We start from the raw sequence: 57,671 nt of genomic DNA, 5'->3' as shown, positions 1-57,671 counted from the left end.
TTGAAAATGTGGCAATGGGTAAAGATCAACAAAGTAGAGATTACTTTATTCTTTTTATGCTTTTTTTCTTACGGATACTTTTTTCACGGTGGCGGCGCCAACCAAAATGCTACTTATGATCAAATCAGATCGGTTGTTGAATATGGTGAACTTTCAATAAACAGGTTTGCTTACAATACCCACGACATAAGTGTATATAAAGGTTTTATCTTTCCTAACAAGGCCCCTGGCTTGACCTTTCTTAGTGTTCCCATCGGTTTTGTATTGTTTCAATTAAAAAATTTCTTCCTTCATTTCATGAAGGAAGACACCTATTACTTATTTGTATGCTATTTTATTAGTTGGCTAACGATTGGTTTCATTTCTGCTATTTTATGTGTTGTACTCTATAAATTCATTTACAATTTAACACAACACACTTTGGCAGCATTTATTGGAACTATGGGATATGCCTTTGGAACAACAGCTTTTGCTTATTCAACAATCTTATACGCGCATCAAATCGCCGCCGCATGTTCCTTTATCGCCTTTTACATCCTTTTTGTTCTAAAAAACAAAAAGATACATTATTTTTCGAGCCTTTTTTTCAGCGGTTTATTAGCGGGATATTCGGTAATCACTGAATATCCCTGTTTTTTCGTATGGATGATGTTATTCCTTTATGTATTTTTTATTACATCGGAAAAGAGAAAATACATCATTTATTTCTTAATGGGGTCTTCCATTCCAGCCTTACTCTTGTTGTTTTATAATTACTTGTGTTATGGTAATCCTATCCATTTCAGCTACTTCTCGTTTTTTATTAGAGATGCAGAAATTCATTCTGGTTTAAAAGAAACCGTTAAAACAATTTCCTTTCCTCGTATAACAACTTTATATAAGATCTCTTTCGATTCTTACAGGGGTATATTCTTTTATTGCCCGTTCCTTTTTTTACTTTTTCCTGGGATTTACTTTTTCTTCAAGAAAAAGGGTGTTTCCAAAGAATTTCTCATTTCAGCCGTAATAACTCTATACTTTTTTGTTTTTAATGCCTCTTACCGTCATTGGGACGGTGGGTGGTCTTTGGGGCCTCGGCATCTTGTGGCGATGATACCTTTTACGGTTCTCTTATCTTCTTTTTTTATAAAGCAATATCCGAAAATATCGATATGTAGTACATTGGCATCATTTTTTTCTATGCTTATGGCAGTTTCTGTCACACCAGAAACTCCTTCTGGTAGATACCGAAATCCTGTAATGGAATTCTATTTCAAGAATTTTTTCGATTCAAATCTGTCACTCAATAAAATGCCCATTTTCACAAATAATTTTTTGGGGGACACATTCAATTCATTCAATTTAGGCAACGTCCTTCATTTGCCAGATGCTTTATCATTGGTACCATTTTACCTGATTGTTATGATTGGAATAATGAGCTTTAGTCGTAAGGCAGAATTAAAGGCTACTGATGTCTTTCATAGCTCATGGTCTATTTCTAAAATAAATAAGGGAGTTGCTCTATTGAAAAAAAATGCACAATATTTTAAGTTAAGCTTAATTATTCTTCTTATCAGTATATTAACTATGCAAATCGTCATTGCATTTGTAGACAGAGAAGAAACGACTTTAAATAAGAAAAGTAACTATATTACACAGCCAGGATTTTCAGGCTGGTACTATGAAAACAAGTCATTCGATGGCAAACCAAAATTAATCCGTTGCGACAATAGAATTTCTTTTCATGATGATACCTTTAACGAAATCTTTTCTGGAAAACAATATAGCATTATTTGGAATGGCAGATTATATGCCCCACGAAGTGGACTCTATAAATTTTATACGGAATCGGATGACGGGTCATTTTTATACATTAACGACAAATTGGTTGTCGATAATGGAGGAGACCATGGAATTAGAACGAAAGAAGGAACAATGTATCTGACCGAAGGGTATTACGACATCAAGGTCAAATATTACAATAGTATGGGAAAAGGGCACATTAAGGTATTTTGGGAAATACCAGATGGACTGAGGTGCCTACTCGGCGAAGATAACGTTTATAATTATATAATGAATTGTGCAATACTAAATAACACCAATAAATAATTTTTAACAGTTTAGCCACAGGCAAAGAAAAGAGTTGATGGATTCGTTTATTTCAGTGGGTCATAGACGTCTTGTAAGTGATAAACGATATAGACATTCATCATGATGAAAAGGGAAATATAGGTATAACAGGTAGCTTTAGCAATCGTGGCAGTAATCCGATTTCTCAGAAAATCAACTGCCAGGAAAGGAAGGATGCCAATGGCAAGATAACATCTGAACAGCCACGGTGCCTTAGATAAATCTCCCGGAAGGATTTCTTTTAAAGGAACTGCCATTAGTAGTAAAAGTATTAAGAGCGCCTTTGCAGTATTTGGCTTTGAGATAAAATCCCTCATAAATAATCCACCCGCAATTGCCATAAAGGGATACATAGGAAAAAGATACCAGCCATATGAATAAATATCCGATGATACGGCACACAGACACATGAGAAAAATAAAGGTCGTTATGGGAACGACTTGGTCTCTTTTCCCCATCGAATAAACTATTACATACCAAAACCACAAGAAATATCCCATACCAAAATTTGCAGTGACCTGGGCAAGTCTCGGTTCCTTTAAATACTTGAGCACAATATTGAACACAGTCACGTGCTGTTCATTGCGTAAAGCCAGCATCTTGAAGAATGCCTCTGGATTAATTAAATAATTATACAGAAAATAGCCTATTGCTACCGGAAAACCAATTCCTGCAATTATGCCAGCTTCCTTTATAAAGCCCTTTCGGCCCAATAGTATGGGAAAAATTACAATCGCGCAGATACCTGTCTCTTTACACCAGAACGACAACCCTGCCAGGAGCCCGGCAAAAATCATGTATCTCTTTTTTTGAGATTCGATATATTTTAAAACACAAAATACTCCCGAAATGAAAACAAGCGCAAGCAGACCGTCTCCTTTGGCAATTCTTCCGGCAGCAACAAAGAGTGGAATTGTGGCGTAAAGCAGGCTTGCAATAATGGCTAGTGTATTGGAGTGGTATATATTATAAGAAACAAGAAATACGAGAACAATGGTAAGCGTTGAGAAAAATATTGGAGCCAAATTGATCGTGGTAAACCGACAATCTAAATAATCCTTAGCGCCACAAATTGTCGGGGGGATGCCTGCAAAAATGGAAAATAATGGTGGGTGATCAATATAGCCTTTTACAATCCTAAAACTGTCCCCAAACCATCGAATAAATTTTATATCTTCGGCTTTGTAGGCTGACAGAAAATAGGGTGGTTCCCATGATTTAGGTCCATCACCATGCAGAATATGATAACCATTCCATGCCTCTGAATAAGGGTCCATCGTATCGCCGTGAGGTGGAACTACACTATAATTGTTAAGCCTTAAAATAGCCCCGAGAATAACAATAACAATCAAAGCTACGATAGACCAATTTTGTTTTATATAAGCAAGATATCCTTGAATACGATTTGCGATTGTATTCCTTAACACCAGGAAGAAACTAAGGATGATAGAAACGGAGGTAATGATAAATCCTGCCGCACACCATAATCTAGCCCCCCTTAAGAACCCTGTATCCTCGGAAGGCTTTAAATACCGTGAGGAAATACTTGTGAGTTTGCTATTATCTGGCCTTTGCCAAAGCAGATGTAACGTAGCATATTTCTTTGGATTAAAATAATTAATTTGTATAGATTTCCAACCCTTCTCCAAAGATACTTGTGCGGTTGAATCACTTCCAGTACGATATTTTATAATAGGCTTTGAATCAATAAACAAAAAAGCATCACCATTTGTGTTGAATTTAAATGTATATGTGCCGTCCTTTGGTATCCAAATAGATCCCCTCCATAGGATATTGTAAGCAGGAACCTCTGTCGGTGGGTCAAAACGATGATTATCCCAATAATTTACATAATAGGTTCTCAGTATACCGTGATTCTTAAATACGAGGGTAGGATCATTTTTTTTGAACACAACGTTTGTCTCTTTTATGATGCTATCAGGTTCAATTCTCAAAGTGTAAGGTATTGTAGCGTCGACCGTATGTAAATCCTGAACATTTGTTTCCTGATAGAATTGAGATGGAGGTATTACCGTTTCATCCTCATTTGAAAACTTCCACTTCAGATGCAGTATAGACTTGCCACCTTGATCAAAATACCTCAAATGAATACGATAAAATCCAGGTTCAAGGCATACCGTTTGTCTTTTTTCTACAAGGCCGTGAACACCCCCATTATTAATGATACATTTGCCATTGAGAAACAGTTCTGATCCATCGTCTGAGCCCAATAGAAAGGTATAATCACATCGACGTTCTATTTTTAAAAGGCCATTCCATTCGATGGTAAATGGCGATTTGTAAGATTTTTTTGCATCAGAAAGCCATTCGAAATAGATGGGTCTATCTTCAATCCTCTCTTCTACAAGTTGCCCCTTCGGGTTTCCCTTGTAAACCTTTTTGTTTAGGCCAGACCGTATCTTTGATGATGATACATCTATGGGATGGAGTACTGCATTTTCTCCTTCAGAAGGATATAAGTAGTACCCAGTCAGTCCATGCTGAGGAAGCAACAATTGGATGCCTGTATAAATACCACTTAGTAACAGGATGATGAAAAGGGTTATGAAAAGGCCCTTTGATTTTGAGAGTAGTGACGCGTAGATTACTCTTCCCCTAAAGAATGACAGTAACATGAAGTTCTCATTGTTATTTAATCTTCATTTATAAGAACTATTTTTGAAAAAATCAAACAATTTGTATATTTTATGGAAAATATTTTTTAAAATAATATCTTTTTATGTGAGCATATAAAATTGAATTCTATTAAAAGGCATGGTGAAGAAATACACCGTAATCATACGGAACAGATTGCAAGGGTAAGCCATTTTTTCAAAAGTAGAACCAGATCGTATCTCTTGCAACTTCGACAAAGAATCGAAAACCTTATAAAGCACCATTCAGCATTGATGGATGGACTACACTCAAATACCAAAAAGGCATTTATAATTTTGCTACAAGCTCTGATGATGATTCGCAAGTCCATTTAAAACGAAAGAATTATCGTAGACAATGGGGACACCATCCATTAAGATAAACTTCTTTTGGTGATATTTTTTTAGATAAAGGAGTTTATTATATAAAAGATTAAAATGAAAAAAGAGTTTAGGACAACAATTGAAATTCGCTAAAAGAAAGGCTGCTTTTTAAAAAATATTTTATGACATACGTTGTGCTATTTATCATTGTTTCCGTAATTACCGGATTTTTCCTTACGTATTTTCTGGCATCAAGGTATTCACTCTTTGAAAGAGTTACCTACGGAGTGGCCATAGGATTGGGATTGCATACCTGGCTTGTTTATCTTTTTTCCTTACTCTGGGGACTTTCTGGCAAAAGCATTTATCTTTCAACCAGCTTGCTCATCGTGTTTTGTTCAATATTTCTAGGAACAAAATGGACATCTTTAAAAGAAAAGATCCTGAATGAAACAAGAGAAATAAGAGACGATTTTCTTCTCCGCAAGTTGTCCTATTTTGCACATTTTGCAGTATTTTCATTCTTTACAACAATATTCTGGTGTTTGTTTTCCAGAACAATCCTTTTGAAAAATGATGGATTGTATGTTGGCTTAACAAACAATTATGGTGATTTGCCGCTGCATATGGCCTATATCACCTCTTTTGTATGGGGGAATAATATTCCACCCCAGGATCCGTCTTTCGCCGGTGAGAAACTGGTCTATCCATTTCTGTCCGATTTCCTATCTGCCATTTTTCTTACGTTAGGGTTAAGTTTTAAAGGCATGTTGTTCATCCCAGGTCTATTATTGACCGTTGCCTTTTACGGTATCCTTTACTACTTTACTTACCGTCTCACGAAAAAAAGGCTGGCGGCGATTATTTCTCTGTTCATCTTTTTTTTCGCAGGAGGATTCGGTTTTTACTATTTCTTCCAGGACATTGCAAATACACCTAAAAATTTCTGGTCATTTCTTATGCATCTGCCGCGGGATTACACGAAAATTGAACGGCTAAACTACCACTGGATTACGCCGTTGACATGCCTCAATGTACCGCAACGGGCTTTTCTCTTCGGTTTCCCGATCACCATGTTAATCTTTTCCCTTCTCTACATTGGCATCGAACATAAGAAATGGAGAGAATTCCTCTTTGCCGGCATCCTTGCCGGTGCATTGCCTTTCTTTCACTCACACAGTTTCCTGGCCATGCTGATGGTCACCATACCATTGGGTCTCATATTCTGGGACTGGCGAAAGTGGTTTCTGTTCTTCATGCCCGCCTTTATACTGTCACTGCCGCAGGTGCTTTATCTTTCCGGACACGTGGGTGGAGGAAGTTTTTTTAAACCAAATTTTGGCTGGATGGCGGGTAAGGAAAATTTCCTCTGGTTCTGGTTAAAAAATACCGGACTTTTCTGGCCTTTGATGATCGCTGGATTCACAATAATTTTCTCTTTTCGTAAGGGCGCGGATCACCGTGTCCCTGCACATCCCGGGTTATATTCTTTGCCATTTTTGATACTTTTCCTGGTACCAAATCTGGTACTCTTCGCACCCTGGAATTGGGATAATATAAAAATATTCATTTACTGGTTTTTAGGAACTACCCCTATTGCAGCCTTTGCAATGGCCCGTTTATATGAAAATACACATTACAAAGTTCTTTCACGAGTAGGCTTTTTCATTATCATGTTTTTTCTCACCGTTGCAGGAAGTATCGACGTTTTCAGGTATGCCATAGCCCCTGTTACCGGATGGAAGGAATTTAGCACGGAAGAAATGGAACTTGCCGGACGTATTTCCAATGAAACCCCTGCTGATGCAATCTTTCTCAATGCACCCATACACAACCACCTCGTATTCCTTTCCGGCAGGAAGTCATTGATGGGGTTTCCTGGTCATGTATGGAGTCATGGCTATAGTGATGCATTTAAGCGTGAACACGACATTCGAAAGATGTTAAAAGGTAATCCTGAGGCGGCATCTCTCATAGATAAATATAAAACCCATTACATAACGATAGGTCCTCACGAAAAACATTTTGGCGTAAATAAGGAATTTTTTGATACCCATTATACGCAAATAATAACCACGAAAAACTATGCCGTTTACGATCTGAGTAAAAAACAACAGCCTCTTGTTTCATCAGACAGAGAGTCTCAGGCTGACGATAAACAGAAGCTAGTCAACCAGGGATATGGATTATATGCCAGCTATTATGGCAACGTGGATTGGAAGGATGAGCCTGTACAAGAAAAAATCGATACAGATATTGAATTTCATTGGGACTATGAAGGAGAAAAACCCATATCGAGTCCTTTTAGCATAATCTGGAACGGTTATATTGATATTCCAACACCCGGTACGTATACATTCAAATTAACGTCAGATGATGGTTCCTGGCTTTATATCGATGATATATTGATAATAGATAATGGTGGTCATCATGCAATAAGATCTGTGACAGGTAAGCATGCATTGGAAAAAGGCAAACACAAAATAATGATCAAATATTTTGATGGGGGCGGCGGGGCTATTTTTAAGCTATCGTGGATACCACCAGGGGGGATGGAAGGGAAGATACCGGGGGAAAGATTGAGTATAAAAGAGTAAAGAAAAAAACAAAAAAGGGATTGCCTATTATACAAGGAATTTCAAACTTTTTCGTTAAGCAATGAATAAACACACCCCTACCCCTCTCAAGAGGGGAATTTTAGAAGTCCCCTCCTGGGAGGGGTTAAGGGGTGGGTAAAAATGAAAAGTCGTTGGGTTTTGCCTTTTAAAACCCGGCCTAATTTTAAAAGAATGTTTAGTTTAATCCAGGAATCAAAAGAAATAACTCTCATTATTGGTGCGACTGCATCAAAAGCTAAATAACCGTACAATTTCCCTTTTAATCTTTTATCTTCAACCTATGCACAAATGGATAAACAACAAAAAAATATCGTACAATTAAGCATTGTTTTTTTCTTACCCATTACTATAGCGTCTCTGATCCGTTTCTGGGACCTTGGCCTCAGGCCTTTTCATTCGGACGAGGGTGTGAATAGTTTTTTCCTGTTAAATTTGTTCAATAGGAATTACTACCACTATGACCCTGCCAATTATCACGGCCCTTTTCTCTATTACATTGGTTTAATCCCATTTTATGTTTTAGGTCTTACCGATTTTGCATTCCGATTCATGCCCGCTCTGTTTGGTATTATGGTTGTCGCCTTATTGTATCCGCTCCGGAGAAGGTTAGGCAAAATGGGTTTACTGACTGCAGGGTTACTTATTGCCTTTTCTCCTGCCACTTCATTCTTCTCAAGGGACGCTATTCATGAAATTTACTTAGTCTTCTTTTCTCTGGCAGTCGTGGTCTCCTTTTTCCTTTACTCTGAAACAAGGAAATCAAGGTACATATATTTTGCAGCAGTAAGCATTGCCTTTGTCATTACCATAAAAGAAACCTATATACTGACTTTTGCCGTGTACGCATTGTCTCTAGCTATAGCCTATTGTTATGAAATGGTTTTCTTATCCAACAGTGCCAGATTTCAATACCTTAAAGACGTCTTTACCACATTTGCAGTTGATTGCAGGAAAAACAAATATGCCATAGGTATCAGTTTAGGAATATTTTTACTTGTCAACTTCTTGTTTTATTCGTCATTTTTTACCTATTATGCTGGTATCAAGGGCATCTTAACTACCCTCAAGATATGGACAAAAACTGGTACGCATACCGGTGGGCATGCCAAACCGTTTTTTTACTATTTTAGAATACTTTACAAATTTGAACTCCCCATACTGGTCTTGGGAATTGCTGGATTTTACTATTCATTTCGGCGTGGAAACAAATTTACTGTTTTTGTAGCATCATGGGCTATTATCGTCTACGTAATCTATTCCTTTATACCTTACAAAACGCCCTGGCTGATTTTAAATATTTTACTCCCACTTTCTATCATAGGAGGGATTTTTGTAAATAATATCTTCAGTATGACAAAAAGAAGATGGCATTATGCAATCTTTTATCCCATATACGTTTGCATCTTTGGTTTTTCTTGTTATCAGTCCATTATGCTGAATTTTAAAAATTACGATGACGAACGATACGAACTTGTGTATGTTCAGACCAAGCGGGACATTTATAATTTATTGGGCAGAATAGAATCCCTCTCGAACAAATGCGGGAAAAACATGACCATCAATATCGTTTCAAGAGAATACTGGCCGTTACCATGGTACCTCAGGGAATACAAAAATGCAAAATTCTGGGGTAACGTTATTACTAACCCAAACGCCCCCGTTATCATCGTTGATAAGAACGGAGAAGCAGAACTAAAGAAGAAATTAAAGGGAGATTACAAGAAGGAACGTTTTGTACTGAGACCGGGTGTTTGGCTCTCAGCATATATACAGCAGGGTCTCTACGAGATTGAGTTTGATAAAGGAGCGACAACAAAGACAATTATTCAGCCAGTTGCTAAAATTTCAAAGGAGGAACTGGAACAGGGATTAAACGCAAAATATTACTATAATATAGAATGTATCGGAACACCTTTTTTATCAAGGGTGGAAAAAGATTCCATTTCTTTTACCTATAATGACGAGACGAAAAAACCTTACAGATCTCCTTTTGGTATCGAATGGGAGGGGTATCTGTCCATTACGCAAAAAGGTATCTATCAGTTTGCGACAAATTCAGATGATGGTTCTGTGGTTTACATTGATGGGAATATGGTCGTCGATAACGACGATATTCATGCAATAAGGTACATTTCCGGTGCTGTACCTCTTGATGAGGGATTTCATCATGTGCGGATAAAATATTTTGATGGAGGAGGTGGTGCTATCATGAAATTTCTGTGGACACCACCGGGAGGAAACGAATCTCTTGTTCCAGGTCAGGTTTTATTTCATAAAAAGTAATGTTACCGATAACATCCTTTAAAATCGTTTATTTTTATCCTGAACAGGTCCCTGAACATCTGAAGGGAATGTCTGACTGGATTCACCTTACTCAATGTAGAATTTTCCCACCGAATTGGAATTTCCTTTATCTTAAAATTAAATTTTCGTGACAAATAAAGGGCTTCCACATCAAAGGAAAAACCATCGACACTACACCTGCTAAAGACGGTTTTAACAACCTCCTTTTTGAATCCTTTAAATCCACATTGCGTATCTATAATTCCTTTTATCAGCACCATGTTTACCATGAAATTAAAGATCTTTCCCATCTTCTCTCTGTACCAGGGTTGATGAATCGTGATATTGGATTCCGGCATACTTCGCGACCCGATTACCACATCGTAACCATTGGCAAGATACGGCAAGCACTTTTCTATTTCCTCAATAGGAGTAGAAAGGTCAGCATCAGTAAAAAAGATATATTCACCTCTTGCAGACAACATGCCTTTTTTCACTGAATAACCCTTACCACTATTCTGTTCATTTGCTAAGACAACGATATTTTTGTCTGAACACGCAAAATTTCTTACCACGTGCAAGGTATTATCCGTAGAGCCATCATCCACAACAATTATTTCATAAGGAAAGCCTTGATTGGAAAGATATGCACAAATTTTGCCAAGGGTAGGCAGTAACCTCTTTTCCTCGTTATAAGCAGGGATTATTATGGATAGGAAACATTCTTTCATCTATGAATCAAATTAAAACCTTAAATCATTCACACTGAGGATTGCCGTTAGCATAGAAATTACAATTACACCGATAACAGCCCCCATAAGTAATATAAGTACAGGTTCAACCATCGTTACAAGCCTCTTCATCCGCTGCTCTACGTCGGCATCAAAATTATCTGCAACTTTAAGAAGCATTTGATCCAAATTCCCGGTTTCTTCACCCACCTTCAGCAAATGGACGGCAATTTCTGGCAGAAAGCCCCTTTTTGCAAGCGATACGGTAAGACCGGCGCCCTCTTTTACATTAACTTTTACGTTTTCCAGAATGTCAGCAAGATATTGATTGGATAGTACATCTTTAACAATATCCATTGATTTCAGCAGCGGTACTCCATTTTCCAGTAATGTGCCAAGCGTTCTGGCAAATCTGGCTATCTGCATTTTCCATAAAAGATTGCCAAGGAGCGGTAATTTTAACTTTTTTTGGTCTATTTTTATCGATGTCTTTTTGTCTTTCATCGCTCTTTTATAAAAAAACAACGCGACCATGGCAGCAATAATGAAAACCCAACCATATCGAATAGAATATTGGCTCATACCCATGAGTATCATCGTCGAAAAAGGAAGAGAAATCCCCATTCCCTCGAAGATCTGAGAAAACTTGGGAATAACATAAACGATAAGCGCCCCTACACACACGAGACCGGTGCAGCTCAGCAAGAGGGGATAAATCATTGCGGAAATAATTTCATTCCTAACTTTCTGCAGCCTTTCCTGAAACGACCCCAACCTCTTAAGTACCTGAGGTAACACCCCTCCTTCTTCGCCTGCGCGTATCATATTTATATAGACGCCGGAAAATAGTTTGACATGGTTTATGAGTGCTTCAGCAAAGGACTTTCCAGATTTAATCCCATTCAGTAAATCTTCAATAACGTCTTTAATGGTATTATTATCCTGCCCTGACAACAAAATAGACAGGCTTTTGTCGATAGGAATACCTCCTTCGAGTAATGTTGCAAGCTCCTGGGTAAAAGGCAAAACAGCTTTCTTATTTGAGCGGTTGAGAAAAAATCCAAACTTTTTATTCTTATCCGCTTGTTGAATATTTAAAATGATATGGCCTGATTTGCGCAGATCATTAATGAGGTCTGCCTTACTCAGCGCATCTTTTTCCCCTTCTATAATACCACTTGAGGTCGTTAATAATTTGTATTTAAATGTGCTCATAAACAGCTATTTTTTAATATTCGATCTCATTACAACAATCTGTTCTTCGCCATACCAATCAAGTCTGATCTGATCCGGTTCTATGTTTTTTACCTTGTATTCTGCAACCTCTTCCCCTTCTTCAATGAAGATAAAAGGTTTTTTATTTGTCGTCTGATCCGGATTCTCTATCAAAGCTTTCCTGGTGTTTCCAAGAATCAGGATTCCCCGCAAGGTGATCTTTTTCGGTGCCCCTCTAGGTTTTTGTTGGTTTTCTATAGGTTGTACCTGTGCCACCCCCTCTTCACGTTTGGAATCTTTTTTTGTCTCCGGCGGGTTCCAGGCAGTGCGATTAGGTGAGAATGGGTTATTTGACAAGATAAGTTCATAGTGATCTATCGGTTTAGTACCCATATCCAAGGGAGGCAAAGGATTGTTCTTCGCCGGAATTTCCTCCCGATACTTTTCTAATTTCAAGGTATTTTCAGGGGTGTAATAAACAAACAGCACACAAACAACGGTAAGGCTGATAACCCCTATAAGCAGAACAAGATTGATGACAGGTAGATAATGTTTCCACTGTTTTCCCTTTTTGACAAAGGTTTCTAAAATAAGCCATAATGATTTTGTATTAACATGGAAAGACTTCATAGACGTCACGACTTCTTGCCTATTGAGGCAATGGCCATCAAGGTAGAAGAAACAGTTGCACCTTTTACAACATTTAAACCGAGGGTTTTTATTCTTAAATTATCAATAAAAAGCAGCTTATCATTATTATACTCTATATCGTATAAAAATTTCTGTAATTTCTGAGAATTATCTAAATCGGTTATTTCGAAATTGATCGATAGCACAATGAGATACGGATTTTTGTTAATAACCTCTTTTTTTAACGCCGTACTCCTGGATACAACGAGCCCATTCCTGGTAGCCAGATTATTTATTATTTCCTGTAATTTAGCAGAGGCAAGCTCTTCCGTTTCTTCTGACAAAAATTTCTCCTGGAATTTCGTATAATATTGTTCCAGATCGTTTAATCTCGTTTCATAGTGTTTTTTATTGGCGGCAAACGAATAGTATTTTTTCAGGAGTCGCTCCTGAGTTTCTAACCTCTCTTTCGTTTCATTAATTGATTTAAAAAAAGGAGTGATCACTATTCTGTCAATACTGATATAAAAGAGAATAACAAGGGCAACAATCAAGAACACCCTTTCTCTTAACTTAAATTTTCTAAATAGTTCTAAGAATCTTCCCATATTCTATTATTTTTCAATATTCCCTTTTATTCGGAATTTTTCCCTGCCACTCTGTGTCTTTGTAACCGGGGAAGCTAAACCTACACCTGAAAAAAGTGGTGAATTTTCCAGTATCGGTATCAAATTTGTTGATGATACCGCATCACCTTCTACCTCAAAAGAATTATCCACGATTGTTATGGCCTTTGCCCATGCATCATTGGGCAGTCTCTTTGCCAATTCCAAAATAACATCGATCCTTGGAATATAGTTTCCTTTTATTTCATTGACCTTATTGACAGCTTTATCGAGGATTGCAATACGTTCTTGCAGTTTCTCAACAACTGAAACGTCTTTTTTAATTGATTTCATCTGGGCATTTACCGTTTTTAGTATTGCCAGATTATTGATCTTTTGCATATAAGGGATAAGGAATGCAAAACCTATCAAAAAACCTATCAAAAAACACATGAATACCGTCTGAGAATTTAATCGCTTCCTGGCCGAACTAACAAGACTCAGATTGCATGGGTAGTCTGATAAACCATACAGTGCAGCGCCATATGATTCTGTATATTCATCCAATACTTGAGAAGGAATTTTGTATTCATTTGATAAGAACTCATCACTAACATTTGTCAACAATATTTCATCCGGAAGATTCGCTTTAATCTGGTTGGCTAATTCAACCTCTGTTTTTACGACTGAAGATAAAACCAAATTATTATTTTCAAACAGATTATAGCTATAATTTTTTACATTTTTACTGACGAAAACAATGGAACCCTTTCTTTCTCCCAGAATAGGAAGGAAGGCAAACGGCGAAATAATAACCCGGGAAGGACTAATCTCAACGGCCTGCAACCTGGATAATATATTATCCAATTCCATTTTTTTTACCGCAACAATGAGTACCTTCGTATCGTGTCTGTTCTGAGATAATGAATGAATATCAAAATAAACATCCTCATTGCTAAAAGGAATAAAACTATCCAGTTGATACGCAAGTGCTTCCCTTAACTCCTTCAGGTTTGCGTGTGGATAGTCTATTTCTCTGATAATGGTAAGCTCCCTCGGCAAGGAAAGAATAATTTCTCCCGTAAAATTTCTTCTCTGCAGTAATGCGTGTTTTAATTGCTGGATATCCTTGAGCATAAAATCTCTGATCTTGAATGATTCATGCGAATATTTAACCAGTTTTTTACAAATGGTCGTCACAATCAGATCATTTCCACAGATAGATAATCCGATTGCACTCTGGGAAAACATATTGATGAAAGGTATTTTTTTCATAACCATAGAATTTTTAAATACTATTCTGGATACGCTGCAATGATTTTACAATGCCCTACACTTTTTAAAACAAGAAATTTATATGAATTTTTTATTTTCCCTGAAGAAGCGACCGAATTGATTGTTATATAATTTGAATCATCTATCGTTAAATAATCCATGATTTTTAGATAATCCTTGCCAATAATACCAAAATGCCTGAATATTTCCTTTAAAGTACTGAGTTTTTTAATTTTCCCCTTTTTTTTTCTCAATTGGACTATTGTCTCAACCATTTCCTGGGTCATTGTGGGTACAAAAAGAAGGACTTCTTTAGATGCGAAATTGATGTTGATTTTACCCGATCCGTAAATAGTCAGGTGATCCCGTAACAATTCAAATATTTGTGGAGTAATTCCTTTCACTAAGGTCAATTCCTCAATGGATTCGAACGGCCCATTTTTTGGTTCATACGGCTCTGGCAATGTCGCATAAAAGTCTTTTTCCGCTCCATTGATATGATGTAAATCATCTTCATCCAGCCAATCCAGTATCGAATCCGTTATGGTTTCTGCAACAAGCTCTTCCATCTTATAAGCGGTAAGGAATTTAATAAAGCCCGCTCTCGAATCATCTGTTATTTTATTTACATTTATTTTTCCGCTTTCATCGCTAATTTGCACTTCACAATCCCTGTCTCCTATTTGTGTTGAATACGGACTATTACTTGGCATCCAGGAGCCGCTGTTTCTGTTTTTTTTACTGACATCCGTACCCCTGTTTTTTTTTAATTTTTCAACCCTGCTACTTACCCTGTTTTTTCCTTGTTTCTTCGATACTAACAGCTTCTGTATCGCATAAATACAGGCGCCTCGTGCTGCATAAATATTTTTAACACGTTCTGTAAAAGCAATTTCTGTTTTTATGGCAATACTCGTATTCCGCGTAAAACTTACTGCTATAAATCCAAAAACGACTATCGCCCAGAGGCTGAAAATGAGTACATAGCCATGATTGGAGATATAAGCTCTTGTTCCTTTCCGTGCTTTGACACGAACAATTTTATTGCCAGGGGAACTTTCTCCTTCGTTTTTTCTTTCCATTTTAAATCAGTACCTTCTATAACATCAGCGCCTTGAACCCTTGCGCGAGCGTCTGCTGCATTATTTGCCCGTTCTTCTCCGACAGCACCTCCTTCATTCTCGGCATCCTCATCTGCCGCATCAAGGTAAGCAAATGAAATCATATCACAGTTATCGAGAAATACCGTATAGTCTTTGTCCGCACTCAGCCTGCTTTCCGATTCTTCTGATAATTTAATTAATGCCGTTGGGCTAACCCTTACCTCTGAGTAAACGAGATCAGATAACCCATTTTCATTTAATTTAACTTTATAATGAGCTATTACCAATCCCTGACCGTAATGTCTTGTAAAAGAAAGAGGTGACACAAAAGAAAGAAAGTCTTTCTCTCCTATGAAGTAAACGCTTTTCTTTTTTCCGGATTTTTGGTCTCCTACGGTTTGCATGACATCCTTGTTTGGATTTGGAACCTTCTGGATGCGCAATGACGAAGTCTGTTGCCAGAAAAAATCGTAAGCGGCCTTTTCCCTGGTTGAATCGTTAAACCAAACCTCCTCTCTTTCCAAAGAAAACAAACCGACCCGAACCGCATAGGCGCCAGCCATTATCAATATTGTGCCTATAAAAATAGCTATAAGGAGTTCAAATAATGTGAAACCCTTTTCTTGTTTCACTAGTATTTTCACAATAAAAAGAATTGATTCCTAGTCTTCTTCAGTTCCTGTCTCCTGCTCCTCGTTATCATCCTCTTCGGGTCCTTTCTCGGATTCTTCAGTGAAAAAAATCGTTTCAATACTTATTCCTTCCACGAGTGTACTAAGCAACGTGGTCCCTTCAGGCGGAACTTCTTCCATAAAATTTTCCCCAATAACCGTTGTATTTATATCAATTTTATTCATTGCTTCTTTATATTTATTCACTTCTGATACCTTCCATGGAATACCATCCTTCGTGACACCTTCAAAAGTTTTCTTCTCATTAAACTTGATATATTTATTACCAAGTATACCCAAAAAAGCCTCTTCCATTTTTGTTCTCGCAAGAAGTAGTAATTTTGTGTGTTCGTCGATCTTTCCTCTTAACCTGGACGAATTACCAATCGAACCAAAAAAAATCCCGATAGAGATCCCCATAATCGCCAAGGCAACCATAACTTCAAGGATGGTAAAACCATTTTCATTCTTGATTTTAGTATTTCTCACTTTCGGTTACACTTTGTGTTATTAACGGTTCTATTTCTTTTAATTTTTTCTGGAAGGCATTGGTCAATGAATCTGCTTCTTCCGCATTATTTGCAATGTAGGGGGTTATTAACATGATCAACTCGGTCCTACTATTATCAATTTCTGTAGTTTTAAATAAATTACCCAAATAAGGAATATCCCCCAGGAGGGGTACCTTCCTTACACTTTTGCTATCTTTCTGTTCGATTATACCTCCTAAAGTTATCGTATGCCCACTCTTTATTACTAAGGAGGTTTCTGCCTGACGGGTAGAAAATATAGGTGAATCACGGACGCCTGCCCCTTCTGCAACATTGCTCACTTCCTGTTTTATATCCAATGTAATAAAATCATTTTCTGCAATGTGAGGAGTCACGGTAAGAATGATACCGGTATCACGATACTGTATCTGCTCAAACGAAACAGTGGTACCCGTAGTCTGACTAGTGCTTGTAAGAATAGGCACTTCGCTGCCGACTTGTATACTTGCCGGCTGTTCGTCGCGTATCAGGATATGAGGCGCTGATAATACCCTTGCATTGCTTCTTGTTGCAAGGATATCCATCAGGAGTTCAAAGTTGCCTTTGGAATACATCAGGGTTGGTTTACCGGCCTGTCTTGCAAGGGTATCCGATCTAAACAATTGGAATAATTTCAAATTTCCTGAATCCAAAGTCCATTCAGTCCCGTAGTCTAAACTACTAATAAGGTCGACTTCTAAAATAAGCGCTTCAATAAATACTTGTTGAGGGGTGGCGTCTATAGCCTCAACAATCGCTTTTATAGCTTTATAATCAGTAGGCAACGCCTTAATAACGATGGTATTTGTCTTCGCATCGGCCACAATCTTCATAGCTTCAGGCTGTGTCTTCCCGACTACCTTAGGCTGTGCTGCCATCTTTTCAGTATAAATTTGTGTGAGAACCGGCACAATCGTCTCAGCTTTTTGATGTTGTACTTTATATACATACACCTTCGTCTCTTCCTCCAATTCTGTCGGTGGAACATCAATATTTTTTATCCAAAGATCGATTTTTGGCAAAAGTTCCGGTAACTTCGTAACAACCAACATTTTATTGGAGTCAGAAAATGGCACAAAGCTGATTTCTCCCTCAGCACCTGCTTTTGCACCCAACGATTGAGCAAGGGTAGTAAGATCTTTAGCCACGTTTTTGCCATCGACATATTTAAAATCAAAAAATTTTATGGCTCTACCAGCAAAAAAGGGAACATCAAAGGTCTTTATTATGGTAAGCAATTTTTCCATATTTGAGGCAGTTTCAATAAGTATTATATAGGGTGAGTCACCATGCGTAACAATATTCCCAACATTTGTCATAAATGGCCTTAAAGTCGCATTTAAGTTTTTGGGGTTCTCATATTGAAGGGGAACTATTTGAATCATGATATTTTTATCCCAGGGGGGAATTTTATCTCCATAAATAACAATATTCGTCTCCGGGCGGGTTTCTGCTTTGGGAAGTATTCTGTATAAATCACCATCTTTCATTATAGCAAAATCATAGACATAAAGCAGTGTATTGAGCATCGAAAGGAGTTCCTCTTTGTAGACCTGTCCGGTGGCGTGAAGATTAATCGTACCTCCAACTCGTTTATCCAGGATATAATTAACATTGAGAATCTCACCCAATATAATCTGGAGAACGTCTTTTATTTCTGCATTATCGAAGTTAAATGCAATATCGATTTTCTCCCCTGTATATTCTGGTTTACGGAGTGAAGGTTCGGGTCTTTTATGTTCTTCTTTAAAGATAAATTCATCCGGTATCCCTTCCTTTTTCTCTTCTATAGCCTCTTTTTTAGTTGAAATTTCATACTCCCAGGGTTTTTTTTCTACCTCTTCAGTTGTTGTAGAAAGAGTAACAGGTTTCTTAAACGGCACAAAGTCAGATTGTTTTACCTGGGTAACATTACAACCAATTGCAAACAACACAAAAATTGTAATGCCTAAGAATGCACGTTTAATCATCAATAAAATCTCCCATAAAGAGTGAACTTTTCATTCATTATTACCGCTTTTCCGTGTTATTTATGCCATTCACTACAGGGAAATGCAACTAAAACAGTTTCGAGTAACGCTATCCGTTTGATTTTAATTACTACAGGTAGGCAAATAGAAAGTGGTGCGGAAGGGGGGATTTGAACCCCCACCCCGGTATCAGCGGGACTAGCCCCTCAAACTAGCGCGTCTGCCGATTCCGCCACTTCCGCATTGCATAGAATTGATCGTATCTGATTAAAAGCAAACTACTTGCTAATTCTAACATTACACCATAAAAAGTCAAACATTTTTAAAAATACGTTATTATTTTTTTATCCATAATTTTTGCAAATTTCTTTACATTTCTGTACAGTAAAACACATTTTTTGTTGTTCTAAATCTCTGTTGTTTCATCATTCTCGTACCCATCATGATCCACAACCATCTGATATAATTAAAGTTAATATTCTAAAAACCACTACATTACTTTTTTGGCATACCATATGTTAATATTCTGTAACCCTTTTTGATTCTATAAAAATGTATGTGCATCGTTGCAAAAAAAGAAGGTTTCACGGTTATTGAGTTATTAATTGGTATCAGCGTTGCTGCTGTCATGATTGGCATCATCATTCCGGCTCTTTATACAGTCAGACACAAAGCACAACAAATTGTCTGCACCAACAATATGCGACAGCTATTTTTTGCTTTCGAACAATATGTAACTGATAACAATGGATTACTCCCACGTTCTAATAACAGCAACACAAGCAAAGACGGTTCACAGAATTGTAATGCAGAAGTTTGGTTTAAGGCAGTTGATAATTATTTGATATCATTGCAACTTCCCAGTAAAAGAGATGAAATTTCGACTGAAGAACGCCTTTTACGTATAAAACAAGACCCGATCTTCAAAACTGTACCCCTTTCAGAACAGGGTAATACCCGCACAATAAAGATGAATCAAAATCTTGTATCAGCATCTGACTGTCAAAGATCAATTGAAACCATTGAAAATCCCACGAAGACAGTATTACTCTTTGATGGTCGCATCAATAGCGCTGGAATAGCTGATAACTTTGAAGGCTCATATGGGAGCGTGGCACAAAGGCACTCAAAGGCAGCAAACATTCTTTTCTTAGACGGTCATGTAGAATGCATACGGAATGGCAATTCGGATGGTACAACAAATGAGGGTTGGCCCAACAGGCAGGCAGGACAAGGGTTGATTTGGGACCCGGAGAATCCCGATTTGCCATAAATCTTATCAACGTTCTTCCGTTGAATCTCCTACCTTTACCCATCGTTTACCTAGCGGTTTCTTCCAACGAACATCCACATATTCCATCTGTTTCAAATTCGTTCCTTCAATTCTTGCAATACTGAGAAGGTTTTGCAGCTTCTCTTCATCAGAAAGTTCATTGGGTTCGTTACACAAGGAAGAGCACCCCCACCGTATTTGTGTATTGTTTTCTGTCCACAAAATAATATCACTCTTGCCCGCAAACCGTCTCCTACCCACATTTGATACATCAACTGCTACAACTTTAAAAAGATTATGGATATTATTTGCCCTGAGAAATTTTACCAACTCTATCCCTGCTTCAACGCCTTTATCATTCCATTTACTTCCATAAAGAGGCAATCTGGCGAGTTTATTACTTTGGATACAGGGACTATCATACTCTACATTTTGTAATTTGTAATATTCTTTTGGCAACAAGACACACTCATCATCTACGAGATAGGCATTACTCCCGTTTTTAACTAGAGCAACAGGCTTGCGTAGCACAAGTTTGACATTGAGTGTATTGGGGAACACTCTTTTGATCAAGTCCACTTTCTTAACAACAACGATTCCTCCATAAACGTTTGCTATTTTTTGGGTTAAGTTGTATTCGTACATGCCGTACTGTTCATTCAAAGTTTCTATATGTTTTATATCTTCAGAAAAATGATCATTAACCCAGGAAGGTGTGTTAAAAGAAAACGCAGAAGGACTGACTTTAAAAATATTTAAATCTGTTAGAGAACACCATATCCTTTTTATTCCCCATATCGCAAAAACTATTATACAGACAAATATCCCAAATCGTAAAAAAAGGGAATAGAGCACCTTTTTCAATTCTCCTAATTTAGTGGAAAAGATGTTTACAAAAGCCTTGAGATGAAATATATTCTTTTGGTTAATTTTGTATTGCTTCATCGACACTTACCAGTGTACTCCGGAAAGCAAGATCCACAATTTTTTCACATAAAGAAGAGAAGGATATACCTGCCGCCCTCGCAGCCTTGGGCAGCAAGCTTTTTTTAGTAAAACCAGGAATTGTATTCACTTCTAATAAAGAGAACTTATTTTGGTCGCCTAATAGCATGTCAACCCTCGAAAAACCTCTGCAACCAAGTATCTTATGCGCATTTAAAGCCAGTTCTTGTGCTTCGTCGTACTGGGAAGGCAGGAGAAACCCGATATTACGGAAGGTGTTATCAGCCTCATCACTATTCTCTCCTGGGGTTATTTTTACAATCAGGTATTCTGTTCTAGTATCCTTGTATTTCGCATCATAATTAAAAAATTCCATTGCCGGTTTGATCTCAATAATGGGCAATGGCTTGTCATCTAATATACCAACAGTGAATTCCCTCCCTTTTACGTATTTCTCTATAATCACCTCATATCCAAATTCGAATGCCTTTTCTAAAGCTGCTTGAAGATTGTTAATATCTTTCACAAGTGTTATGCCTATGCTGGAGCCATTCCTTGTGGGTTTTAACACTAATGGTAACCCGAGTCTCATTACTTCGTGCTGTATCTCAATCGATTCCCGGAATTCTGTTACAGTAATATACTCTGGCGTTCTAAGACCCGCGTCGATAAAACATTTTTTTGTTGCTAATTTATCCATGGCAAGCTTACTGGCGTTGACACCGGAACCTGTGTATGGAATCCCTTTTAATTCCAAAAGTTGTTGTACTCCCCCGTCCTCACCGAAATATCCATGTAAAGCAATAAAAGCAACATCTATTTCTTTGTGATCTAATTCCTCAATCTTCTCGTCTTTCACATCAATGCAGGAAACATTAAACCCTGCATCCACTAATGCCTTTGCCACTGCATTACCAGAACGCAATGAAATTTCACGTTCAGGAGATACTCCCCCCATCAAAACAGCAACATTTTTGGGTTTCATCTCACACTCTCCTTTTTTAAAATCTTGAAGCTAAATCGTAAGCAACTTTCCACACATCACCAGCACCCATAGTCACAACAACATCTCCGCGTTTCACACTTGAAGAAAGAACATGCACAATATCGCACAATTGCGGAATATATCGGATATCCACACCTGCATTACGGGTCTCTTCATATAACTTCACTGAATTCATTGCAGTTTTTTCATAATCATTATCACGTGCAGCGTAGATATCCGCAAGGATTACTTTGTCGGCATTTTGAAAAGATTTTGTGAATCCCGTCAACAAATGGCGTGTTCTGCTATATTGATGGGGTTGAAATACGCACCATATCCTCTTTTCGGGATAAAGTTCCCGCGCCGCCTTCAATGTAACGCGTATCTCTGTAGGATGATGAGCATAATCATCGATTATCGTAATGTCATTTTTAACACCAATAATTTGAAACCTCCTATTCGCTCCAGTAAAGGATGCTAATGCAGCTTTGATGGAATCTCTATCCACTCCTATAAATGTACATACGGCAGTTGCTGCCAGTGCATTTAACACATTATGCGCCCCTGGCATTTTTAACAGAAAGTCATCAAAAAATTTGCCGTTTTTAAAAACTTTAAACCTGTTTATATCACTACCTCCCGAAATGATTTCACCCCGCCAATCCGAGGAGACATCAAGAGAATATGTTTCTACCTTACAATGTGCCCTTTTCACTGCAACAGCTATATTATCATCCCGATTATTTATAACCAACAAGCCATCTTTTGAAATTGAAGATGCAAAATCACCAAAGGCATTTATTATTTTTTCAATATTTTCATAATAGTCTAAATGATCTTCTTCAATATTGGTAATTACACCCACTTGCGGGGCAAGATTTAAAAACGACCGGTCATATTCACATGCCTCTGCTACAAATAAATTCCCCTTTCCCAGATGTGCATTGCCACCAATGTCCGGCACCTCCCCCCCTATGACAAATGTCGGATCCAGCCCTGCTGTTTTTAATATCGTTGAGATCATTGCACTTGTAGTCGTCTTCCCGTGAGTACCACTGATTGCAATACCATGTTTTTCTTTCATTAATGAACCAAGTATTTGAGAATACTTTACTACCTTTATGCCCATTTTACGGGCAGTTTTAAGGTCTGGATTATCTTCAGAAATCGACGCAGATACAACCACCATGTCTGTTTCTGCCGGCATCAAACTTCCATCCTGCTTTGTATTAATCTTGGCCCCCATTTCTTCCAGCGTGGAAATCAGAGAAGACGTCTGTACATCAGAACCTGCTACGATACAACCTTCCTTTATAAGAATACGAGCAATGGCACTCATTCCAACACCACCAATACCAATAAAGTATACGCAATGCCCACGTAAAGGTCGACAATTAAACTGTTTTTCTAATGATACCTTGGACGCCTGCATCCTGTCCATACCTTCTGAAAAATCCATAGCATTGCTCCCTCTTTTGCATAAAAATCTGTATTAATCGAGATTTATCTTTTGCCCAATATCACTCCAAGTCCATTTCCATATTCTTTAGCAAATTGATGGTTCACAGAGGTCTCATTGTGAAACAGAAAGTTAGCCAACAATCAGCGCAAATTGAGTACTTTTAAGACCAATCACCCTGCATATATTATCAACAACATTTACGGCTGCATTCGGAACCCCCATTCCCCGGCTAAGCATCTTCATCCTGTCATACTTCTCTTTATTATGAAAAAGATCGGCAACAAGCTCTACAATTTTTTCAGGTGTCAAATCAAGCTGCGGTAGTAAATACCCTCCCCCATTGCTTACCAATTCCATTGCATTCCAGTATTGATGATTATCCGCTGCATGTGGATATGGTACCAGTATGGCGGGAATACCAATTGCGGTAATTTCCGCAATTGTTGTTGCACCTGCCCTACAAATAATTATATCTGCCATACTAAAGGCAGCACCCATATCATCCAAAAAACTACAAACGAATGCATCGATCTTCGTTTGTGCATATGCAGCTTTTGCGACCTCATACCCGTATTCACCTGTACAGTGAATTATTTGTAAGTCGTTAGACAATGCTTCTAATTTAGGTAAACATTTTAATATAGTCTCATTAATCGCTTGTGCCCCTTGACTTCCACCAGTGATTAGTAATGTTTTTTTAGAAGGACTTAACCCGAATTTTTCAGCAGATCGACTTCTTTGACTAAATAAAATATCCTTCCGAATTGGTGTCCCTGTTACACGGACAACCTTTGCTTTGTTAAACCATTTGATAGGTCCCCGCCAATGACAATATACCTCATCAACCAATCTTGCTAAAAACCGATTTGCCTTCCCCGGGATTACATTTTGTTCAAGTAACACTGATGGAACACCAAGCAATTTCGCAACAATAACGGGAGCAACAGATGCGTATCCTCCTAAACCAACCACAATATCAGGGTTACATTTTCTCATCACAAAGAAGGATTCAACAATACCAGCAAACATTGTACCTATAAAAGGAAAGATGTGTTTGCATGATTTCCCCCATTTTTTCGCACGTATCTGCCGATACTGAAATCCTTTCTGTTCTACGCAACGCTTTTCAAATTTCTTGTCCGTCCCCAAAAAAATAATTTCTGCCTCATGAAATCTGGAATGAATTTCTTCTGCCGTACTCAGCCCCACCATTAAATGCCCACCGGTGCCACCCCCTGCAAAAATTACTTTCATTTTTTTATTCCCCTTTTCATCGCAAAATAACGCTAGTTAAAAAATTAAACACAAATGACAGTTACAAGATCATCTCGTGTTTAAGATTCACACACGCCATAACTTATTCAAACTATCACTGCTATCGCCAGGAAAAACTGGCTATACTCGATGTAATCTTATGCCAAATCCTCACAAGTGAGAGACCATCCATTGTATCTTCCGAGGCCTCTGCTTTATCAATTGGTAAACTGGAAATTTCTCCTGTTACAGACTGTCTTGCAACATTAACCAAAATACCAATTCCTATCATTGAGAATAACAACGAAGATCCCCCCGAACTAACAAAAGGTAAAGGAATACCCTTTGTTGGCACAATGCCAGAGACAACCGCAATGTTAATAATTGCCTGTAATCCAAACATTACTGTAATCCCAAGCCCCAAAAAAAACCCAAACACATCTTTAGTTCTATGTACAATTTTTAGCCCCTGCCATAGTAATAACAAAAAGAGTGTTATAATAACTATCGCTCCAAGAAAACCAAACTCTTCACCCAAAATGGTAAATATAAAATCACTATTGCTTTCCGGTAAAAAAAAGAGTTTTTGTTTACTGCTCCCAATCCCTAATCCTGTCAAACCACCAGACCCAAGGGCAATCCACGACTGAATTATATGATACCCTGTTCCGGAGGGGTCTTTCCAAGGGTCGAGAAAGGCCGTCAATCTATCCTTTCTGTACGAAACTTCAAATAAGGTTTTGTGTATAAATGGCGCAAAAGCTATGGAAGTAAAACAAACAAAAATAATTCTGGTTCCCCCAATAATCAACATAATTAAAGACAGTATTGCAATAAATGCAGCAGTTCCGAAATCTGGTTCCTTCATCACGAGAGCACTTGTTAACGCTATAACACCGATGGGCACTATGAAGCCACACTTGAATTCAGACATGCGACTATGATTTTTTGCAATGTAACTCGAAATAAATATGATAACCGCCAACTTTGCTAATTCAGAGGGCTGAATACCCAAAATATGATTGAGCCGAATCCACCTGCGGGCGCCATTGGTAACCGTGCCTATTCCTGGTAATAACACAGCCAAAAGAAGGATGAGGGAGATAACAAGTATGGGAATACTCAATTTCTGTAAATAATGATAGTCCACCATTGACATTGCCATCAACAACACAGAGCCTACGAGTATCCACAAAAGATGCTTCATGAATTGATAACCATTTCCACCTGATCCTACAGTTGTCATATCTGTACTATACACCGCAACAATACTAAATCCCAACAGGACAACGACAACATAGATAACAAAATGCCATGGTTTCACGAATAAATCCCCTTTATAATAAGACGAAACCGAATACTGCCAACAGGGCTGCGACTATCCAAAATCTGAGGGTGATCTTCGCCTCAGGCCATCCCTTAAACTGGAAATGGTGGTGCAGGGGTGCGCAACGAAAAATCCTTTTCTTTGTCATTTTATAGAAAGAAACCTGCATAAGGACAGAAACTGCCTCTGCAATAAAGACGCCCCCTATAATAATCATTAACATCTCTTGTTTTACTATAATGGCAATGAGTCCTAATATGCCTCCCAATGTTAATGATCCTGTATCCCCCATAAAAACCTGCGCGGGAAAACAATTGTACCATAAGAATCCCAAACTCCCTCCCGCAAGTGCTGCGCAAAAAACACTCAATTCCCCGCTTCCCGGAATGTACGGAATCCTTAAATAGTTACTAAAATCAACCCTCCCTGAAATATAGGCAACAACCGCAAAAGCAATTCCCGCTATAATGCTGCACCCTATTGCTAAACCATCCAGGCCATCCGTAAGATTAACAGCATTTGACATTCCCACAACGAAAAAGGCTGCAATCAATATATAGAAAGGCCCTACATCGGGTTTAAAATCCTTAATAAAAGGAATTGCCAATTGTGTACCCCACGTAAACTTGGTAAAATGAAAATACAATATCAATCCCAAAATAAGCCCCAACGCTGATTGAAACAACAGCTTCGACACATCAGTTAACCCCGGCACATTTTTCTGCGTAAGTTTGATATAATCATCAATAAATCCAAGCACACCAAACCATATTAACGTAAACATTAATAAGAGAACATATTCATTATAGATATTACACCAAAGCAGCGTGGAAATTAAGATAGAGACAATTACGATAATTCCCCCCATCGTTGGCGTATTCTTTTTGTCAAAATGCATACGCTTGAGTTCTTCAGAATCTTTCTTTGTTGTATCCTCACCGACCTTCAACGCCCTCAGTTTCTTGATAAACCAGCGACCAAAAAGTATACTGATAAAAAAAGCAGTAAAAGCAGCCAGACATGAACGTGAGGATATGTATTTAAATATTTCCAGCGAATGTATCGAAGAAAACAAATTATAGAGCAAAACCCTTTTAACCTCTTTTTAATAGTCTTTAATTTACGAAATTCTCAGCCAGAGCATCCACAGCAACCACATTATTTTCCGGGAGAAGTATCTTTGTTTTTCCACCCTTTTTAAGATAGGATGTATTCTCCGTTTTCCTCATGAGTTTTTTGGATACGGGAAATTGCACCGTAACAATAGTGCCAACACCAAGCTCGCTATCAATAATAATTTGACCGTTGTGTCTATTAATTATTTCATATGCAACACTCATCCCCAATCCCATACCCTTGGATCCTTTTGTCGTAAAAAACGGGTCAAATACCTTCTTCTTTGTTTCTTTAGACATACCTTCACCCGTATCAAAGAAACAAACAGAAACGCGCCCCCTATTCGTCCTTGTTTGAATCGTGAGTTTTCCTCCATTGGGCATGGCATCAACAGCGTTAAACAGGATATTGGTAAAAACCTCTCTTAATTCCGAAACGTTTCCTTCTACCATAGGAGTTTTTGCAGAATCAATGTCAAGCCGTAACGTTATTCCAGTATTATTTGAGCCTCCAGACCATTTTGGCTCCGTCATTCTAACGACATCATTTACAATCTCGTTGATATTGATTGTGGTAAAATCCTTTGAAGTACAAATTCCTGTAAATTCCTGGACCCTTCTCACGGCATCGCTTCCGTCTAATACCAGTTTTTCAATAGTTTGCAAACGTTCACAAATTGCAGCATCGACATTCCGGGAAAGTAACATTTGGATATGACCGAGAATACCGCTCAGTACATTATTAAAATTGTGTACTACACCAGTAGCTAATTCAACCACTGTCCTTAATTTTTCAGATTGCGTCAATTGCAATCTCGTAGACTCTAAATTTTCAGAAAGAAAGGCATTATCGAGGATATTCGCAATAATATATGCCACCGCTTTCAAAAACTTTAGTGTACTTTCATTGAAGAATTTATCCTCTCGAATACTTCTTAAGAAAAGGATTCCGATGACATTTTCTTTCAATAGAATAGGAATAGCAATACTTGTGTTATCCTTCAGAGACTTTATTTGCTCCTGTGCGTTCTTCATTACTGGATTATGAAAAATAGAGCGGACAATTACTGTATCTTTAATTTCCAATGCTTTCCTTATCTCTGGATAATTGTCGAGCATTATTTCGGAATGTATGTCCCGGACATTATGAGAAGCTATTAACCTGGCAAATTTCTCAGTACAAGCCACACGGAAGACAGAACAACAAGTAGCATCCGTAAGGACAGCAATTTTTTTAACAATGGTATGCAGAATTTCCTTGCTACTTTGCGTAGAGGATGCGGTTTTTAACATTTCCAGAATCGTTTCAGAGTCAGATTTGTTTGTATCGAATAATCTTACACCACTCTTCTGCTCAAGAATTCGATAGACACGGTATTGTAATTCACTCAAATTCAGTGGTTTGGTGATCACATCATCTACTGCCAGCCGGGTATAATTGAGGCAACAGAAGCCATCCGTACTATTTATCACTGCCATCATACCCGGTATGTTACCGGCAGAGACTCTCATTAAAGAAATGAATTCAGATATCTTTACCCCTAAAGAATCGCAATCAAATAAGACCAGATCTGTTATAGTATTTTGAATTTTTGCAAGTGCTTCTTTAGCATCAAAAGCAAAATCCACATCATATATATCTTTTTTTAGTATATTTCGTATGCTGTAAGAAAGGATATTATCTCTTTCTACCAACAACACCCTTTTCCGTTTATCCATCATATTGTTTCCTTATCAAAAACAACTATGGATTCATAAACGCTTTATGAAAATTTCCTGAACTTCTCAATAATATTTTCCATATGCATACCTCTGGAACCTTTGATTAATACCATATCATTTTCTCGCAGTTCATGCATTTCGGATACTGTAATGTCCGTAACATCCTTGAAGCTAACGACTCGTTTTTCAGGCATCCCTGACAATTTTGCAGCCTTTGCAATTTCAGATGCACGTTCTCCTACCGTCCATAACAAATCAATATTGTGATGAGCCACTGTTTCCCCAATTTCTCTGTGTAACAGAAAAGACTCATCTCCTAACTCCAGCATATCTCCACAAATAAACACCTTTCTCCCCGTTGTATCAATTTCATTCAGATATTCCAGGGCCGCATGCACAGACGCAGGATTTGCATTGTACGCATCGTTAATGAATGTAATATTTCCAATGCGCTGTTGCTCAATCCTCATTTGGGGTAGTATGAAGGAAAAAAAGGCATCTTTTAGGTCGTAAATGTTATGCCCCAGTGCATGGCACACCGCAAATGATGCTAAACAGTTATGAATATTATGATACCCCGGAATTGGAAAATAAATCTCAAGGTTTCCATTAATTACGAAAACATAACCCCTGTATTTTTTCTTTACGTCAGTACAGCGTACAGATGCTTGAGGATTAAAACCAAAACTTACCGCATTCCCCCCGAATCCGCTGGCAATCTTAACACACCATGGATTATCAGCGTTATACACGAATACTCCGTCTTTCCGGAGATTTTTTACTATTTCCCCCTTTGCCAAAGCAACCCCTTCAATACTTCCAAGACCTTCAAGATGCGTTTTTGAAACATTAACAATTACAGCAACATCAGGGACACCAATTTCAGATAAACGCCGAATTTCTCCAAGGGCATTTGTACCCATTTCAAGCACGCCGTATCGATGTCTATTTTCTATTTCAAATATCGTTACCGGTACCCCAATAAAATTATTAAAACTTTTTTGTGATTTTACTGCAGAACCAAAACGAGACAATAAGTGATATGTCATCTCTTTCGTAGTAGTCTTGCCATTACTCCCCGTAATCCCGATAATTTTCGTTTCCAATTTTTGGCGATAATACTTTGCCAGGTCACCCAAAGCCGTTACTACGTCCTTTACCCGAATTATTGGAATATTCTCGCGTCCAAAATCCAGTTTCATTTCACTTGAAATAACTGCGCCTATTGCTCCGGCATTCATTGCCTGCGTAATAAACTGATGACCATCAAACCGCTCTCCTTTGAGCGCAAAAAACAAATCGCCTTTCTGGATATTTCGGCTATCAGTGGATATACCTTTTACCTTTGTACTTTTATCGGCGCATACTATATGCCCGCAGACCGCATTTACCACTTCAGCAAGAGATAACACTTCCATTCTGTTGTTTTACCCATTTAAATATGTGATACCATATTGTCTTGTAAGATTTGCCTTACAATCTCACGGTCGTCAAAGGGAATTATGGTACCTTTTGATATCTGATATTGTTCGTGACCTTTTCCTGCAATAATTACAACGTCACCCTTTTTTGCTTCTGAAACAGCCTCTCCGATGGCAATTTTCCTATCGGCCTGCACCCGGAAACAACCTTGCTTCCTTATGCCTTTTTGAATTTCCTGTATAATACTATGAGGGTCTTCGGAACGGGGATTATCACTTGTTATCCAGAAAAGGTCTGAGTATTTCTCTGCAATATGCCCCATCTTGGGTCTTTTTTTTCTATCCCTGTCTCCGCCACATCCAAAGACCAGTATAATACGCCCTGCCGTTATCTCCCGCAGGGTGCTCAGAACAACCTGCAACGCTTGATGTGTGTGGGCAAAGTCAATATAGATATGAAAATCCTGTCCACAGTCAATTTTTTCCAGACGACCAGGTACTACACTTAGCGATTCAATACCCATTTTTATTGTGTCAATTTTTAAGCCCAGTGCCAAAGCATTTGCAGCCGCTGCCAACACATTATAAATATTATGTTTACCTGCCAATTTTATGTTAATAAATATTTTCCCCCAGGGGGAATTAAGTAAAAGTCTTGTTACATCTGCATCCATATGTATTATTTCGGCTGTCACATCCGCATTTTTTTTCTTTATACCATACCAAACCACTTGTGACTTTGTGCGCTCGGCAAAATGCTTACTCGCATTGTGATCGGCATTCAGGATGGCAAACGCCTGTGCACCTAATCCTTTTATTAGTTTCAATTTTTCTGTTCTATAATTCCTTATATTTACATGATAGTCAAGATGCTCGATGGATAAATTCGTGAAGATTGCGGAACTAAAACGAACCCCATCCAATCGGTGCTGAGAGAGGGCGTGTGAGGATGCTTCTATTATTGCGTATTTTATACCGGATTTAAGCATTTCACAGAGATAACTCTGTATTTCAACTGACTCAGGAGTTGTTTCCTGTGCCGGCAAAACCCTTTCCCCTATCTGGTATTGAATTGTGCCAATCAGTCCCGCCTTATTCCCAGAAGCCTCAATGATTGATTTCGTAAGATACGAAGTGGTTGTTTTACCGTTTGTTCCAGTAATACCGACCACTGTCATGTGGGAAGAAGGTTCGCCATAAAAACGGCAACTCAGTGCCGCAAGGGCATAGCGTGTATTTGACACAATGATCTGGGGTATTCGTGAAGTCAGATCGATTTTTTCCCCTACAACAAGGGCGACAGCTCCTTTCTCTATTGCGCCGATAATAAAATCATGTCCGTCCACCCTATGACCTTTAATGGCAACAAACAGATAACCCCTTTTTATTTTGCGTGAATCATGTGTTATCCCACACACTTCCTTTTCCACAAAATCACAATATTGCTGATCTTTCAAACAAGAACAGAGTTCACTCAATTTCATAGACCGTTTCTTTGCTTTCTGTAAAATCCCCTTGCTTTTCTAACGTGAAAAACAGTTTATTTTCAGTGTCGCATCAAAGCCCTGCGTTTTCTTCCCTTTTGCTTGGACAATCCGTTCGTATAAATGCCTCGTTCTGTTAACCTTATCTACTTCCTCAGCATATTCCTTTAAAAGCCTATCCAGGATTTCCCGATTATGAGTTCGGGCCATTTCAAGCTCTTTTTCAGTAGCATACAAACTGTACCACAAGATGAAATTCTGTTTTTCAATTTCTTTTTGTGTCATCTTTCCCTCCTCAACTCTGCCCATAACATAGCAGGACATGAAAATACTTTATCACACAATCTCATGTTTTTTCAAGCCATCGAGGTACTATTAACCTCCTTTCCGTAGAATATCCATAAGATACAACTATTGCATTGCCATTTTAAATCCCGAGGGTTCCACACCAAGATAAACTAGGGATCGTCTCATGATTTCTCCTACAACGGGGGCTGCTACAGTGCCGCCATAATATTCACCATTCTGTGGTTCATTAATCATAACTAACACACAGAGACGGGGGCGCTCTGCTGGAGCATAGGCAATAAAAGAGCCCACATATTTTTCATGGGAGTATCGTCCCCCTTCACCATGAATCTTCTGTGACGTACCCGTTTTTCCAGCAACATCGTATTCCAACAGGTTTGCATTTCTCCCTGTGCCTTCTGTAATAACCTTCATCAGTATGGGATTCATTATATTTCGCGCAACGTTTGCACTCATTACACGCCTGACTAGTTGCAGAGACTGAAGTTCTTCTCCTGTTTGATTTCCATTTTTTATTATTGATTTTACAATTTTTGGTCTGAGCAACAGTCCACCATTTGGAATGCTACAAAAAGCCGTAATAAACTGGAGGGGGGTAACTGCTATCTCGTGACCTATGGAAACAGATATCAGGGAGTATTTTCTTGACCACTGTTTCAAAGGACGAAAGATACCACCTATCTCCCCCGGCAATTCTATTCCTGTTCTTTCTCCAAAATTGAATTGCCGAAGATATTGGTGCATCTTTTCATTCCCCATAAGTATACCAATCTTGGCCATTCCTATATTACTCGAATGAGCAACAATTTCAGAAGCAGTAAGATTCCCATATTTATGGGTATCATGCAGTATTCTCCCTTCTATTTTACCACAACCATTTTCGCAAAAAAACACATCATCTGGTCTTGCCAGACCATGCTCAAACGCACCTGAAATCACAAGGGGTTTCATTAACGAACCAGGCTCATAATAATCGGTAATAGCTAGGTTTCTTCTGGCATTTGGAGAATATTTTTTGAAATGATTCGGATCAAACGTAGGATAGTTGGCCATGGCCAATACTTCACCTGTCATTGGATCCATAACAATCGCCGTTGCGGAGAAGGGTTTCCATTTTTTCCGGGCAATTTCCAATTCTTCCTCAGTAATATGCTGAATATTAGCATCAATCGTCAATACAACATTATTCCCATGACGTGGCAATTGTACTTCTGCATCCGGCGTTATAATCTGGCGTTGCAATGCATCCTGAGCAATCAATTTATATCCTGATTTCCCGGACAGTATATTATCAAACGACCGTTCGATCCCCTCGAGTCCCCTCTCGTCAATGTTGGTAAATCCAAGAATATGACTGCCTAGCTGTTCATTGGGATAAAAACGGTGATACTCATGTTTTATGTAAACCCCTTTTAAAGACAATTTTGCAACCGCACCAAGTTCTTCATCACTAACCTTCCGTTTAATCCAAACAAACCGTTTATCTTTACTCAGCAGTTTGACTATTTTTGATGAGTTAAGTTTCAGTACCTTGCTCAAATGATATGCTACCGAAGAGGCATCTTCAATTTCAGCGGGGTCGGCATAAACAGAACCAACTTGCAAAGATTCGGCGAGCTTGCTTCCATTCCTGTCTAAGATGGCACCTCTTCTCGCAGGCAATTCAATTTTTTTGCATTGTTGCACTTTCGCAAGTTTAAGGTATTTGTCATGTTCAACGAGCTGAATACGCCCTAGATGAACAGCTAGCGCGATAAAAATTCCAATGAGAAAAATGCCTGTTATATTCGCCCAAAATTTGTGTTTTTTTAAAGGCATCACGTTGACAATTCCATAAAGGTATTTATGAAACCCCTATAATCATTTAACAAACAAATTTTTACGGACGCTTTCGAGACAAAAACATCTTTGCCCCGAAAGCATCCGGGAGGAGGGCTTAACAGAACCGGAAAAAACAATTGCTTTACAATGCATGAAAAGCAACCTTTCATATTGCAGTTAGGGGGCAGACTCCTTAGATAACTGTCATCAGCAGGAGATGGCTTTTAGCTGCCTGGATACGGAGAAATTTAATAATGCAGCGAGCAACAATTTAATAACGGTCTCTTTTGGGTATATAAATCCTTATTCTGGTTCCCCTTCATCGTCTTCTCTTTCAGTTTTATTTGACCAGCCACCATTGTTCCTGATAAATCCTCTTGAAGAATAAGAGGTAGCTTTAATGACTGCACCTTAGAGACAATATTTTCAGGCTTTTTTAACCGACCGACATAATAGTTCAGTTTTCTATTCGTTTCCGATAACTCATCACAATTCCTTTGCAGTTTAGCCACCTGGTACCCTATCTCTATAATCTTATTTCTCTCCCACACCACAAACACGGCCATTGCAATTGCAATGACAAACATTACCAATATCCTCGACACACCCATATTAAATCCTTTCTGCTGATCTTAGTTTTGCGCTCCTGCACCGAACATTTCTTTCTATCTCAACCACAGTGGGAGTTACAGGCTTTTTCGTGAGTATCTTGAATATCTTCTGGTTCGCCCTTTCTACAAATTTATTCTTTACGATCCGGTCCTCAAGAGAATGAAAACTTATAATCACAATACGAGCACCCACTATCATGTAGTGATGAATCTTATCCAAAAAAACCTCTAAACCTTCCATCTCCTTATTTACAGCTATCCTCAGCGCCTGGAATACCCTTGTTGCAGGATGAATTTTGCTTTTCCCTCTCGGGACAACCCGTTCAATTACAGAAGCCAGTTGTCTCGTCGAAGTAATGCCTACCGCCTCTACTTCTTTTCGTATAGCCCGTGCAATCCTTCTTGACCACCTCTCTTCCCCATATCTTTTCAATAATTCTTCCAATCCCTTTTCAGAAAGTCTCTGGATTAAATCTTGAGCAGTACCCGCCCGAGATCGGTCCATTCTCATATCCAGCGGACCCTCTTTTGAGAAACTGAAACCCCGATCCGCCTGATCAAACTGCAAAGAAGATGCTCCCAAATCAAGTAACACACCATGAACCATATCAACACCTGCCTGCCGCAACACTTCGTCAACATCGGAATAATCCGCATGGTAGAGTTTAAAAGAACATTCTCTTTTCGATAAATATTGTTTTGCTATCTGCAAAATTTCCATGTCCTTATCAATGCCAATTAACAAGCCATCCGGGCTTATTTTGTTCATAATTCTGCTTGCGTGCCCTCCGTTTCCCACAGTACCATCTAGAATGATTTGTCCCGGTTGCGGACACAGGTAATCTAACACTTCTTCAACCATCACAGGTTCGTGAAGAAGGTTATTTATCGTATTATCCATTTCACCTAACTTTTATAACGGCGGAGGCTGTATTTGCCCTACCTCAGTGGAAGGGAAACCCAATTGGAACAAATCTTCTGCGATCTCTTCGAATCCCTTGTTATGTTCAGACTCAAAGTCTTTCCAGGCTTTTTCATCCCAGATCTCAATCCGGCTACTTACTCCTACAATCACCACATTCTTTTGGATCTTGGCAATTTCTTTTAAATACTGCGGGATCAGTATACGTCCTTGCTGGTCACAATCGGGAATTTTCTGTGCTTTGGAAAAGAAAAGGCGCTGGAACTGCCGCGCCTTTTTATTCGTAAAAGAGAGTTGTTCAATCCTAAAGACGACACTCTGCCATACCTTGGGTGTGTACATGAACAGACATGTATCGAGTCCTCGAGTTATGAAAAACCCCTTACCTTCCTTCTCCATATCAATGCTATCACGAAGAGAGGCTGGTATGGCCAGTCTATTCTTGTCATCAATCGTATGATGGTACTCACCGGTGAACATTTTGATTCCCCACTTTTCACCACTCGATACCACTATCGGCTATGACAATAAACTTTTTTATTAAATTGTCAAGAAATATTTTTATTGCCCTTTTTAATCACAGTTAACGGTATATCCTTAGTATCCAAATTATTGTAACATTTCAACGAAAGAATACCATATATGGTGCTGTGATCCCCGGAAGACTTTTCTCTAAAATATGTAAATATTTTAGAATACTATTTTTCAATTTATAACATTTATACAACTTGATTATATTTCCAAAACATGTTATGATCTTTCAGACAAGCGAATGAATGTTACCGTATCTAAACCAGTTAAATTTTCTACCAAAATATCTGACTACAATTACCATCTTCCTTGGGAATTAATCGCGCAGCAACCATCGGGAAACCGTGAAGATGCGAGACTGCTGATATTGCATAAAAATACCGGCAAGGTTGAGCATCGTAAATTTCGCGAAATTACCGAATATCTTTACCCTGGAGATTTATTAGTCCTGAACAATACAAAGGTAATACCTGCACTTATAACAGGGAAAAAAATCAGTGGTGCTTTTCTTGAATTATTACTTACTGAGGAGATAGGAAAAAACCAATGGAAGGCACTAATTAAATCAAATGCTAAATTAAAAATAGGCGAAGAGATTTATATTGGGAATAACATAATCCTTGCAAAGCTGCTCGATAAAGCAGAAGATGGTTCGTGGCTTATTGAATTTGACAGAAAATATGCCATAAAAGAGCTCCTGGGTCGAATCGGGAAAATGCCATTACCACCCTATATAAAACGCAATAAGCACGAAGATTCATCCCCGTCAGATTCAGATAGAGAACGATATCAGACTGTGTTTGCTCAAAAAGAAGGGGCGATTGCCGCCCCTACGGCTGGTTTGCACTTTAGTCAAAACATCCTTGAGAAGATAAAGCAAAACGGAATAGAAATAGAATTTGTTACCTTACATGTGGGAACAGGTACATTTTTACCTGTCAAAACAGACGATATCCGGGACCACCGCATGCATAAAGAATATTATGAATGCCCCCATGAAATCATTCAAAGAATACAAAAGACCAGGGAACAAAACGGGCGTGTAGTCGCTGTAGGAAGCACTTCCTGCCGTGTTCTTGAGACAATCGCCAAGACTGATAAAACACCACGATTTTCTGGTTGGGCAAATTTATTTATCTATCCTCCTTACAATTTTAAATATGTCGATGTCCTGCTCACGAATTTTCACCTTCCCAAGACCACGCTGCTCATGCTGGTTTGCGCCTTTGCGGGAAGGGAAAATATCATGAATGCTTACGAAATAGCCAAAAATAAAGGCTACCGTTTTTTTAGTTATGGTGATTGCATGATGATTATTTAATATGCCTTTTATTGCATTCATGGTTCATACCTCTAATTTTCAAATTATTATAGTTATCTCTCCAGCTACTTTTTTCTATTATTTTAAAAATTTGATTCCTCAGCGCCTTATTCTAAATCCGCGCTATATTCAATGTGTAATTAATGATAAAGTTCGATTCTTCCTTGGTAAAGCCCTAATGCTGGGCTAATACCTTGTCCATTTCGCCTTTTTTCATTTACTTACAGCATCGCTTATGATCTTATTAAGGTCATTCGGGTCAAATGATACTGCCCCAATCCATTTGCCAAAACCACCATGATGATTCACTGCTCTGCACCATTCATCTAAAAATGCCCTCTTGGTTTTATTCTGTTCGCTATCTTGTCCTTTGGTTTCAAGGATGAGACGTTCTCCATTCTTCAATTTGATAATAAAGTCTGGAAAATATCTTCTGATAATTCCCTGGTAGTTGTAAAGAATGGTGAAACCTAAATGGTCGTTCTTTACGAATGATTCTACAAACTCGCAATCGTTGATGGTTCTTGCCTCAAGAAATTCCATTTTACTGTCAACAACGGTAAAGTTGATATGGGTTTTCTCAAAATCCTCACACGGTTTGCTTGTCCACCATGTGCGTACATCAGCAGTCGAACGGATGGGATGTTCCTTGTCAAAAACCGGTGTGAGTTGTGTCGTATTCTCTGCACGTAGTTCATTCCAGATATGTTGAATGACCTTGTTCATATTAAGCATAATCAGGATTCTCTTTCTTACTTCATCCTCATTGAATAATGGATTTTTTATCCTGATTTTATCCGAATAAATGAATCGCCCAATAATTCCAATAAGTTGAATCAAAAACGTTTCCTTGCTTCCTTTCCAGTCTGGTTTCTTCTCTGAGTTGTAAATCGAGGATGCAATTCTGAAAATGATGGACTGCATACGGAATTTTTCACCGATTTCTTTCAAATCAATCTCTGTAAGCGCCGCAGGATTTGGTTTCCCCACGATAATTGCTGCCAACTCTGCCTCTGTGATTGATTCATATGGATCAAGTTCAAGCGGTTTGACCTTTTCCAGGTTAAGAGAGAGTTGCGGTTTGTAAACATGGTCAATCCTCAGGATGTTAGGGAATGAAATTTTGTGTTCCGCTTTTTCTTTAACAGGTTCAATCCTGGTTTTTGGGGGTGGAGGCGGTGGGGGAGGCCCGTCGGTTCCCTCATGAGGTATGAATGTGAAAGGCACACCGAAGATATTCACATACTCAGGCTCAAATAAACCGTCCTTTCCTACATCGTAAGAAGTTCTCCGCAAACCACGGCCTACCACCTGTTCGCACAATAGCTGGCTGCTAAATGCCCGTAAGCCCATGATGTGAGTAACTGTTTTAGCATCCCAACCTTCGCTGAGCATACCTACGGAAATCACATTTTGTTTTTGCTCACCGGGTTCTCCGATCTTGCCAACGGTATCAACCGTTTTTCTTAATAATTCAGCCTGTTGTTTTTTGGTTGATTTCTTTTTGTCATTCTGAAGCATAGCCGAAGAATCTTCATCCTGAGATTCCTCGCTTTCGCTCGGAATGACATCTATAGATTCTGTTTCAGCTTCTGCTTTATCAAGAATCCTGCTGTCAATCTGCAATGTTTTCTCTTGATCGCACAAATCTCCCAACCCGGCAACGGATAGTAAAAAGGCATCGTGATCAAAGGCATATTTGATGCGGGCTGATGTGTACGTGGTGTTTGCTACGGTTATCATCACCGGTGGAATTTTATGCCCAGCCTTTTCCCAACCGTCTTTAGCGGCCTTCCAGTCTTTACCTAAAAGCAGATAGGCATTTTTGATGAGGTCAGGAAGAGGCACGTTTTCTTCTGCCTTTTGGTTAATGTCATCTTTTACCGTAGCATCCATGTAAATGTGATAGAGCCGTGAACGCAGATTCGCATCTACATTGGCATCATCACGGATTACAACCCTCGGCGTTTTTACCAGGCCTGACTCAATCGCATCATTCAAACCGAAATCGCTGACAATCCAGGGAAACAATGCCTCTTCAGTTGCTTTTTTGCCTGATGGGGCAAATGGTGTTGCCGATAAGTCAAAACACCGGATGATTCCCCTTGCCCTGTGAATCCTGTCCAGTCCACCTACCCAAACAGTGCTTTCTTCAATATCTTCTTTCTTTACGCCTTTAATTTTACTTTCTGCCGGAATACGCCAGGCATGGTGTGCTTCATCATTGATAACGACAAGCTTTGTTGCATTTGCCATATCTTCCAGCACATCCCGCACATATGCCTCGTCACTTTTGGCGCCCCGTTTGTCAACGGTCTTCTTCTTTGCCAATCTTTCTTCACTCTCCCAGGCAAGGGTGTGCCAGTTAATGATTTTTACCTTTCCCTGCCGGAGTGCTTCCATCAAACCCGATGGAATGATATTAAAATCTTCAAAGTAATTTTGCTTGTCGAAGGGATTCAATACCGATAAACGATTACGAACTGTCAAACCCGGTGCAACAACCAAAATATTTTTAGAGAAACGTGGGTCTTTACTATTAGCTACTTTATTCAGGACTTGCCACGCAATAAGCATACTCATGACAATCGTTTTACCAGAACCCGTAGCCATCTTGCTGCACCATCGCGAAAATGCCCCACCGTCACCTGGGATGTCAATGCCCGTGCGGTCTGCTTCCGGCGCTTCAGTAAGCCATATCAGTGTTTCAATGGCCTCTAACTGACAAAAGAAAAACCTCCGGTCTTTACGTTCTTCCGGGTCTTGCCAGTGTTGCAGCAGCCTCTTTGTAATCCCCGTAACTCCTGGATAGCCGTCTTCTCTCCACTTCTTCACCCTCGGGCGAATTGTATTGACCAACTTAATTTCAATAAAAGTTCCGGGGTCATCAAACGATCTGGAACTTTCGGAAGCCACAATATACCCAGCGGGCCTTCTGCCGTCCTGCTTGACGAATTCCCGTGTATCTCTTATGTATTCCCAATACTGCTTTGGTTCTTCGTAAGGGGAATTGATGATGAGCTTATCTATAGTTTTCACGGATATTCTTTAGAGTTCGCTTAAGGTGATGAAAGAGATGAATATTTTCGAAAGGCCGACCTTTAATGCCCTTTCTTCAATATCTTCATTGCCTTTAAGCCAGTATATGCAGGTATCGGTATCCAGGAGATAGTTCACAGTGCCACCTTTCTACCGCCGAATCCTGTCCTGCGCAAACGGATATCCTTAATTATCTCTGCCGCCGAGCGCTCATCCTTCCAAATACCGCAGAGACCGCTTCCTTTGGCCTTACCCTTTTTATGAGGCATTTTTACAGAAAGAACACTCTCCTTTAAGGAGTGAATAATCTTCACAACCTGAGGAAGTACCTCTCCAGGCATTTCCCGGACTTCCTTAATGATCATCTTCTCATATTCAGTCCTTGTTTCCATAATTTCCTCCATTGTCCTAAGTTCTCTTGTTGATTCGCACAATATCTTCTTTACTGCACATATTGCACCTCTGCCGATTCGACTACCTCCTTGCGGAAATAGCGGCTTAAATCTTCCGGTGTCCTCAAGTCTACTTTGCGTCCGATGATTTCACTTAATTCAATCTCCATGCCTGATAAGGTTATGAGACCTGGAATATGGTCCGGCTCAAACTCAACGAGAAGGTCTATATCGCTATCCGGCCCAAAATCGCCATGCAGGCAGGAACCGAACAGCGACAGCTTGCGTATATGGTGCCGCTTACAGAATTCGGCAATCTTGTCTTTCGGCAATTCTATATGACTTTTCCTTCCCATCTGCTATTTCTCCCTTCCAATTATTTTATAATTTCTTCAAGGGATTTGACCAACGATGGCAAGTTTTGCTGCCTCAATGATATCGAGCATGTAGGCCCTATCTCTCTGCATATATGGTCTCTGCTGTTCCTAAAATAGCCTCTTTGCGGAGATAGTTTCTGCTGGATTCTATGCCCCGGCGGCTGACCAAATCAACCCCTCTTCCCAAAATCTGCTCAAGTTCTTCTTTCATATGAACAAGGTCAAACAGGGTATTGTTTGCCTCTTCCGAGAGGGTTACAAGCACATCAATATCACTGTCCGGACGGAAGTCCTCCCTCAATACCGACCCAAAAATGGAAAATGCCCGAATCTTCCATTTCCTGCAAAAATCGGCAATCTTGTCTTTTGGCAATTCTATATGGCTTTTTCTTCCCATCAGCTATTTCTCCCTTCCCATAAGATTATTGTGACCTGGTATCTTCGGTTATAAAACCCATAAGCACCTCGCCAGGCATTTCCCGAACTTCCTTAAGAATCATCTTTTCATATTCAGTCCTTGTTTCCATAATCACCTCTGTTATTTTTTTCACTGTTCCCATCCGTTCCTTCCATTCCTACAACGAGCATAACGTTCAATGCTTCAAAGCAGCTTTCAATGGTGCAGCAGCCTAGCAAATGGAACCGTCCCGTTTAACCATGCATAACCTTGTCTTCTGACATGAAACCCCACTTTCTATGATTCTATTTTCTTCACCTAAAAAAATATCTGAACCCGTCCCCGATTGCTCTCATTTCGAAAACATCTATAACTGTGATTTATAACTTTTCTAAAAAGGTCAATATTTTTTGAGTATTCTCTATAGCATTTTTAACAAATACCTCATCAAGTCTATGTACGACATTACCCTTTTTTAAAACCATGTCTGTTCCATCTGAATCTTTCTTTCGATGTATAATTTCATTTCTCATTATTTTAATATTATGAAACCACTGCCATAATGTACTTTGTCCTTTTAAAGAGGAATTAAAGGCATCAGTTAAAAGCCAAGAAAACTTATCTTCCAAAGACAGGCTTCTATCATCCTCAACCAATTTTACCTTATCTGCTCTACCCATTGCATTAAATCTACTGATTAACTTTATATTTACAGATATCTCAAGTGCATTTATGCAAAATATTATTGCAGCCGCCAAGTTTGGGGGCCAAACATAATTTTCTTTGAGAAGTTCTGAAGCACTATACATCATCATTTCAGGTAAAGGGCCAAGTATATTCCAACTATATGAGAGTGTTACGCTCACGGACTGCATGACGGTATACTTGCTTGACCTCAATATGTTCTTGATAGATTCAAAAAATTCCTTCTCGCTTTTATTTTCTATCAAGGCACGAACCATTTCCTGAAAATAGAGATTTAATATATTTGTCTTTTCAACTTCTGAAAAATCATCACTAAACTCAAGTGGAGACACAAACCCGCATCTATCTTTACTTTCTTTTATCGTTATCTTCTTTTCCATAATTTCCCAATGTCATTTTTTCGCCTTCATTTAGAAAAAAGCTGCTTCTCCCTTTTATTTCCTAGATATTCCCTTGTTCAATAATTAACAAAATTCTTCAAACAGGTCATTACAATCTGGCTCAGCACATGGTCGGCAGTCTTGCATCGCGCCTCGATATCATCAGGCTCAGGAGCTTCGTGAAAAACTTCTTTCCGAATCCCATAAATACATAATGTGGCAAGTTTTATCACTTCGAGTGGATTTGGGGCTGGTTTTCTTCTTTCTTGAGCAAGGTTCGAGCTATAATTAGTCTGACCTGATACGGATGTAATACCGTATGTTTCAAGAGAATCAAGCTTATTACCAAGCCCACGAACTATCGCATCGGCATTATTAGCAAGCAATCCGTCAAGCATCTTTTCAAATTTCTCCTTTTCCTTTGCCTGCAATCTGCCATTTATAGCATCATACAATCCATACAAACCGTTGAACGCAATCCATCTCATGATGAATCTCTTATAATGCGAGGATTCCTCCTCGGCTCTTACTGCCCAATCCGCAATGCGTAGTAAGTCTTCTTCGTGTTTAGCGCTCTTTTTGGTGAAGCCTGTACTCCAGAAAATCTGGCTCTCTGATAACGTTTGCCCGACATCAAGTATTGCCCAACTATAATCAAAGGATTTTGCTACAGGGCGACGCTTGTGAACGCCGGCAGCAACAACTTCATCGCGAGTGAGTAGCTCAGGACTTGAGACTATATCTATTCGGAGAATCTCCGGTACACGCATATAAATCATACGAGCCAACATCATGTTCCGAATTCTGTCTGCATGTTGCCTTGCTATAGTTTGATCAGCGTATTCATCGCTACGACTATCCGGTAGTTTTGAGTCAAATGATGGAGTTTCATATTCAATAGTAACGAATGTCTCCCCATTCTGAACTTCAAAGTTGTAGCCATTGATTATTTCTGGTGAGCGCAGTGAAGGCCGAATTTTCAGCCTTGTTCTCCAGCGATAAGATGGCATTTTATTAATTACTGGTCTCCGTAATGCAAGTAATGCTGTTTTTAAAAACCTTTTACAAATTCTCAAATTAAAGCCGAATAGGTAAACCTTAAAGAAATTCACACCGCTACCGGTTTTCTAAAGCCTTTTGCAAATTCCTACAGCCTGATTCATATCTCATATCGCAAGCCTTTTGAAAATTAGAGATTGCCCTCCCCTTATTACCTTTATCATAATAGGCAACCCCAAGATCGGAATAGGCTTCCAGAACGGGGGCAGGGTCTTGTTTTTGATATTTTTATCATTATTCCTCTTCCCCCGTCCCTACAGAACCTCTCCCCCAGCCCTTCTATCTTCCATTTGTCCTCTTCCATCATAATTAAAAGATATGTGTTGAGTCCGTTGCGCTTGACCCAACCGCACTGCTGTGGTTCTTCATAAGGGGAATTGATGATGAGATTGTCAATATTTTTCATGGTTCTTACTCAGTTGTCCCCCGCTGGCGGGGGAGTAAGGGGGTGGATTGCTCTATTTCCTGAACAGATGAAGCAATACTTTCTCTCACACCTTCAATGCACTTTAATACTTCTTCGTCTGTAAACCGTAACACCTTAAATCCTGCATCTATCAGATCTTTTTCCTTCTTCAAATCTTTTACAGCCGTTTCTTCCCAATGATGCGTTGATCCGTCCACTTCGATTATCAGTTTCAATTTTTTGCACATAAAATCAGCTATGTAGTTCATAACTGGTCTTTGTCTTCTGAATTGATACCCTTTCATTTGCCTTGCCCTTAGTACATATTTCCACAAACATGCCTCAGCCTTTGTCATTTCTGTACGTAATCTGTTTGCGAAAGGCTGCAGATTTTTATTGTAGGTGTAATTGTTGGTTTCGTCGGCTTTCATTGTCCTCCCCCCCTTCCCCCCTCCAGAGGGGGACATACGTGTTCTCACACTATGAGGGAAATTGGCATCTACCGTCTGCGGAGTGACACCACCTCCGTCACTTCGTGACACCTCCGCCAGCGGAGGACATCAGGGGCGGATAATCTTTAAACTCTCAATCCCCCTTGCATCAATAATCTTCACTGCCACTGCCTTGCCCGGGATAAAAGGCAAAGATACGGTTCCTCTGAATGCCTCTATTTTTTCTTCATCAATCTCGGCTTTCAGGTTCTTGGCTAAGAGTGCCCAGCCTTCTTTGTCTCCTGCCATGGGGAAGAATACCTGAGAGGGGAATAGACTGCGGCCATCGTAATCGGTATCGAGCATCCACATGGCAATGTCACCTTTGCCGCCGCTTTCCACTCTCCCTGTTTTGGGGTTGTAATAATCAAAGCCATGAACTTCGACCTGGTAGAGTTCCTCCCCCTTGCCCCCTCCAGAGGGGGATATTGCTTTCTGTTTGTTCGTACCAGATGGGGACACTTTGCGGAGGCTCACATCCGGTTGACCAATGAGCCAGAAACTTTCGTTGCTGCTGCGTTTCTTTTTTAAGTCATCAGTGAGCAGGTCGGCATTCATTTGGGCTTTGAGGAGTGTAACTCCGGGCCAGTTGGTTTCATCAATGTCTTTTGCGGCTTCTTCATCAAACTGGAAGGCGCAGAATAAAATCATTTGTGGTTTGGGTTTCAGGTGCATGGCTTCTTCCAATGACAGTTCCACCATCCGTTGCTCTAATGGGGCATGTTCCGGGCCAAAGCAGACCAGTACGCGTTTTGGCGACTCCTCCCCCCTACCCCCTCCAGAGGGGGACAGTTTTGTTTCTGCCTCTGCCTGTAAATATCGTGTGCCGCTTAACGGCTCTACTCTAGTAAACTCAATCAGCTTGCCGCCTTTTGCCCTTACACCTGCACGCAGCAGTTCGTCACGCCAATTGCTTTGACGAAGGGTTTCACCGGTGCGGGTTATCGAGGTGTCGGCGGTAAGTCCTCCCCCTGCATCCCCCTCCGTGAGGGGGACATTGGTATCCCCCGCTGGCGGGGGACTAAGGGGGTGGAATTCTTCGAATGATTTCGCCACCGGTGCAGGGACTGCCTCAACCGTGAATGGGCCGGTTACCCGTAATCGTTTACTATCTATAAACGGCTGGTCATACAAGGTTTCCTGTGCCGGAGGTTCGTTGTTGGCAATGCTTTTTAAAGTGATATGCGGAACGGTCTTGTATTTGAAGCCGCTTCCGACGCCTTCATTCGGATGTGCCAGTTCGTAGTAATCAAAACTTGCCATCATTAAGCGTTGCTTGGCAAGTGTGATGGAAACCCTTGAAGTATCGCAAGTGATCCACCGCCTCCCCCAATCCTCGGCTACAAATGCTGTTGTACCACTACCGCAGGTGATATCGAGGACAAGATCACCGGGGTCGGTGGTCATTAGGAGGCAACGTTGGACAACTTCCTTATTTGTTTGAACAACATAAACTGGATTTGCTGCACCCCCAAAACCGGACCATAGATTTGTTAAAGCTCTGTAAGGAAAATCATCAAAATATGTGATAAAGCGGATACTATTACCCGTCGCTGTAATTCTCTTTGCTTTTATAACATTTTGAATCCCTTCAGGAGTTGTTCCCCACCATCTATTTCCAGAATCATAAGTCTTACCTTGATACTCCACTTTAAATTTAGAACCTGGCCCAGGTTTGGTCATCAATACTGTCATAAATGGTTTAGACCCCTTTGGTAGAGGTATTGATTTATTTTTTTCCTCAACAGTCATTGGACGCCTGTCACCATTTTCTTTTTCAAGCATTGTATATCCAGATTGAATTGGGTCATCCTTTTTCTCGTATAGAGGTCTGTATTTAATAGATGATACATCTTTAGCATACCAAATAATATAATCCAAGGTATTACCTACCCGATTTACCGCTCTTAAACCACCAGCTGCTTTTGAGAAACATATAATTGAAAGAAAATTATCAGTGCCAAACACTTCATCCATCAATTCCCTCACATGATGGACATTCTCATCACTGATCTGCACAAAGATGCTGCCACTTTCGTGCAGCAGTTCTCTGGCTAAAAGCAAACGGTCACGCAAATAGGTAAGGTAGCTGTGTATGCCCAGTTCCCAAGTGTCGCGAAAGGCTTTTATCATTTCCGGTTCGGCTGTAAGGTCTTCATCCTTGCCGTCTTTCACATCCCGCTTGTTCACAAAGGGCTGAAAGTTGCTACCATATTTAATACCGTAAGGCGGGTCGAAATACATCATCTGCACCTTGCCGCCCATGCCTTCTTTTTCCAGCAAAGAGTTCATCACGAGCAGACTATCGCCCGCTACGAGACGATTGCTCCAATCTTCTTTGTGTTTGTAAAACTCAATGGCTTCACGCAGGGGTTTCTTGTGATCTTCAAACAAACTCAGTTGCCGTCCACCCCCTGCACCCCCGCCAGCGGGGGACATTTTTACGGTTTCAATTATTCGCCGCGGATCTAAGCGTTCGTGCACATGCAGGCTTACGGTAGGTACTTCAAAGCTGGTATGCTCTGCCTTGCCTGCCCATTGCAGTTGCGGGTCAAGGTGAGGGTCGTATTGGTATTTTTTCTTTTTTTGCCCGCCATTATCGGTGTGTGCATCCACCAGGCCTACGGGCGGGTTGTTGAGTCGCTTTTTATCTTTGTGTTCATACTGTTCGATGGGTTTCGAATTCGATCCTGTATTCTTTTTTCGCGCCATAGATTTCCCGCTTTGTTATTTTTAACAAAATAATGCTGTGGCTGTGTAGAGCGAGAGACATCATCAACCCACAAGTGAGAGTATTTCCTTTGCTGCAATCGGCTCAACGAGAAAGCAGTCAGCGCCACTCACCAAAAAATCACACCGTTTCTGAAGATTTTTAGAAGCCACGATGGTCATAATATGGGGAAAATTCTTTTTTACGGTCGTAAGGAATCGGCATCCATCTAAACCCGTAACATCGGTATCCACAAGAACAAAATCAATTTTATATCTCTTCAGAGTAGCAGTTGCATGTTCTTCGACATTAACAAAATACAACCTTAAACCCTTTTCTTTGGATGCGTTGCAAAGAACTTTTTTGAAAACCTCATTCCCGCTCAGTACCAGTACATTCTGGCTGGACTGCTGCCTCTTTCTGAAGTAACTGCCGAACATACTTTTGTATAATAATTTTCTATGCACCGATTCAATAATAATATTGAATTCCCTGTCGCTGAAATTTTTTGTCAGGTAATCGCTTACCCCAAAAGACAAAATATGCATCCAATCTTCAATAGTCTCTATTTCAACAATTGACCCCATATCAGGAAACTCATCCCGAATGTCCTTTAATAACTCAAATTCTTGAATCCTGACGGTATCGAAGTCCGAGACAACAATGTCACATTTGTTCTTTCGTAATAGTGCAATAGCCTGCTGCTTTTTATTGGCCTCATAAACAATGTATCCCTGTTTTAGCAATATTTTCTCCAGATATTTGGACCATGCCTCTTTCATGGATACGATTAATATCTTTACGTCACCCTTCGCGTCCAATTGCTTGTTTATAAGGGTATACTTCTCTTCCTCTTTAATTAACTCGGTGACTCTCTCACTTTCAATAGATTGAGCACCAATCTCGTATTTAATACCTGTAGATGTCATGGACTCAAATACCCTCCTTACTTCCACATAAATTTTTTTCTGAGGATTTTTATAAAGCTGTCCCGAGGTCTTTATAGAAGACAGATAAAATTTTATTATTAAAATGTCGGACGGCATTAAAGGTTGACCGATAACAAACCGAATCCCATGTTTGGAAATATCCTTTATACGAATCGGTATATCCGGGAATATCTCAGACACTCCTCTTTCAACAATGGAACAAACCCCTTCAATTTCTATATTAAATCGTTTATCAGCGCGACGCTCATCAATATTGATATTCTTCTCGGGTGGAAAGATTACAATCGGCTCTGCCTTCGATTCCCGTAAGACCTCCAATGTCTGAATCAATTCCGATATGAAGCTTTGAGCCGTCTTAAGCTCATCAACTGATAATTCCAGAAGGGGTTCTTTCCAGGGTTCGTTGTACATAGCATTTTATGGAAAATTTCATCAACCTTTCAGGTTTTCTTTTAAGTACATTTGTACCTTTTTCCCATCCAGCGAGCTGCCATATTTGCTCATAATCAGTTTCATTGCAGCACCCATTTCTTTAACAGTAAATTTATTCGTTTCAATGACTTCGTTAACAATTTTTTTAATTTCGTCATCTGACAATTGTTTTGGCAAGTATTCCTCGACAATTGCAATCTCTCCATCCAACTCCTTTACTTTGTCCGGCAACTGTAGTCTTTCATATTCTTCTCGAGTCTTCTTGAGTTTCTTATAATACCCGCGAACGACCTCGACATAGTCGATCTGATCCTTTGGTTTACCCGATGTATCTGCAATCTTGATATCGGCAAGCATCATACGCAGTACCGACGTCCGCAATTTATCCTGTGCCTTCATAGCACTTTTTAATTCTTCCGTTACCCGTTCTTTTAAATTCATAGCTTATTCCTCTTTAAATGAATACCCACCCACTTTATGCCCGCAATTAGGGCAATACAAAGGCGTACCCTCGTAATATTTCCCACAGTATTTACACGGTGTTAAGATTTCTACCTGCTTGGTCTGCTTTGTCCTCATAATCAAATACATAGGTAAAAAGACAATCATCAGCAAAAAAACACCAAGCATCCAGCCAGTAGCTGCAAGTGTCTTGTACCCTCTCTTTTTTGCATCCGTGTACACCCAAACAGCCACAGCCGCAGCAATAAGTAATCCAATAAATCGCATAAAATTTATCCTTTCGAAATTTTTTTCGAAATTTTTCGTGAAATATAACACATAGGATTTATCCAGTCAAATAATTATCTCAAGAATCGGCCACCGTGAATGACATGCAACCCAGAGAAAATTACTCTTGAAAGAATCGTCCCTTTTAGTAAAATAGCGACACTGATTTTTGCTTTCAGAAATACTTTTGTTGTACTTTAAGGAGAATATTGAATGAAATATATATACACAGCACCTGACTGTCCAAAATGTGAGTCTTTAAAGAAGAAATATAGGACTGAAGGGGTGCAGTTTATCGAAAGGAATGCAGACCGGATAAAGCAGCCTGAAGATGAAATCGACCAGGAGGCACTAGTACAGGCTTCAATGCAAAATATGGAACTACCCGTTGAGGTTAATATCTAATGCCCTATTGAGGAATTTCGATGTTGAGACCTTTCGTCACACTTCGACTCCGCTCAGTGTAACATCATTCCAAGCGGAGTCGAAAAATCTTCCTTAAGATTTGACCAAACCCCAACGTTCGCGTATGCGCCTTTCCACTTTCATGAAAAACAGCCGGTCAACTAAGATACCGATCATAATAATTACCAGCATTACGGCAATGACCTGGCTCATGTCATTTAATTCTCGTCCGATCATCAAAAGATGTCCCAACCCCAGGCATACGATTAATAATTCACCGGCCATTAACGAACGCCAGGCAAAAGACCAACCCTGCTTCATCCCTATAATGATGTGCGGGAGGGCAGCCGGAATAATCACTTCGAGATATAACTTCAATCCTTTTGCCCCCATGGTCTTTGCAGCACGAATATAAAGTGACGGCACACTTTTAACCCCCGCATCTGTTGCAATCGTAATAGAAAGCACGGCACCCATAAAAACCAGAAATATGATTGCCCTGTCGTTCAAACCAAACCAAAGCAAGGCGAGGGGCAACCAGCAAATGGTCGGCAATGTTTGTAAACCAGAAATCAGAGAACCAAGTGTCTCTTCAAAAATCCGGAATCTGCCAATAAGCAAACCCAGAAAAATGCCACTACCAATAGAAATTCCATAACCAATGGCAATTCTTTTCATGCTAATCGCTATCCCAATGAGAAGGCTCTGATCTTGAAACCTGCGGGCCAATGTCTTACATACTGAAACAGGAGAAGGAAGGATATATTCTGGCCAGACCCCCCATCGAAACAACAGTTCCCAGAGGCCTATAAGAAGGATAAAAAATATGACCCTTTTCAGTATACTATACATTTCTCAAATCCCTCCTCCAATATCTGTCTTTGCAGGCACTTCCGTTGTACATTTTATATCACACTCTATGCACGAATCCGCATCCATCTCACATTTCACAACCTTATCGATCTCGGCCTTTAGCTCTTTCATGATTCTTGTGGAGTATTCTGCCACATGCACATCATTGTCATCACGGGGTCTCGGTAAATCAACGAAAAACTCCTTCTTGATCTTGCCTGGCGAAGTAGAAAGGATAAAGATGCGATCCGCCAAACATACCGCTTCGCGAATATTGTGGGTAACAAACAGGATCGTCTTCTTTGTCTTCATCCATATATTCTGCAGCTCAAAATGGAGTATCCACCTCGTCTGTGCATCCAGTGCAGAGAAGGGCTCATCCATCAAAAGCATCTCCGGATTCATCGCAAGTGCCCTGGCTATTGCTACTCGCTGCTTCATTCCACCAGACAGTTCATGTACATGAGCATTCTGAAATTTTGTCAAATGAACCATTTTGAGATACTCAAGGGCAATATTTCTTCGCTCCCTGCCATTCATACCCTTTAATTTTAAACCAAATTCAACATTCTTTATCACATTGAGCCAGGGGAAAAGGGCTGCTTCCTGAAATATAACAACCCGATCCGTCCCGGCACCACTGACCCTACGACCATTAGCCCATACCTCTCCGGAATCTGCATTTTCAAGCCCTGCAACGATGTTCATAAGAGTAGTCTTCCCGCATCCAGAAGGTCCAACCAAACATACAAATTCCCCCTGTTTGATTTCGAGATTTATGTCCTCCAGTACATAAACACTTCCATTTTTTGACTGAAATGATTTAGATACGTGCTGAATGCGTAAATTTGGCTTTTCGCCATCCGCCCTGGATGTTTCTAGTTTGGTATCAACTCTTTCATGATCCAATACCAGCAGACTTTCAATTCCTACGCTTTCTGACATCGTTTACCACCTCCAAAAAGCCTTAAGTTAAACACGGACAAACAATCCCTGTTCAAAACTTACAGGGACAGGATTTTGCCCGTGCCTCCCTCAAACAGCCTAATTAAAATGAAAATTCCTTATAATTCAATTATCTATTGTTCACTTACCAGAGGTAATGACCTCTCACTGAGTACCTCATTGAGTAACCGCAAGTCAACCAGCCCTGATAAGTCGGGCATTTGTTCACCCAAAAAACCTGCATGATACGCCATTTCTGCATAAGAAAAGAGCGACGGGACAACAGGATCATACGTAATCTCAAACCGCAAGAAGGCATCATCAATGATTTCTTTCGGGAGATTAACTCCCGAAAGTGCCTCAATCTGGTCACAAACAACTATCTTCGCCTTTCTGGAATGCCGGTTAATCCAGCGGGTTATTTTAACATGGGCTGCCAACCACCGCCTGACCCAATCGGGATGTTTTTCCAAAAAATTTGTTCCAACAATCACCAGTGTTGAACTAAACTGGCCATCTTTCCATAATGTTCTTTCATCAAAAAAAACCTCTCCACCTGCCTGCTTAATAAGTCTTGTTCCCCACGGTTCCGGAACCCAGGCACCGTCAATTTGTTTTCTCATGAAAAGGTTGAAAATATCAGGATTACGCAAGGGAAGGATATTAACCGTTCCACCATTTTCCTTTGGCTTCAAGCCACAATTTCTGATATATCCCCGAAGGGCAATATCCTGTGTGTTCCCAAGCTGCGGCGTTGCAATCCTCTTCCCGGAAAGATCCGTATCCTTTTTTATAGCAGAGTCAGGTCTTACCACAAATAACGCACCACCACTTGCCACACCAGAAATCACTTTGAATGCCCTGCCACCTGACCGCACATACCCGTTTATAGCAGGACTAGGTCCAACATATGCAATGTCTATATCTCCGGAAAACACGGCCTCAATGATAGATGGTCCTGCATTAAACAAGGTTGACTTTATCTTGATCTGAGGGCCAAGATATGCCGCAAAGGTACCATCGGCCATCCCAACGACGGCCTGTGCATGGGTGATATTCGGAAAATATCCTACCCGAATCGTAGAGTCGTTTATCTTCCTTGAACAGGCACCGCCCGTAACAATTAAAAAAAACAGGAGTAACAAACTACCCCAGATTCTCAAAATATTTGCCATTTTTTGGAAGTCTCAACAAACTACAACAAATTCTATCGTTTTAATAGATATTTAATTAAAAAAATTTATTTACTATATCGAGTACGTTAGTACGTCATTCGTTCTTTTTTCCAGTGAATCCCTAACACGCTTACACATATCAGCAAAAGTCATTGTGTCCAGCACGTCTGCAATTGCGTTCCGAATGTCCATCATCACACCCCGTATAACACAGGTAACTTCTTCCGAACATGGCTTGTAAGATATTTTACTCACACAGTCTACTGGTGCAATTGCCCCATCAAGCACGCGAATCACTTCCCCTAATGTAATCAAATCAGGCGACCTTGCCAGTTCATAACCGCCTTTAAGACCTATCTTGCTATTGAGTATGCCTACTTTCCTCAGGGTAAGAAGGATGTTTTCTAAAAATTTTTGCGGAATCTTTTCCTTTGAAGAAATTTCTTTGATCTGCACAGCACCATTTTTGTAATTCATGGAAAGATAGATCATCGCGCGTAAGGCATAATCACTTTTTTTAGATAGTTTCATAAATCTTGCACAATAATAACAATGTATATAGAAGTTATAGGCATTTTAGCAAAACAACAAAGAATGTCAACTACTTTTTTTACACCATTTCTCACATTACCTCTGCCGCCTTAATAATGACTTTATCCAGTGTATTAAATTTTTCTATATAAGCAACACGTTCACACCGCAGATCAGATACCTGATTGATAATACTATCCACATCATAGAAGTTTTCGACATTGTATCTGGACAAATCCATACCATCAACAAATGTAGGCACTTCAAGATTCCAGTATTTATCTTTATCCCATTTATTAGTATCCCGCACAATACCCCGGATAATAGCTGACATCTCCGGGATCTCTATCCGTTGTACCTTACGTTTAAAAACCTTAACACCGTTTGGATGATTTTCAATGATCTCCCCTAGACCCCCTGTATTTAACTGGTAGCATTGAACCTTGCCTTCGTGCCTCTTCACAAAATCATAGAACCAATTCCCTTCATATGACTTGTCGCCTATAATGAATGGATTAGTACCCACCTCTCTGATAGACTCTCCTGCACGTTTTGGGTCACCGGCAGATGTCTCAATGGATTCACCCAGCATGAAGGCTGCTGCTGCCTGTTCAGGGGTAAGTTTAGCAGCAAGGGGTACCACGGTATGGCGACGGGTAATGAAAGCAACAATTAGTCCATCCAGGGCATCAACAGGAGGCAGATTGATGTCGTTCGAAATATACGGACTAAGGTCTTCCCGGATCATAATTCCCCGTCCGTTACTGGTCAAAGTATCGTCTTCAAAATAGATATTCCCTTCATAATCGATCATCACGTTTTCAAAAACGGCATTGCGGGATGTTGCTGCCTTGTAGATGATCGGTTGAGTTACGGGATCGAGACCTTCAGTCTTTAAATAGAATCCACGCTCAGAACCATAGGCAGAACCATCTTTTTTGAGAAAGACCACGTCATCCTGGAGTATTTCAATTCCTTCATCCTTATCGTTTAATCCATGAGTATGACAGGTATGTGTCGTTTTCCCGGTACCACTCATCCCAAAGACAAGCATCCCGTATCTTCTCAGACGACCATCTGGCCCCTTTGCCTTCAAAATCTTTGAACCCGCATGGAGACCTAGCATCCCCCGCTGTTTGGCATTCCACATAGCCATTCTTAAGAATCCCTTTTTGGATTCACCATAATAATCAGTCCCCAAAACAACGGTCGTACTTATCTCAGGAAAGACCAGAATTTGTCGTTCGCCCTCCTGCCATTCAGGAATATAAAGAATATACTGTTTCGGGTCCCCATCAGGTTTGACCGGAAAGAGCGTCGCCCACGTCATATAGGCAAGACGGATCATCTCGGGTCTTTGGATAGAAACAAAAATAGTACAATTCGGTGAAAATTCATCATTATTTCCCATGGTTCGATTTATCCGTACAATGGGTGCCAGTTTAACGTATTCCTCCAGAGAACATAATGTTTTGGAAAGATTATTCATGATCTCCGTTTGCTGTGAATTAAGCGTCTTCTGACGAACAGCGTCGCTCCCCACATACACGGTTACTTTTGCGCTGCGATTCTTGACGGAAGAATGAACAGCCACATTCCCAAATTTTGTAAACGATGCAAATCGTTCTGCACTACGGCGCAATGTCCAATCTCTAGAATTAATGACATTCGGAGCGCCCTTTAAGTATTCTAAAATCCGATTAACTACCTGAAATTCTTTTATGGGAGGAGGTGTTGATAACATTTCGAATCCCCTTATCAATTTATAACGTGATTATTGAATCAGGCCTTCGACGACTTTTAGTGTGCTGAATTCAATTTAAAATTTCCTTATTATAGTAAATCAAACGAAATATGCAAAGGAAAAACACGGAGACTCGAACCATAGTTATGTATTTTTTCATTTCTAAAATAAGAAAATTTGGGGTCCATTCTGATTGAGGAGATTTGTAACAACCAGATCATTTTTTGAACTAAAGACACCTCTTTTTTTATTTTCTCCATGGCCACTGAAAGCATCTTGCTCACTGACCTTTTCATTTACTACTTTTTGCTCATTTGCTATATTGATATGGAATTTAACTCTATTTTAGGTGTCTATATCTACCTGGGTTGCTGCAGCATTTAACATTACTTTGCCAGTATATCCATCCCTACCGCGCGTCCAATCTCTTTACTAAGTTCCACTGTGCTAATGTGTCTGCTTCCTTGTCGTGTAGGAATAATGGTAATTGTTTTTGCCATTTTGTTCCTTAACTCGGCAATCGTTTCAAGACACTGTTCTGCCATATCCTCTGTGATCAAAATAATGCCTACTGAAAAATCCTGGGTAGTTTTTCTTAAAATACTAACGGTTTCGGATATGGTTTTCACAGGTTCGATCTCAACCCCTATGCTTTGATAAGGCAGTATATCTTCCCTTTCCCCGATGATAACAATTTTAGACATATGTTTTTTTCAATCGTTCTCTGAGAAATTTATTTTCTATCCCATGTACCTTTCCACCCAACACTAATTTCAAGTTGCATACCTCAACTGTAAGACCGCACAGGTACCCAAACACCCTTTCCGGTCCAAATGGTATATACTTTACAGGACGTATAATATCTAATAAATAATTGTCAGTTACTATTTCGTATTGAAAGGAAATATTTGGAAATAAATTTAATGAAAGCATTTGTATAAAATATTGGTCTAGTAGAGGCGTATTGCAACACGCCCCCACAAAGGCTTCATGCACTGTCTTTTCTGATATCCATGCAGTGCTTTTAATTAGTTTGTAAAACACATGTTCTTTATCAAATCCTTCTAAAAAGTACTGTTCCAAGAGTTTCATATCAAGCCCTAAAGCCATTGCACGCCGTATCACCTCAAGACCCTTCACGAATTGGTATATCATCAGGTATCGCTTGACAATCTCAATATTTATTTCGCTGGAAAAATTTTTAATATATCTCAAATAAGTGCCGTCGCATACCAAATCAATTATAAAAGGCAATTGTGTAAATGGGTAAGAGGGAATTCGGTTTTGGCTATATTGCATTGTAATTTTCTTAAAAAAAGAGATTGCTTCCTTAAATACTTTCGGCAAAGAAGTTGCTTTCCCATGCCATTCATCGTCCCATGTATCCTTGCTAATGATCCCTCTAAGAAATTTATTCACGCTTATACGTAAGGTTTTGAATTTTATAAATTTCTTCAAATTGAGGATGTCGTTTCTTATCAAGAAAAAGTCGCACACGGCACTGTGGGGTGACAAAGACCGTATTTCATATAACTTATCATGGTAATAATTATCAAGCAGCGTTTCGAATTCGTTCAAATGCTTCGCATCCGTGAAGTAGGCCTTTAAAGGAGTGTTACTTAAGTTTGTCAATACATCATTTAAATTATTGATGGATAGTAATTTCTCAAAGAAGTTCATACTGAGTAAATAGCACTCCAGGATATTGACCCGTCCGGATAGATAACACCATCCATGATGATGTGCATTACTTGCCATATAGTTCGTTTAGCTCGATGGTATAAGAATTTCAACTCCTGACAGTTTCTGACGCAGATGTATACTGATCATCGGGATTTTTAAAAGATAAAATCATTATCTTTTTGCTGAGCGCTTAAGACAAAGTCAACATATTAACTGCAGAAATCGGTGTCCTAATCAAAATCTTCCATTTACAATTCATCATTGGACAACCTCAGCATGTCGATCAACTTGGGTGCCAGCGTGGTTCGGAGATTTTTGGCAAGGGTATCTAAGGTATAATCAATTTCATAATAGCTAGTCTTTAAGACAAAACCGCCTTTTATATCAATAGCAGTTGTATTCAGATTAATTCTTGCCTTTCTATTTTTATTAACGTTGTCGATAAAGGTAGCGGTTATTCGTTTTAAATCCCTTGCGTTAACGAACAACTTTCCTTCCAGTTGGTCGGGTATGTTTGCCATCCATTTCCCTATCAATGTAAAATAATCTTCATCAGGAAGTAATTGTATGCATTCTATTGCACGCGCCAGAATATCGTCAATCACACTATTCTTAACTTCCAGCAATTTCATTTTATAAGCCCTTTTTAATGAGACGAAGGTTCCTTTGATATCCTTATTGAGACGTTCCTCTTCGACGCGCAACATCTTCTGGTATTGTTTTTCCAGGGAGAGTTTGGTTGTTTCAACCTGGGCGCAAAATTGTTCTTCAGCCGTTTTGATAATTTGTTCGGCCTCTTTTTGTGCATTCTTTATGATATAATTCCTGATTCGTTCGATGGTCATAAATAAAACTTTGTAATTGTAGGGGAAAGCCACCTCGCCCCAACGTGCAATCATATATCAATATGAAAAACTAAACATAACCTATGTTGGCGGAGTGAAGGAAAATCCCCCTTCCTTGGTCAGCCATGTGATCAACAAGATAGAAATCAATAAGGCAATAACAGCGTACGTTTCAACAAGCGCAGGGATCAGGATGGCACGTC

51 protein-coding genes and 1 tRNA gene (2 of these 52 running past the window's edge) are annotated in these 57,671 nt (G+C 39.6%); 6 read left to right on the top strand and 46 right to left on the bottom strand.

Annotation, left to right across the window (positions count from 1 at the left end; genetic code table 11):
* On the top strand, window positions 1-2,088 hold the 3' portion of the coding sequence (locus E3K36_02785; protein ID MCF6154181.1) for a hypothetical protein. It extends 12 nt beyond the left edge of the window; 2,088 of the gene's 2,100 nt are visible here — the last part of the coding sequence; its start codon lies beyond the left edge, outside the window; it ends in the stop codon at window positions 2,086-2,088.
* 47 nt (window positions 2,089-2,135) lie between these two features.
* On the opposite strand, the gene E3K36_02780 is transcribed toward E3K36_02785, so the two are convergent.
* On the bottom strand, window positions 2,136-4,745 hold the full coding sequence (locus E3K36_02780) for a phospholipid carrier-dependent glycosyltransferase (protein MCF6154180.1): 2,610 nt from the start codon (window positions 4,743-4,745) through the stop codon (window positions 2,136-2,138).
* 524 nt (window positions 4,746-5,269) lie between these two features.
* Between E3K36_02780 and E3K36_02775 the strand changes: the two genes are divergently transcribed.
* Both E3K36_02775 and E3K36_02770 read left to right on the top strand, forming a co-directional pair.
* Window positions 5,270-7,684, top strand: coding sequence for a hypothetical protein (locus E3K36_02775; protein ID MCF6154179.1), 2,415 nt, complete (start codon window positions 5,270-5,272; stop codon window positions 7,682-7,684).
* A 309-nt stretch (window positions 7,685-7,993) separates the two neighbouring features.
* Window positions 7,994-9,988 (top strand): TIGR03663 family protein, encoded by a 1,995-nt coding sequence (locus E3K36_02770; protein MCF6154178.1) that lies wholly within the window; start codon window positions 7,994-7,996, stop codon window positions 9,986-9,988.
* A 2-nt stretch (window positions 9,989-9,990) separates the two neighbouring features.
* Here the strand turns inward: E3K36_02770 and E3K36_02765 are convergent, their stop codons facing one another.
* The 10 genes from E3K36_02765 to E3K36_02720 all read right to left on the bottom strand — a co-directional run bounded on the left by E3K36_02765 (window position 9,991) and on the right by E3K36_02720 (window position 18,960).
* Complete coding sequence (locus E3K36_02765; GenBank protein ID MCF6154177.1) at window positions 9,991-10,719, bottom strand: glycosyltransferase family 2 protein; 729 nt, start codon at window positions 10,717-10,719, stop codon at window positions 9,991-9,993.
* A gap of 12 nt (window positions 10,720-10,731) precedes the next feature.
* Window positions 10,732-11,934 (bottom strand): type II secretion system F family protein, encoded by a 1,203-nt coding sequence (locus E3K36_02760; GenBank protein MCF6154176.1) that lies wholly within the window; start codon window positions 11,932-11,934, stop codon window positions 10,732-10,734.
* Between the two features lie 6 nt (window positions 11,935-11,940).
* Entirely contained in the window at window positions 11,941-12,564 is a 624-nt protein-coding gene (locus E3K36_02755; protein MCF6154175.1) for a hypothetical protein, read from the bottom strand.
* A gap of 5 nt (window positions 12,565-12,569) precedes the next feature.
* Entirely contained in the window at window positions 12,570-13,172 is a 603-nt protein-coding gene (locus E3K36_02750) for a hypothetical protein (protein ID MCF6154174.1), read from the bottom strand.
* Between the two features lie 6 nt (window positions 13,173-13,178).
* Complete coding sequence (locus tag E3K36_02745; GenBank protein MCF6154173.1) at window positions 13,179-14,450, bottom strand: hypothetical protein; 1,272 nt, start codon at window positions 14,448-14,450, stop codon at window positions 13,179-13,181.
* 14 nt (window positions 14,451-14,464) lie between these two features.
* Window positions 14,465-15,526 carry a hypothetical protein gene (locus tag E3K36_02740; GenBank protein ID MCF6154172.1) on the bottom strand — a complete coding sequence of 354 codons (1,062 nt, stop codon included), beginning with the start codon at window positions 15,524-15,526 and terminating at the stop codon, window positions 14,465-14,467.
* Window positions 15,400-16,203: a prepilin-type N-terminal cleavage/methylation domain-containing protein gene (locus tag E3K36_02735; GenBank protein MCF6154171.1), complete on the bottom strand. Its 804-nt coding sequence runs from the start codon at window positions 16,201-16,203 to the stop codon at window positions 15,400-15,402. The genes E3K36_02740 and E3K36_02735 overlap by 127 nt, the downstream gene beginning before the upstream one ends.
* 6 nt (window positions 16,204-16,209) lie before the next feature.
* A complete protein-coding gene (locus E3K36_02730) occupies window positions 16,210-16,707 on the bottom strand; it encodes a type II secretion system protein (protein ID MCF6154170.1) in 498 nt (165 codons plus the stop codon).
* The gene (gene gspD, locus E3K36_02725) at window positions 16,694-18,718 is read right to left on the bottom strand and encodes a type II secretion system protein GspD (protein MCF6154169.1); all 2,025 of its coding nucleotides are present in this window, start codon (window positions 18,716-18,718) and stop codon (window positions 16,694-16,696) included. The genes E3K36_02730 and gspD overlap by 14 nt, the downstream gene beginning before the upstream one ends.
* A gap of 152 nt (window positions 18,719-18,870) precedes the next feature.
* Window positions 18,871-18,960, bottom strand: a tRNA-Leu gene (locus tag E3K36_02720).
* 314 nt (window positions 18,961-19,274) lie between these two features.
* On the opposite strand from E3K36_02720, the gene E3K36_02715 reads away from it, so the two are divergent.
* Entirely contained in the window at window positions 19,275-19,991 is a 717-nt protein-coding gene (locus E3K36_02715; GenBank protein ID MCF6154168.1) for a hypothetical protein, read from the top strand.
* A gap of 6 nt (window positions 19,992-19,997) precedes the next feature.
* Here E3K36_02715 and E3K36_02710 read toward each other — a convergent pair whose 3' ends face one another.
* From E3K36_02710 to mraZ, 14 genes are all read right to left on the bottom strand, one after another.
* Window positions 19,998-20,636 (bottom strand): hypothetical protein, encoded by a 639-nt coding sequence (locus E3K36_02710; GenBank protein ID MCF6154167.1) that lies wholly within the window; start codon window positions 20,634-20,636, stop codon window positions 19,998-20,000.
* A 280-nt stretch (window positions 20,637-20,916) separates the two neighbouring features.
* On the bottom strand, window positions 20,917-21,921 hold the full coding sequence (locus tag E3K36_02705; protein ID MCF6154166.1) for a D-alanine--D-alanine ligase: 1,005 nt from the start codon (window positions 21,919-21,921) through the stop codon (window positions 20,917-20,919).
* 16 nt (window positions 21,922-21,937) lie between these two features.
* Window positions 21,938-23,353 (bottom strand): UDP-N-acetylmuramate--L-alanine ligase, encoded by a 1,416-nt coding sequence (murC, locus tag E3K36_02700; protein MCF6154165.1) that lies wholly within the window; start codon window positions 23,351-23,353, stop codon window positions 21,938-21,940.
* Window positions 23,354-23,512: 159 nt separating this feature from the next.
* Complete coding sequence (gene murG / locus E3K36_02695) at window positions 23,513-24,637, bottom strand: undecaprenyldiphospho-muramoylpentapeptide beta-N-acetylglucosaminyltransferase (protein ID MCF6154164.1); 1,125 nt, start codon at window positions 24,635-24,637, stop codon at window positions 23,513-23,515.
* Window positions 24,638-24,758: 121 nt separating this feature from the next.
* Window positions 24,759-25,961: a putative lipid II flippase FtsW gene (gene ftsW, locus E3K36_02690; protein MCF6154163.1), complete on the bottom strand. Its 1,203-nt coding sequence runs from the start codon at window positions 25,959-25,961 to the stop codon at window positions 24,759-24,761.
* 13 nt (window positions 25,962-25,974) lie between these two features.
* Window positions 25,975-27,051, bottom strand: coding sequence for a phospho-N-acetylmuramoyl-pentapeptide-transferase (locus E3K36_02685; GenBank protein ID MCF6154162.1), 1,077 nt, complete (start codon window positions 27,049-27,051; stop codon window positions 25,975-25,977).
* A gap of 28 nt (window positions 27,052-27,079) precedes the next feature.
* A complete protein-coding gene (locus E3K36_02680; protein ID MCF6154161.1) occupies window positions 27,080-28,801 on the bottom strand; it encodes a response regulator in 1,722 nt (573 codons plus the stop codon).
* A gap of 41 nt (window positions 28,802-28,842) precedes the next feature.
* The gene (locus E3K36_02675; protein MCF6154160.1) at window positions 28,843-30,219 is read right to left on the bottom strand and encodes a UDP-N-acetylmuramoyl-tripeptide--D-alanyl-D-alanine ligase; all 1,377 of its coding nucleotides are present in this window, start codon (window positions 30,217-30,219) and stop codon (window positions 28,843-28,845) included.
* Window positions 30,220-30,236: 17 nt separating this feature from the next.
* Window positions 30,237-31,706 (bottom strand): UDP-N-acetylmuramoyl-L-alanyl-D-glutamate--2,6-diaminopimelate ligase, encoded by a 1,470-nt coding sequence (locus E3K36_02670; protein ID MCF6154159.1) that lies wholly within the window; start codon window positions 31,704-31,706, stop codon window positions 30,237-30,239.
* A gap of 39 nt (window positions 31,707-31,745) precedes the next feature.
* Window positions 31,746-31,991, bottom strand: coding sequence for a hypothetical protein (locus tag E3K36_02665; protein ID MCF6154158.1), 246 nt, complete (start codon window positions 31,989-31,991; stop codon window positions 31,746-31,748).
* A gap of 126 nt (window positions 31,992-32,117) precedes the next feature.
* Complete coding sequence (locus E3K36_02660; protein MCF6154157.1) at window positions 32,118-33,836, bottom strand: penicillin-binding protein 2; 1,719 nt, start codon at window positions 33,834-33,836, stop codon at window positions 32,118-32,120.
* Between the two features lie 248 nt (window positions 33,837-34,084).
* Window positions 34,085-34,447, bottom strand: coding sequence for a hypothetical protein (locus E3K36_02655; protein MCF6154156.1), 363 nt, complete (start codon window positions 34,445-34,447; stop codon window positions 34,085-34,087).
* 1 nt (window position 34,448) lies between these two features.
* A complete protein-coding gene (gene rsmH / locus E3K36_02650; protein MCF6154155.1) occupies window positions 34,449-35,348 on the bottom strand; it encodes a 16S rRNA (cytosine(1402)-N(4))-methyltransferase RsmH in 900 nt (299 codons plus the stop codon).
* 12 nt (window positions 35,349-35,360) lie between these two features.
* Entirely contained in the window at window positions 35,361-35,849 is a 489-nt protein-coding gene (mraZ, locus tag E3K36_02645) for a division/cell wall cluster transcriptional repressor MraZ (GenBank protein ID MCF6154154.1), read from the bottom strand.
* 292 nt (window positions 35,850-36,141) lie between these two features.
* Here mraZ and queA point away from each other — a divergent pair, with 292 nt between their 5' ends.
* Window positions 36,142-37,221: a tRNA preQ1(34) S-adenosylmethionine ribosyltransferase-isomerase QueA gene (queA, locus tag E3K36_02640; GenBank protein ID MCF6154153.1), complete on the top strand. Its 1,080-nt coding sequence runs from the start codon at window positions 36,142-36,144 to the stop codon at window positions 37,219-37,221.
* A gap of 213 nt (window positions 37,222-37,434) precedes the next feature.
* Here queA and E3K36_02635 read toward each other — a convergent pair whose 3' ends face one another.
* The 12 genes from E3K36_02635 to E3K36_02580 all read right to left on the bottom strand — a co-directional run bounded on the left by E3K36_02635 (window position 37,435) and on the right by E3K36_02580 (window position 49,288).
* On the bottom strand, window positions 37,435-40,266 hold the full coding sequence (locus E3K36_02635; protein MCF6154152.1) for a type III restriction endonuclease subunit R: 2,832 nt from the start codon (window positions 40,264-40,266) through the stop codon (window positions 37,435-37,437).
* A 128-nt stretch (window positions 40,267-40,394) separates the two neighbouring features.
* On the bottom strand, window positions 40,395-40,652 hold the full coding sequence (locus tag E3K36_02630) for a hypothetical protein (protein ID MCF6154151.1): 258 nt from the start codon (window positions 40,650-40,652) through the stop codon (window positions 40,395-40,397).
* 50 nt (window positions 40,653-40,702) lie between these two features.
* A complete protein-coding gene (locus E3K36_02625) occupies window positions 40,703-41,008 on the bottom strand; it encodes a nucleotidyltransferase (GenBank protein MCF6154150.1) in 306 nt (101 codons plus the stop codon).
* A 97-nt stretch (window positions 41,009-41,105) separates the two neighbouring features.
* Window positions 41,106-41,426, bottom strand: a complete 321-nt coding sequence (locus E3K36_02620; protein ID MCF6154149.1) for a nucleotidyltransferase — start codon at window positions 41,424-41,426, stop codon at window positions 41,106-41,108.
* 380 nt (window positions 41,427-41,806) lie between these two features.
* Window positions 41,807-42,511, bottom strand: a complete 705-nt coding sequence (locus tag E3K36_02615; protein ID MCF6154148.1) for a hypothetical protein — start codon at window positions 42,509-42,511, stop codon at window positions 41,807-41,809.
* 77 nt (window positions 42,512-42,588) lie between these two features.
* Window positions 42,589-43,521, bottom strand: coding sequence for a hypothetical protein (locus tag E3K36_02610; GenBank protein MCF6154147.1), 933 nt, complete (start codon window positions 43,519-43,521; stop codon window positions 42,589-42,591).
* A 209-nt stretch (window positions 43,522-43,730) separates the two neighbouring features.
* The gene (locus E3K36_02605) at window positions 43,731-43,976 is read right to left on the bottom strand and encodes a hypothetical protein (protein ID MCF6154146.1); all 246 of its coding nucleotides are present in this window, start codon (window positions 43,974-43,976) and stop codon (window positions 43,731-43,733) included.
* 5 nt (window positions 43,977-43,981) lie between these two features.
* Window positions 43,982-44,407, bottom strand: a complete 426-nt coding sequence (locus E3K36_02600) for a DUF559 domain-containing protein (protein ID MCF6154145.1) — start codon at window positions 44,405-44,407, stop codon at window positions 43,982-43,984.
* Between the two features lie 129 nt (window positions 44,408-44,536).
* Window positions 44,537-47,179, bottom strand: coding sequence for a site-specific DNA-methyltransferase (locus E3K36_02595; GenBank protein ID MCF6154144.1), 2,643 nt, complete (start codon window positions 47,177-47,179; stop codon window positions 44,537-44,539).
* Window positions 47,180-47,242: 63 nt separating this feature from the next.
* Window positions 47,243-48,538 (bottom strand): response regulator, encoded by a 1,296-nt coding sequence (locus E3K36_02590; GenBank protein MCF6154143.1) that lies wholly within the window; start codon window positions 48,536-48,538, stop codon window positions 47,243-47,245.
* Between the two features lie 21 nt (window positions 48,539-48,559).
* Entirely contained in the window at window positions 48,560-49,000 is a 441-nt protein-coding gene (locus tag E3K36_02585; protein ID MCF6154142.1) for a GatB/YqeY domain-containing protein, read from the bottom strand.
* 3 nt (window positions 49,001-49,003) lie between these two features.
* On the bottom strand, window positions 49,004-49,288 hold the full coding sequence (locus E3K36_02580; protein MCF6154141.1) for a hypothetical protein: 285 nt from the start codon (window positions 49,286-49,288) through the stop codon (window positions 49,004-49,006).
* Window positions 49,289-49,501: 213 nt separating this feature from the next.
* Here E3K36_02580 and E3K36_02575 point away from each other — a divergent pair, with 213 nt between their 5' ends.
* Entirely contained in the window at window positions 49,502-49,693 is a 192-nt protein-coding gene (locus tag E3K36_02575; GenBank protein MCF6154140.1) for a hypothetical protein, read from the top strand.
* Window positions 49,694-49,786: 93 nt separating this feature from the next.
* Here E3K36_02575 and E3K36_02570 read toward each other — a convergent pair whose 3' ends face one another.
* The 9 genes from E3K36_02570 to E3K36_02530 form a co-directional block, all read right to left on the bottom strand.
* The gene (locus tag E3K36_02570; GenBank protein MCF6154139.1) at window positions 49,787-50,371 is read right to left on the bottom strand and encodes an ABC transporter permease; all 585 of its coding nucleotides are present in this window, start codon (window positions 50,369-50,371) and stop codon (window positions 49,787-49,789) included.
* A 177-nt stretch (window positions 50,372-50,548) separates the two neighbouring features.
* Window positions 50,549-51,490: an ABC transporter ATP-binding protein gene (locus E3K36_02565; GenBank protein ID MCF6154138.1), complete on the bottom strand. Its 942-nt coding sequence runs from the start codon at window positions 51,488-51,490 to the stop codon at window positions 50,549-50,551.
* A gap of 134 nt (window positions 51,491-51,624) precedes the next feature.
* Complete coding sequence (locus E3K36_02560; GenBank protein MCF6154137.1) at window positions 51,625-52,665, bottom strand: ABC transporter substrate-binding protein; 1,041 nt, start codon at window positions 52,663-52,665, stop codon at window positions 51,625-51,627.
* Between the two features lie 72 nt (window positions 52,666-52,737).
* On the bottom strand, window positions 52,738-53,196 hold the full coding sequence (locus tag E3K36_02555; protein MCF6154136.1) for an Rrf2 family transcriptional regulator: 459 nt from the start codon (window positions 53,194-53,196) through the stop codon (window positions 52,738-52,740).
* A 91-nt stretch (window positions 53,197-53,287) separates the two neighbouring features.
* A complete protein-coding gene (locus tag E3K36_02550) occupies window positions 53,288-54,940 on the bottom strand; it encodes a phosphoenolpyruvate carboxykinase (GTP) (protein MCF6154135.1) in 1,653 nt (550 codons plus the stop codon).
* Window positions 54,941-55,326: 386 nt separating this feature from the next.
* The gene (locus E3K36_02545) at window positions 55,327-55,644 is read right to left on the bottom strand and encodes a hypothetical protein (protein MCF6154134.1); all 318 of its coding nucleotides are present in this window, start codon (window positions 55,642-55,644) and stop codon (window positions 55,327-55,329) included.
* Window positions 55,637-56,698 (bottom strand): hypothetical protein, encoded by a 1,062-nt coding sequence (locus tag E3K36_02540; GenBank protein ID MCF6154133.1) that lies wholly within the window; start codon window positions 56,696-56,698, stop codon window positions 55,637-55,639. The genes E3K36_02545 and E3K36_02540 overlap by 8 nt, the downstream gene beginning before the upstream one ends.
* Before the next feature lie 173 nt (window positions 56,699-56,871).
* Window positions 56,872-57,522, bottom strand: coding sequence for a hypothetical protein (locus tag E3K36_02535; GenBank protein MCF6154132.1), 651 nt, complete (start codon window positions 57,520-57,522; stop codon window positions 56,872-56,874).
* Between the two features lie 27 nt (window positions 57,523-57,549).
* Window positions 57,550-57,671 carry the final stretch of a V-type ATP synthase subunit K gene (locus tag E3K36_02530; protein ID MCF6154131.1) on the bottom strand. It continues 406 nt past the right edge of the window, so only the last 122 of its 528 coding nucleotides appear in the window; its start codon lies off the right edge, out of view; the stop codon is at window positions 57,550-57,552.

Origin of the sequence: Candidatus Brocadia sp. (genome assembly GCA_021646415.1) — a bacterium.
In the GTDB taxonomy this organism is placed as follows: domain Bacteria; phylum Planctomycetota; class Brocadiia; order Brocadiales; family Brocadiaceae; genus Brocadia.
Note: the sequence above shows the minus strand (reverse complement) of the source record. Positions and strands in the feature narration are given on the sequence as shown.

Excerpts from the sequence above, each read along its gene's own strand:
- murC (MCF6154165.1), bottom strand. The coding sequence starts at position 23,353 with ATGCAGGCGTCCAAGGTATCATTAGAAAAACAGTTTAATTGTCGACCT.
- E3K36_02670 (MCF6154159.1), bottom strand. The coding sequence starts at position 31,706 with ATGAAATTGAGTGAACTCTGTTCTTGTTTGAAAGATCAGCAATATTGT.
- E3K36_02555 (MCF6154136.1), bottom strand. The coding sequence starts at position 53,196 with ATGAAACTATCTAAAAAAAGTGATTATGCCTTACGCGCGATGATCTAT.
- E3K36_02605 (MCF6154146.1), bottom strand. The coding sequence starts at position 43,976 with ATGAAAAATATTGACAATCTCATCATCAATTCCCCTTATGAAGAACCA.
- E3K36_02780 (MCF6154180.1), bottom strand. The coding sequence starts at position 4,745 with ATGTTACTGTCATTCTTTAGGGGAAGAGTAATCTACGCGTCACTACTC.
- E3K36_02675 (MCF6154160.1), bottom strand. The coding sequence starts at position 30,219 with ATGGAAGTGTTATCTCTTGCTGAAGTGGTAAATGCGGTCTGCGGGCAT.
- E3K36_02715 (MCF6154168.1), top strand. The coding sequence starts at position 19,275 with ATGTGCATCGTTGCAAAAAAAGAAGGTTTCACGGTTATTGAGTTATTA.
- E3K36_02745 (MCF6154173.1), bottom strand. The coding sequence starts at position 14,450 with ATGGTTATGAAAAAAATACCTTTCATCAATATGTTTTCCCAGAGTGCA.
- E3K36_02625 (MCF6154150.1), bottom strand. The coding sequence starts at position 41,008 with ATGGGAAGGAAAAGTCATATAGAATTGCCGAAAGACAAGATTGCCGAA.
- E3K36_02680 (MCF6154161.1), bottom strand. The coding sequence starts at position 28,801 with ATGATGGATAAACGGAAAAGGGTGTTGTTGGTAGAAAGAGATAATATC.
- E3K36_02575 (MCF6154140.1), top strand. The coding sequence starts at position 49,502 with ATGAAATATATATACACAGCACCTGACTGTCCAAAATGTGAGTCTTTA.
- E3K36_02755 (MCF6154175.1), bottom strand. The coding sequence starts at position 12,564 with ATGAAGTCTTTCCATGTTAATACAAAATCATTATGGCTTATTTTAGAA.
- E3K36_02610 (MCF6154147.1), bottom strand. The coding sequence starts at position 43,521 with ATGCCATCTTATCGCTGGAGAACAAGGCTGAAAATTCGGCCTTCACTG.
- E3K36_02740 (MCF6154172.1), bottom strand. The coding sequence starts at position 15,526 with ATGGAAAGAAAAAACGAAGGAGAAAGTTCCCCTGGCAATAAAATTGTT.
- E3K36_02600 (MCF6154145.1), bottom strand. The coding sequence starts at position 44,407 with ATGAAAGCCGACGAAACCAACAATTACACCTACAATAAAAATCTGCAG.
- E3K36_02770 (MCF6154178.1), top strand. The coding sequence starts at position 7,994 with ATGGATAAACAACAAAAAAATATCGTACAATTAAGCATTGTTTTTTTC.
- E3K36_02570 (MCF6154139.1), bottom strand. The coding sequence starts at position 50,371 with ATGAAAAGAATTGCCATTGGTTATGGAATTTCTATTGGTAGTGGCATT.
- E3K36_02580 (MCF6154141.1), bottom strand. The coding sequence starts at position 49,288 with ATGCGATTTATTGGATTACTTATTGCTGCGGCTGTGGCTGTTTGGGTG.
- murG (MCF6154164.1), bottom strand. The coding sequence starts at position 24,637 with ATGAAAGTAATTTTTGCAGGGGGTGGCACCGGTGGGCATTTAATGGTG.
- gspD (MCF6154169.1), bottom strand. The coding sequence starts at position 18,718 with ATGATTAAACGTGCATTCTTAGGCATTACAATTTTTGTGTTGTTTGCA.
- E3K36_02620 (MCF6154149.1), bottom strand. The coding sequence starts at position 41,426 with ATGGGAAGAAAAAGCCATATAGAATTGCCAAAAGACAAGATTGCCGAT.
- E3K36_02665 (MCF6154158.1), bottom strand. The coding sequence starts at position 31,991 with ATGACACAAAAAGAAATTGAAAAACAGAATTTCATCTTGTGGTACAGT.
- E3K36_02565 (MCF6154138.1), bottom strand. The coding sequence starts at position 51,490 with ATGTCAGAAAGCGTAGGAATTGAAAGTCTGCTGGTATTGGATCATGAA.
- E3K36_02535 (MCF6154132.1), bottom strand. The coding sequence starts at position 57,522 with ATGATTGCACGTTGGGGCGAGGTGGCTTTCCCCTACAATTACAAAGTT.
- E3K36_02750 (MCF6154174.1), bottom strand. The coding sequence starts at position 13,172 with ATGGGAAGATTCTTAGAACTATTTAGAAAATTTAAGTTAAGAGAAAGG.
- E3K36_02545 (MCF6154134.1), bottom strand. The coding sequence starts at position 55,644 with ATGTCTAAAATTGTTATCATCGGGGAAAGGGAAGATATACTGCCTTAT.
- E3K36_02560 (MCF6154137.1), bottom strand. The coding sequence starts at position 52,665 with ATGGCAAATATTTTGAGAATCTGGGGTAGTTTGTTACTCCTGTTTTTT.
- E3K36_02540 (MCF6154133.1), bottom strand. The coding sequence starts at position 56,698 with ATGGCAAGTAATGCACATCATCATGGATGGTGTTATCTATCCGGACGG.
- E3K36_02590 (MCF6154143.1), bottom strand. The coding sequence starts at position 48,538 with ATGTACAACGAACCCTGGAAAGAACCCCTTCTGGAATTATCAGTTGAT.
- rsmH (MCF6154155.1), bottom strand. The coding sequence starts at position 35,348 with ATGGATAATACGATAAATAACCTTCTTCACGAACCTGTGATGGTTGAA.
- E3K36_02585 (MCF6154142.1), bottom strand. The coding sequence starts at position 49,000 with ATGAATTTAAAAGAACGGGTAACGGAAGAATTAAAAAGTGCTATGAAG.
- mraZ (MCF6154154.1), bottom strand. The coding sequence starts at position 35,849 with ATGTTCACCGGTGAGTACCATCATACGATTGATGACAAGAATAGACTG.
- E3K36_02630 (MCF6154151.1), bottom strand. The coding sequence starts at position 40,652 with ATGGAAACAAGGACTGAATATGAGAAGATGATCATTAAGGAAGTCCGG.
- E3K36_02595 (MCF6154144.1), bottom strand. The coding sequence starts at position 47,179 with ATGGCGCGAAAAAAGAATACAGGATCGAATTCGAAACCCATCGAACAG.
- E3K36_02655 (MCF6154156.1), bottom strand. The coding sequence starts at position 34,447 with ATGGGTGTGTCGAGGATATTGGTAATGTTTGTCATTGCAATTGCAATG.
- E3K36_02615 (MCF6154148.1), bottom strand. The coding sequence starts at position 42,511 with ATGGAAAAGAAGATAACGATAAAAGAAAGTAAAGATAGATGCGGGTTT.
- E3K36_02765 (MCF6154177.1), bottom strand. The coding sequence starts at position 10,719 with ATGAAAGAATGTTTCCTATCCATAATAATCCCTGCTTATAACGAGGAA.
- E3K36_02760 (MCF6154176.1), bottom strand. The coding sequence starts at position 11,934 with ATGAGCACATTTAAATACAAATTATTAACGACCTCAAGTGGTATTATA.
- E3K36_02710 (MCF6154167.1), bottom strand. The coding sequence starts at position 20,636 with ATGTACGAATACAACTTAACCCAAAAAATAGCAAACGTTTATGGAGGA.
- E3K36_02705 (MCF6154166.1), bottom strand. The coding sequence starts at position 21,921 with ATGAAACCCAAAAATGTTGCTGTTTTGATGGGGGGAGTATCTCCTGAA.
- queA (MCF6154153.1), top strand. The coding sequence starts at position 36,142 with ATGAATGTTACCGTATCTAAACCAGTTAAATTTTCTACCAAAATATCT.
- E3K36_02775 (MCF6154179.1), top strand. The coding sequence starts at position 5,270 with ATGACATACGTTGTGCTATTTATCATTGTTTCCGTAATTACCGGATTT.
- E3K36_02550 (MCF6154135.1), bottom strand. The coding sequence starts at position 54,940 with ATGTTATCAACACCTCCTCCCATAAAAGAATTTCAGGTAGTTAATCGG.